This is a genomic window from Anaerolineae bacterium, assembly GCA_013178165.1.
GTDB lineage: Bacteria > Chloroflexota > Anaerolineae > Aggregatilineales > Ch27 > Ch27.
Genome location: JABLXG010000030.1, coordinates 1 through 40,897 on the forward strand (window position 1 = coordinate 1; position 40,897 = coordinate 40,897).

The following is a 40,897-nucleotide window of genomic DNA, read 5'->3' on the forward strand; positions in this document are numbered from 1 at the left end:
TTGGAGCTGGCCCAGCAGTACGCCGATGCTTTTCTCGACTACTATCACCACCGGCGCCCGCATCTCTCACTCGACATGCTCACGCCCGCTCGTTTCGCTGAGTCGCATTTGCCTTGAGAGAATGCGGCGATTTGCCAGAGCGGGGAATGTGTGCTACATTGCTCGCACTTCCCCGCAAGGGGAAACAAAAAACGCCGTTGGCGGCGGCGTTCTCTGTGGCAGGCTGGGCGACCTGCTGTAGTTTGTACCCTACTATATACAGACTATAGCACAGGTTCTGCAGCACTGCAAGTTGTCTTTGCAGCGCTTTTGCGCCTGATTGGCCTGGGCGGGCACGGCCCTGGCCTCTCCATGTCGCCCTTCAAGCCTGAATTGAACTGAATAGCCGTCCGGGCTTTTCTCAAATGAGAAGAGGCGGTGGTCGTCCCGGTCGTGGAAAGTTGGCACGCTTTCGACCGTTACGCCGCCGCCCCTTCCGGGGGATGCTCATCATCGTCGGGCCCGTCCTCTGATGAGCGGCGATACCCGCACCAGCCCGGACGCCGGTCTTTTTTGGCGGAAAGGCTGCGTCGCGCTGTGTGCGTATCTGTATGCTACCAGAAAGAATCAAGGCAGGCAAACCCCGCCGATCGGGCTGAAGCCACGATCCGGCAACTGGTAGCGATGCTGGAGGAGGGCCGCGGCGACCGGGTGTTCATTGCCGCGGCGCTGGCGCGTTACGCCAGCTACCACCCGCTGATTGAGCCGCTGGTCCGGGGACTGGCGGCTAATTTTAACGATGAAGAACGAACATTTGTTCTAAGTCGGCTGTGTCAGGCGCGGGCGAATAGGCGACCGGCGCCCCCCGCGGGCGAGGAGCCGCAGGAGGAGGATACTGCGCCACGGGTGGTGCATCACTGGGACGCCGACTATGCCCGTCGCGTGCGCGGTCTGCCGCCGGAAACAGAGGAGCGGCTGCCGCTGGAAGTCCGGGTCGATCCGGAACTGGGCCGTCTGGCCATCGGGCTGAATCTGGCGGCGGAGCTGCGGATCTGGCTGGTGCTGCGCCACTACTTCGGCGTTCCCGGCTGGACTGACCGCCAAACGCTTTACGCGGCCCTGGAGGCGGCGGGCATTCGCCATTCGCGGCGGCATTTTAATCGCCTGCTGCAGCAGGGGGCGGACATCTTTTGGGGACTATCCGGGGATGGACGGGTCTGGCTGCGCGGCTATATTCGTGTAGTGAAAACCATCACCCGTCTAGGACTGAGTACGAACCCGAATTTGCTAAGCACCAATTACCCCGGCGTTCGCCCTGTCTACCTGCGTCTTGATGACTCGCTGAAAGTTTTCAAGGCGCGTTTATACGCGGCCTGGCTGGCTCACCGTGAGAACCCCAAGATCGCCCGCGCTACGCTGTGCAAGCTGTTTGCCTGCACCCGCGAGACGTTATGGGGCTGGGAAGCCATCCTGGCCCGGATCATCAGCGTGATCCCTTCCTACACACAAACGGCGGTCGATCCCCGTGAGGATGACCGTATTGTTGACTATTTGCCAGCGCATGCCTACGCCTACCTGACCCGCCACAATGAAGTACGCATCCGCTGGCAGAGCAGCAATGTCTACCGTGTCCGGTTAATCCGCCAGCATCCGCACAAGGGACAATCCCGTAAGGCGCGGGTTGCGGCGGCGAAGGAAGTCCGCGCCTTCCGACCTGCTGAGAACCGTGCTGGAAGCTGCCCGGAAAGGCAGCTCGCCTTTGGCAGGGACCACTGGGAGGAGCGGCGCTACTTCGCCAGCGTGAATGACTGGGCACGGTTCCTGCGCCGGGGACGAGAGCGCGGGCAGGCTATCGAAGACCTGATCACGCCGGAGACCCCGCGCTATCTATTCCGGGGCGTGGACCGCAATGAGCATGTCCTGTACGAATTGACGCTTGATGGTAGGCCGTGTACCAGTGCTAACGAGCGGATTTCGATCCGGCAGGAATGTGTGTGGTGGCGGGCTGAGCGGCGCTACAGGTTGGCGCGGTGGTGTGGGATGGGTAAAGTGACTACAGGAAAGGCAGGATAAGGCGGGATAGGGCAGGACTCTTTTTCCTACCCACAAGCGTGCTGGCACGCTTTGATTAACTGTTTGAGCGTTGGATTGGGGCAGGAAGGCGAGAAAGAAGGCACTGCCAATGGCGGACCGTAGCAACACGGTTTTGGAAGCAGGACTGTCTTACGGATCAGTTTGGCAACTGCTCCAGATAGCCTGTGACCCGCTCAAGGAAGAAGTTCTCAAAGCGCGTGTTATCCACCGAAACTGAGACAGAATGGATTGCCTCAGCCGTTGTTGTGTCTTCCTCACGTATGTGAAACAGATTGCCTTCCCCCGAAAAACGCAGGTTATGCGGCTTACAGACCAGCCAGTGGGTACTGGATTCAAAGAGAGAGGACAGAGCCAGAGGGTCATGCAGATATGCTGCTGAATCTGGGGGAACGGGATTCGGGTACCCAGGATTCTCTAAAAGTGCATGATGAACCTGTCGCTCCCAGATATTAAGCATCCGGGCCAGAGCCTGACCGAAGGCGGATTGCGTGTCCTTAATGCGCTGGACGTGCCTGCGATGTAGCGGCGTGCAAAACGTAATCTCTGCTGTTACCCAGGTCATTGAGAACCCGGCACGCGCTACGATGGCCGCAGCAGTGACATCTGAGGCTGTGTTATGATCGACGGCGGCCGGAGGGAGGTTATTAGCCTGTAGGAACACATGCCAGGGGGCAGGTAGGGTCTCAGGGTGTACCAACCCACCCATGACGGTCAGATGTTGAACCCTCTGCGGAAACTCTGGATCTTTTTGAACAGCTACAGCAACATTGGAAAATGGGCCAACAGCGACAAGGTGATATGACCTTTGCTTCGCTTCGGAAATTAACCAATCTGCGGCAGGGATTTCATAGATACGCGCATCCTGACCGACGGAGGGCACGTCTAATAGTCCCTGCCCTTCATGTCCAAGCCAGGTAGGCATGTGTCCCGGTCCCAGGGGGGTAGACCGTCCCTTAAACACGGGAATATCCGGGCGACCAGCCAACCCCAGCAGACGAGCTGCGATCTGCGCTCGGGTATCAACATCGCCATCAACAACAGTGACCCCGATTACATCTATTTCTGGTGAGGCGAGGGCTAACGTGAGGGCAAGCGCATCATCGATATCGGTCCCGATATCAGTATCAAACACGATCTGCGTCGTGGGAGACATAGAGTTTCTTTTCTCCTCGGCAAGACAGGCAGACAAAGTACGAGAGCCTGTAATCCGCTTCTTCTTACTCTACCAAGCGGGGAGGCTGGATCAGTAGATCGTTTAAGAGTTTTTCAATCTGTTCCCTGGCCCCCAGTTGAACCAGAAAACCATGGTTTCCCTGCGGGGAATCTATCCAGCGATTACTACCATTCGCCGACACTTCGTTATATCCGCCAGGGCAGATTGCCCACAGCTCTGAACTGCCCTGAACAGCAACATAGACCGTTATGAGGTCCCAGCTACTCCGCCCCGCACCGCGATTGAAAAGCCAGTATGCCCGCCTGACAGGATTATCTTCCGGGGTATCGGTCTGAAGCGGAACGCCTGTCACAACATCCACGCCTGCTTCAAATCCCACGAAAATGATCGGTGTGGGCCAGTCGGGAATTACATCATAAGTGGCTACAGAATCCAGCGCAAAGTTGTACTCCTTTCCGGCTGGATGCTGGCTTGAATCAGGATAGTGCCCTCCCATAACAACCAACTGGCGGACTTTAGCCGCTACCAAGTCACTGCCGTTCAGTACGCTATGCGCGTCAGATTCCGAACGAAGCAAGGCTCTGAGATTAGTGAGGAATCCGACACTCACAATTGTGACACTGCCATTCGGTTGCTGGGCTAAGATCTCACGATACAAGTCAACTGCTTCAGGGACACCAACGATGTCATTGGGAAAATCAAAAGCTAGCTCAAAGGTGTACCTTGATTCAGGAGAAACGACAGGTTCCCAGGCTACCCCAACAGGGATATCAGGGCGACCATAATATGTGTTGATCGTATCGACTGCACGCGGAGCAAAGCGGTTACCGCTAGAGATCATCACGCCCAGAATTTCTGCCTGTCCTTTATCGGCCATTGCATGCAAGATGGCCAGCGCCCCGACATCGTCCACATCTTCAGCAAAATCAGTGTCCAGAATGACCGGCACAGGGTACTGGAGCGGTGGAGTGACGGTCAATGGCCGCGGACAAGGTGATCTATCTCTGTTAGCCTGCTGAAACAGGATATATCCTCCAGCGCCGAGGCAGAGCACTATGCCGATAAAAATCAGCAAGCGAAATCGGGGCCATCTGCCACCTTTCCGCTGAAGCGTTGCTGTCGGCGATTTCGACATCGGGCATCTCCCTGATACATGCTTACTGGCAAAGCCTGGTGAGACATCCTGTCATCGCTGAAACACAGAGAAGAAACGCTCAAAGAAACGCGCACTGTCAACTGTTGTGGCGATTTGATGGCGCCCTTCACCACCCGGCTGCCAGTACGTCAGGCCAAGCAGTCGCTCGCTGACCAGCTCAACATCGATCCGACCCGATTCAAAGCGGCAAAGATCGGGTTCAAAAATTGTGAGTCCGGCCAGCGGGTCATGGAAAATGATCCGATCGCGTTCTTCAAACCAAATTTCGGCAAAATCCAGCACCGGTCGCAACAAAGGAGTATTAAACTGTCGGCGCACCGCCACAGGATCCATCGCGACTTGGAGCGTTACATCAAGGCCAACGGCTCGGATTGGCACCGGACTCTTAAACACGATAGCCGCCGCATGAGGATCAAGCATAATATTCCATTCAGTCAGCGGGAGATCCGGGATGGGGTTAACGAAGCGTCCACCCATCATGACCATCCCCTTAAGCAGGGTAGGGATCTCCGGATCACTGGCAAAAAGGAGCCCAATGTTAGTGAGCGGACCGATGGTGAGCAACACAATCTCGCCGGGATGCTGGCGGATGGTCCGACGCAGAAAATTAAGCGCCTCGCCGGTTTCGTAATCAACCGTATGTTGCCATTTAGTTAGAGCCTTGGCCTGCTGCGCAACAGGCTGTCGTTGCTCAACGAGTAGTGGCTGTTCTACACCGGGGAAAATGGGGATGTCCCTCCCGGCCGCCTGGCAGAGCACACTGGCTAACATCGCACGCTTGGTGCTTTCGCCGCTGACCGTGGTGATACCCAATAATTCACACTCCGGTTGGGCGAGCAAGTAGGCAAGGCAGACCGCATCATCAATGTCAGAGCCAATGTCTGTGTCAAGGATAATTTTCGTAGTCATACAGTTGGCCTCCCTTATGGATGAATCGACTTTGTCTGGCGCTTAGTCATTCAAGACGCCTATCGCTTCCCAGAGGTCATAGGTCCACTCGGCCTGCACACACTCCGGGGATGCGGCGCAGCTATCAGAAAAAACAATCCGCAGCACCGCTGGATCAGGAAGGGTTCCCTGCGGTGTACGGGCAATTCCACCATTGTGATTACGAGCTAACCCGGTGATCTCGGGTGAGATTTCGCCCTCGACTGTCCACCGACCGCCACCCCGCCAAATACGCTCTGCAGAGATGCTGACCAGTTGGAGGCTTTGCCCGATGTAATTCGGATAATCACGTGGGTAGGGGTGCTGCTCGCGGACAACATAGAATCGGTCGTGCTGTGGGACAAAAACGACGTCGATGTTGTTAAGATAATCACTGCGGCCATTGTGGCCCGTCAGCCCAAGGTTGGTCAGAGACATAGCTTCACCTTCGTAAGACGGGCCGCTATCCATGTCACTCAGATCAAGAATCTGGCGAAAGGTGATTGTTGCATCGTGTCCCTTGGTATAGAACAACAGCACCCGTCCACCGCCCAGTGAGATGGCGGAAGGCTGACCGACGCCCCATTGGTGGCCATCATAGGCAATGACAGGCGTTGGATATTTGACCCAGGAATCAGTCGCCGGATCGTTAGCGAAAGCCACACCGATCTGGTTATGGAGGCTGGCATCAACATCGTTCCCCAGGTAGAACAGCGCATAGGAGTAAGCCTGGCCCTGATACCGAAACTCTCCGGTGATCACGGAGGGATCACAGACGTGATAGCTATCCCACGCTCCGGCTGGCCCAGCCGACAATACCGACCTGGATACAACAACAGCATCACCAACACGCTCAGTGTAGTAAATGTGGTCTTTGATCTGGCCCTCCACATTGTTGTGGCAGGTCCAGATGCGCTCGATTTCTCCATCAACCATCACTGAAGGTGCGTAAGTGTAGAACTGCCCGGCGGGGTTATAGACTTCGTTGATGGTTGTGATTTGCCACCCAGGCACAACCCCGGCTGTAGGCGCGGCTGTTGGCGTTAGCTCAGGCTGGCTGATCGCGATCAAAGCGGCATTGTTCTCAATGGTCATTGCCAGAACCACCAGGCTATAAGCCGCAATCAAATGGATCAATAACTTTCGGTTCTGGCGCATTGCTCAGCCTTTCACACCAGAACCCATGATGCCGCTGATGTAGTAGCGCTGGAACGGAAGAATAAGCAGCACCGGCACGAGCAGGGCCAGGGTGGTGCTGGCAAACATCTGTTCCCACAGGTAGATCTGTTGCTCCACACCGATGATCGAGACTGCCACCTGGACCACGCGCATCTCAGGCACAGGCGCTACCAGCAGTGGCCAGAAGAAACTATTCCACTGTCCCAGAAAGATCAGCACGCTGGCGCTGATCATGACCGGTGTGGATAGCGGCAGCACGATTCGGGTGAAGACCTGAAACCAGGAGGCGCCGTCTACCCGCGCAGCATCCAGGATTTCCTGCGGAATCTCCGAAAAGAACTGCCGAAAAAGGAAGATGACAACCCCGCTGGACAGCGCGGGAACGATCAGGGCTTGCCATGTGTTGAGCCAGCCCAGACTGCTGATCAAAATATAGGACGGAATAATGTTGATGTCGCCGGGAACCATGAAGCTAAAGACCACAAAGCCAAACAGGATGTTCTTTCCACGAAAGTCTAGCCGCGCAAAAGCAAAACCGGCCGCCGCGCAGATGGCCACGCTCAGTACTACCGTCACAATTCCCAGAAAGAATGTGTTGAGCAGGGCTTGTCCAAAGCCCTTTTCGAAGATGGCGACATAACCTTCGAGCGTAAACTGCTCAGGGATGAAAGCGCGCCACGAGAATGGCAGTACGTTTTTCCATACTGTCTCACGGGTGGTGAAGGAGGACGCGATAATCCACGAGATCGGGAGAATCACCATGATCGCGATGGTGATCAGCAAGAAATAGGTCGTCAGCAGCCGCCAGAGCTTATTCAAGCGGCTGACAATCACCGTGCGTGTAAGCGTTCCGGAAACCGGGCGGGAGGCGCTGTAGGTGGACATGACGCTTTCTCCTAAGCTAGTGCTGAGGCCGCAGCACGGCAAATTCGACCAGCACCACGACAATCACGATAATAAGCAGCACAGAGACCATAGCGGCGGCTGTACCAATGTCGCCGTAAACAAACCCACGACGCCAGGCTTCATACATGACCAGATGGGTGGAGAGTTGGGGGCCGCCACGTGTCAACAGATACACAGGGGCAAAGAGAGTGAAATTGGTTACCGTGTCGGTGACGAGAACGAAGGCAATCACCCGGCGCAGAAGTGGCAACTTGATGTAGAGAAAGGTCTGGAAGGCATTGGCGCCATCGATGTAAGCCGACTCAAGTACATCCTGGGAAATTGCCTGTAGACCGGCGAGAAAGAACAGACTCCAGTATGGCACGCCGATCCAGCTAATGATGCCAATGATTGACCAGAGCGCCTGGCTGGGATGGCCCAGGAAAGGCTGGCGCGGAAGCCCGATCGTCTGTAACAGACCATTGACCAGGCCATAGTTGCGATCCAGTGCAAGCCCCCAGGCGATCGCCGTGACATTCATTGAGATGGCCACGGGAATGAGGTAAATAGCGCGGAAAACTGCAATGCCTGGCACGCGTTGATTGATAAGCTGAGCCAGCAGGAGCGCCAGGGCAACCTGCAGCGGATTCACCACCAGGCTGAACGCCAGTGTTGTGCTGAACGATTTGGCCACCACCGGGTCTGCAAAGATGTCGGCGAAGTTGTCTAGCCCGACGTATATTCGCCCCCCGGTAAGGCTAAGGGCATTGGAATAGAATGCCTCCCGGAAGCCAGCGATCATGGGGATATAGCGGAACACAATGAGCAGAACAATAGCCGCAAACAAAAACAGGTATGGAGCCAGGTTAACCCGTTTCACCTGTTGTATCATTGGCTGTCTCCTATAAGAGTTCTGGACATGCTCATCTATGGCAATGGCGTGAAATATTGTGGCACGACAACCCTTAATGGTTGAAAAACAGAAATTTAGCCTCAAGACTTTTGAGAACTGAGGGGCAGGCTACCCTGCCCCTCGTTTTGTGCACCATGATCGGGACCAGAGTTACTGGCGATACTTGTCCATTTCGCGCTCAATGCGGTCTGCAGCAAAGGAGAGTGTCTCGGCCACATCTGCGCCATTGCGAATGTCCTCGAATGCGTCGGAGAGAATTTCCTCATATTCGAGGTAACCAACGGTCAGCGGGCGCGGTTCGGTATACTGCGCTTCATTGGCTGCCACCACGAAGGCCAGATTAGGCCAGTCCTGGTTGGCCGGATCATTGATCATGGCCTCAAGCATTTCCTCGTGGGCAGGCCAAACGCCCCATACGTCATACCAGATCTGCCCAGCTTCCAGACTGGAGGCAAACTTGACGAATTCGATCGCTTCTGCGGTGTGCAGGCTGTTGGGGTTCACACCAAGATGCCAGCTGTCGCCGGGGACTTTAATCTCGCCACCCTCCCAGTACGGGTGTGGCGCGGCTCCCCATTCGAAGTCCAGCGGGTCGTTGATGAACTGGCCGATCATCCAGCCGCCATCAACATACAGGGCCAGCTGGCCGTTCCGGAACAGTTCCCCGGTGCTGATCGAACCCTGAGGCGAAACCTTCCAGGTGTTATGGAGATCGTAGAACCAGGTAAAGGCCTTGATCCACTCTTCTGAGTCGATGATGCCTTTCACGGTCAGGCCATCTTCGCCAATGACTGGGGCTGGTAGACTCTGGGCAATCGGCTGGAGCTGATAGATACGGTTGTACTGTCCGAATTGCAGACCCCAGACGTCGTTAACCCCGTCTCCGTTCTCATCGCGGGTTACCTGGCGCGCAACTTCGGTGACTTTCTCCCACGTCCACCGCTCATCAGGTGCTGGCGGGGTAATCCCAGCGGCCTTCAACAGATCGGCGTTGTAATACATCACCTGGGTCGAGTTCCAGATCGGCGGGGCCAGGAGTTGACCATTGTAGAGACTGGAAAGATACAGGGCATCCACCCATTCGTCAATTTGCTCTTGGGAGAAGTAATCATCCAATGGGAGCAGCCATCCCCGGTAGCCGTACGAAGCCACCACCGGCGCGTCTACACTGACAATGTCAGGCTCAGGTGCGCCGGAACCCAGGCGGATCTGATTCTGCTGGAATACTTCGCGGAAAGTCACCTTATCGACGCGAACCTCGATATTGGGGTTGAGTTCCGTAAAGCGCGCAGCAACTTCCTCAGCGCCTGGCAGATCGGTGATCCAGCTTAGCTGCACCTTTTCCTGGGCATTGGTCGAGATCGCAGGAACGAGCAGTGAGGCGAGAACCAGGATCGTAAACAAGACTTTTCGACTGGACATGCGCTCCTCCTTAAAGTTTGAGTCACGATTGCGGAATCTCTGCCTGAATTGTGGCCGGACAAAGGTACAGAGATAGGCAGACTTTGACCTCTTTTCGTAGGAATGATCCTCACGGCCAGGCTGAAGTGCTGCGGCCTATCCTGTAACGCGCTACCATGGTGCATAATTACACTAGCATAGGTGCTGAAAGCTAAACTATGGCTGTAACGCCCTTCTAGTGTCACCATAGTGCCAGAGTGTGCCATGTGGCTTTGCCCAATTTGCTGTGAGTGCTGTTGCTAAGATGCTGCAGTCCTGTTGAGCCAGCCTAAGGCGCTATCATGCCGGTGTTATTCCACGACTTTGCCACATATGTTGCGGATGCTTACCAGAATCTCTACGATCTGGTTTACCTCCGCACGCATCCACTGATACCTGTGATCTTCCGGGATGATGCGCTGAGCCTGAAAGAACGCGGCTGGAAGCTCCACCAGATATTGCTTGACGCGGTTGAAGAACTCGCCCCAGGGCCTAATACTCCCCCGTTTTCACATGCCTGGCGACGTTACCAGTTGCTAACTCTCCGCTACATCGAAGGGCTGGACTCACAATCTGTTGCCAAGCGACTGTCGATTAGCCGGCGGCAATACTTCCGCGTACAGAAATCTGCAATTGATGATGTCGCCAGAATCCTTTGGGACCGCTATATAGGAGCGCTTTCTTCCGTCGAGCCGGGCGAAGAACACACCCTACTACCTCCAGACAAAGAGGCAGGGTATCAGCTTCTGAAAGTGGAAACATCCCGAATCAGGGAAGATCAGCCGCAGACCAACATTCCCCAGGTGGTCCGTGATGCGTTGGAAGTGCTGAGTGATGTGTTTAGAAAACGAGAGTTAGAAGCCGTTGTTGCCCTTGGAGACAATTTACCGGAGATTGCCATTGATCGCGGCCTGTTGCGCCAGGTGCTACTTGGCGCCCTTGGTTATCTGGTTGAACGCATTCACAAAGCCACCCTGCACTTATCTGCCAGCGATCAGGTGAACCACATTGCACTTACCGTGGAGAGTCAGCCGCCTATACTGCTTACGTCTGAGGTCCAGGCAACGGCTGAACAAAAGGTGCAGTCATTGGCTGAGATTGCCGCATTAGGTAACAGCCGCATCTCTTTATTGACTTCAGCAGAGTCGTTGCACGGTTTTGAATTGCAGTTACCGCCTGTGCTCCGCACAACGATACTGGTCGTAGACGATAATGAGGACGTGCTCGATCTGTTCAGGCGCTGGCTGATCTCGCATCGGTATCAGGTTCTTGTCGCCAGAACTGCGGAGGAAGCACTTGATCAAGCTCGGCGCTTTCGGCCAGCGGTGATTACCCTTGATTTGATGATGCCGCAGCAAGACGGGTGGGATTTGATGAGAATGTTACGCCAGACCCCTGAAACAGGCGATATTCCCATTATCGTATGTAGTGTGCTTAAGCAAAGGGATTTGGCCCTCCTGCTTGGGGCTGCGGATTTTCTAGAAAAGCCGATTACAGAAGAGGATCTACTTGACGCGCTTGACGCGCTTAACCTGAACTGAGACATCACTCACCAGCGAGTGGAGATTGGCGGTTGCTCTAACTGGGCCAGGGGAAGAGCGATGGATGTATTCAGAATGCCCTGAATCCACTGGATAAGCTCCCCTGGCGAGGTTCCTGCAGCTTTGTAAACAGTCATTGGCCCGCGAAGCACTTCGAGCGTGTCCATTTCGTCCTGCCCAGAGACAAATACAATAGGGATGTTTCTGGTTTTGGGGTTTGCACGGATCCGCTCCATAACCTGGAAACCGTCCATATCAGGGAGTTTAACATCCAGCAAGATCAGGTCGGGGTGAAAATGCCCGACCATTTTCAATGCTTCCTGTCCCGAATAAGCGGTTAGCACCTGATGGCGTCGAAGGGGATGGTCAAGCATACGGCTCATAAGCCGGACAAAGTCTCGTTCGTCATCAACAACAAGCACCCGGTCAATATCTTCTTCGAAGCGACGGAGTACCATCCATAAGGTTTGCTGCGAGATAGGCTTAACCAGGTAGCCCTCAGCAGTGGCATGCTGACGCAGGCGCTCCTCACCGGGCAAAGGACAGGCCATAAGTGTTGTACTTGGCAAGCCCCATTCTTGAGCAAGCCGATCTAGCTCCTGCGCTGAGCGGGGATTAGAAGAAGTGTCGAACAGCACAGCTTGTGGAACCATCTTTTCTGCAACCTGCCGGCCTTGTTGGTAATCCTCCACAATCATGGTTCGGTAGCCCTGGATATATCGTTCAATCAAGCCGGCGGCAGCGGGACTGCGTGTGATGGTCAGGAGTAACCGGCTCTGATCAGGCCTGGTAGAATCTCGCTTACTTTCCTGGGGGCTGTCCTGCATTTCGGGACGTGGCCGCGTACCGTGGCGAATCGGCAGTGTGAAATGGAAAACGCTACCCTTACCCAGTTGACTCTCGACCCAGATGCGCCCACCATGCAACTCCACCAGATGGCGGCTAATGGTCAACCCTAATCCTGTGCCCTGGTGACGCCTTTGGGTAGTACCATCGACCTGGTGAAAGGCCTCAAAGATTCTGGATAGCTCTGTGGGAGGAATGCCAACACCGGTGTCTTCGACGCTGAACTGCAGTTCATGGTTCTTCCTGCGGACTCTGACGGTGACACTGCCCTGTTCAGTGAAGCGCGCCGCGTTATTCAGAAGGTTGAAAAGCACCTGCCGGATACGGACAGGATCAATGGTCATGACAGGGAGGTCTGGTTCAATTTCCACCCGTAATTCGAGGCCATGCTGTTCAACAAGCTGCCGCGCAGCGTGGACGGCCTCTTCCACCACCGTGGCGACTTCGACTTCTTCGGTCGACAGGCCCAGTCGTGCCGCCTCGATCCTGGCCAGGTCAAGAACATCGTTTACCAGCCCCTGGAGATGGAGCGCATTGCGATAGACGATGACGAGATCGCGCTGATAGGCTGGCGGTAGTGGAACTCCATAGTGTTCTGGGGATTGGACCATGGCTTCGGTGAAACCGACAATAAGATTCAATGGGGTGCGCAGCTCATGGCTGATATTCTGTGTGAATTGCTGCTTAAGCCGTCGGGCCTCGTTTGCCTGATCGCGGGCAATAGCCAGGGAATAGTTGGCACGCTCCAGATTGTAAGTGGTTGTATCTAGCGCTTTTAGCGCCCGTTTCAACTCAGCCTGGCGTTCCTGGGCAAGCGTTTTATTATGTTCGGCCTCTCTATAACCGTTCAGTGCCCATTCAAGTGCAACATTGAGGCCGTGTCTGGAGAGGAGTATGGCTATCGCGATAAATAGGTATTTGGCTGTCAGCGTGATGTTACCGGAAGAAGCTGTCCCTGACACGGTTGGCTCCAAAATGATCAGGAACAATACACTGAGACCGGAGATGACGAGCAATTGACGTTTTCCCAGCAGGGCGTTGGCAAACACCACGGGAATCAGCAACAGGTAGAGCGAATCAGCAGTCCCGAGCGTGATGGCGGCACAGACGGTACTACCCAATGTGCCCGTGACGAACATCTGGTAGGCTCCTGACAGACGCTTATAGTGCATTGTCAGTCCGGCAAGTACGCTCAGAACCAGAATAAGGCTCCCCGCCCAGGAGGACACAGACACTCTGGCTGCGTTTGTTGGCCAAGCTGTCCAGGCCAGCCAGAGATAGCTCACCGCACCAGTAAACAAGGCGATGCCCATAAAGGTTTCAGCTTTGAGATCAGCAATCTGGGCTTCCAGGTCAAATTGGGCCGATGCGTTGTTCATGGCCAGCCTCCTCACCGCAGGTATTCCTGTTCTCCTGCGATGGGTCCTCATCCTTTTCTGGTGAGTCGGTTCCAAGTATAACGGGGTACTCTCGATCGGGCGTCTGCCCAGAGCGAACATCCCTGCTGTGAGTTCCTGGTATTGTACATCACGAAGCGATACCTCTGGCTGCACTCGTTATGTACAACAGGCCAGAACGGTTCAGGTTCTAAAGGTCGCCTTGCCGCACAACCGCACTGCTTTCAGTCACAAGCCAGCTCTTTTATCTCCGTGACCTTACACCCGTGCGGTATGTGGTAATGGGACGACTGCATGTACGATGCTGGAGGGCGAGGAACGGTTGATCAAAGAGGTGGCGCAGCCCAGTCTGCGGGTGCTGCCGGTGGATCATCTGTGGGGTAACCTTCTTGCTGGGGGAATGGTAGCCCATAAGGACGGTGCAAGTACCCTGCTCGGAGGTGGTTTGGGGCGCCAGGGTGAGGAGAGGGGATGGACAGGGGAACAGCAAAGAGGCTTTGTGAACGCTACAACTGCAATCTGGGCCTGTAGTGAGTCCACAAATCTATGTCCGCTCATTTCTAGAACAAACAAGCTTCTTGGGTAGTCAAAGGCATCGAACCAGTAAACCGATAAACGAACACCAACCTTCCAGCAAGGGTCGCTTGAAGCAAGTCTTGCCGGGAGGTTGGTGTAATTGTGGCAAGGCAGGATCAGGCAATACCAAGGAGTGCAGCTAGATTACCGCCAACAATCTTCTCGTAACCTGTACGGGAAGGCGTAGCGCGCTCCATCTTCTTAAATTCCCATTCGTAGTCTACAAAGGGCGAATCTGTCCCCCAGATGACTTTTTCAGGACCGAGCCGTTTGACAGCTTCGGCGATCTCGAAGATCGGAGCACGGGACGTCTCAAGGTAGAGGTTCGGTAGCTCCTTAGCATAGTCAATCGCTTGGTCGACTGACCAGAAGAAGCCCATATGGGCCATCATCAGTGGTACCTGTGGAAAAGCCCTGGCCATTTCCGCAAATTCCGGTGGGGAGTTGTACAAGTCACTGGCCCCATGGACAATGATGGGAATATGCAAATCGCGAGCTGCGGAGAATAGCGGATCAACCAAGCCGTGATCGGAGAGATGAAAACCATTGATCGTTGGATGCAGCTTAAGACCCTTAAAACCCCAGTCCTCGACACATTTACGTATCTCTTCCACTGCATCTGGCTGCCAGGGATTAACAGAACAATACGGAATCAAGCGGTCGGGGAATTGATCATAGGCTTCCTTGATCGGATCGTTGGTGAAGTTCCCTTCCAAGAAAGGGAAAATCACAGCTTTATCCACACCAGCAGCATCCATCTTGGCAACTAGATCAGCACCCAATTGCTTTGCCCCATGCCGAATTCCGATGTGATTATGAGCATCAATAACCAGGGTCATGCCAGCAACCTCCTTTAGATAGTGAGTAACGAGTTTAGTGTTCGCGACGCAATGCACCGATGGCCATTGCCAGCAGGATGAACGCCCCATTCAGGGCGTAGCGATACGGCGCACCTAGGCCCATGAGAGTCAGGCCATTGCCGAGAAACGACACGAAGAGCGCACCAATCACGGTGCCAAGAATGTTCATTTTGCCGCGTGGTGAAGCTAATGTACCAAGGTACACAGCAGCAAATGCGTCCAGCAGATAAGGCTCAGCACCACGCGGAGCGGCGATCCCAGTCCGCGAAACTAAAGCCACCCCAGCCACAGCTGCCATTAGAGCGCTGATGATGAAACCCGTACCAAAAACACGCCGTACGTCCAGACCGGCCAGGTAAGATGCACGCACATTACTACCCACTGCGTTAGCATAACGACCAAAGGCGGTAAAGTTCATCAGTCCATAAGCTATTGCAAACATGACAATGGCCAATACGATGAGGGCAGGTATAGGGCCGATCGATTCCTGCCCTAAGAAAAAGAAATCCGCCGTGACTGCGCGTGGCAATGTGAACAAAATCTGCGGTTCAGACCCCCGCGTATAGATTAGCTCCCCGCTTCTGATGATGAACATCATACCGAGCGTACCGATGATGGCTGGCACGCCCAGATAGGCCATCAAGAATGCATTAAGGCTGCCAATCAACAACGCTAGCGCTAGCGGTCCTAAAAAGGCAAGCCAAACTGGCTGATCGTGAATTATCAAGGCTGCAGCCATTAGGCCTGTGACATCTGCAATCTGAGCAACGCTGAGATCAACCCCGCGCAAGGCCATTGCTATGGTCAACCCCATTGACATCACGACCAGGATTGTGCTCTGTCGCAGCACCCCTCCAACGTTAGCTGGGCTAAAGAAGTTTGGCTTGAGAATCTGGAAGATGCTAAGCACCAACAGCATGCCAATGATGGAGCCGTAAGTCCGCAAAAAGTTCACCAGCTGCTGGCGAAGCACCGGTTGTCGGCTGGCTTGAAGTACCGGTTGAGTCTGCATATCAGACGGTCCTTTTGCTGTTAGAAGATCGTGACCTGGCCGATCTCACGTTTATGTACCACACCTAACAGGATAGATAAGATCAGGATGCTCCCCTGGATACCCGGTAGGGCCAGATTAGAGACGCCCATCAGGATCAGGCCGTTTGATAGCGAAGCTAGAAACATTGCAGCGATAGTCGTCCCGATCATGTCAAGTTCACCAGTACGGGAGAGCGTGCTTCCGAGAAAAGCGGACGCCAGAGCGCTGATCAGGAAGTCCATGCCAGTTGCCAGCGCAGATGCTCCATAGCTATAGGAAGCTAAGATAACCCCTGCAAACCCCAGCACTGTACCACCGATAGCAAATGATTGCAGGAGAGCTCGTCGCTGGCTGATTCCACGTAGTTTCGCTGCTGCAAGATTTTCTCCGACGGCGTACATGTGCAGCCCAGTTCGGGTGCGCTTGAAAAAAGTTTGTAGTGTAGCCACCATCAGCATCAGGATCACGAGCACAAACGGTAGGGGACCGATATATCCCTGCCCGAGGAAAAAGAAGACCGGTTGATCGTACAGAGTTAGGGCCTGCCCGCCGTTGTATAGCAGGGTTATACCCATGACTACAAACATAGTTCCCAGGGTGGCTACAAAAGGAGGCATACGGAAGAGAATCACCAACAGCCCATTGACAATGCCAGCAATCAAGCCAGCCACACTACCAGCGATCACGGCAACCCCAGTGCCCAGACCCTGGATAATAGTGCCAGCGGCAAAGTTGGAAGTGAACTGACTGACAGCGCCGGCGGACATGTCAAATCCGCCGGCAATAAGTACGGCAGTTAGACCTAATGCGATGAAGGTCAATATACTGCCTTGCTTCAGAACATCGAACAGGTTACCTGGTGCAAAGAAGGCCGGTGCGCTCAGGCCGATCACTAACAAAGCGAGGAGCATCCCAACGGCAGTTCCCCACTGGGAGAGCAACTTGCCTAGCTGGAACTGCGACAGGCGTCCTGCGCGACTGTTTAAGGGTTGTGGCTGTGCCATCTGTTCGGGTCTATCGGATTTTGTGGCGTCGGCTGAATCGTGACTCGATCCATTATTGTTATTGTCTCCGCCAGTGGCCCAATAAAGTAGGTCATGCAAGTTCACTTCACCTCGCTCAAAGCACTTGATGACCTTGCCTTTAAGCATTACCGCTATCCGATCGGACATACCAATGAGTTCTTCAAAGTCGGACGAGATGAACAACACTGCCGCACCCCGTCGGGCGAGATCGGTCATTTGTTTATAAATTTCGACCTTGGCCCCAACATCTACACCAGTTGTCGGTTCATCGAAGATAAAGACCTTGGCATTACCAGTGAGCCAGCGGCCAATTACCACTTTTTGCTGGTTGCCACCCGACAGGTTACGCGCAAGTTGGTTCAGGTTGGGCGTGGCAATCTGCAGTTTTTTGACCAGATCAGCTGCAACACTACGCTCCTGCCGGAGTTTCAGCACACCCATAGTGGTCCACGCTGAAAGATTGGGGAGCGTAAGATTTTCCCGAACGGACATATCTGTGATTAAGCCCTCGCTACGTCTGTCTTCCGGGATCAGGGCCAGACCTTGGCGTTTGGCAGCTCTAGGTGAACGAGGGTCGGACTTCTGGCCGGCTAGGTAAACTTCACCGCTAGTACGGTTCAATGCTCCAAAGACAGCCAGTGCCATATTTGTACGCCCAGCACCAACGAGGCCCGCTACGCCCAGGATCTCGCCCTGACGCAGAGTCAGGCTCGCGCCATGTAGGGCATCACCCTGCGAGAGATTCCTGATCTCCAAGACAGCCGGGCCGATAGGTAGTTCTTCCTTAGGGTACAACTGTCGCAGATCACGGCCCACCATTAAGCGGATGATCGCGGCACGCGATGTATCGCCAATTGCCATAGTTCCGGCCACCTTGCCATCGCGCAGGACCGTGATCCGATCCACAAGCTGGAAAACCTCATCAAGATGGTGGGAGATATAGATGATGGTCACGCCCTGAGTGCGTAGGTTCCGGATGATTTCAAAGAGCCGATTTACCTCATTGCTACTGAGCGAAGCAGTTGGTTCGTCAAGAATCAGGATACGAGGCTTGCGTAGGAGAGCAGCAGCAATTGCAACCTGCTCACGTTGGGCGACACTCAGATCCCGGATGAGGGCATCAGGGCCGAAATTGGCCCCCACTATTTTCAGAACTTCGGCTGTAGCCGTGCGCATCTCCGCCAGGTTTAGTAACCCTGCTCGACCGACATACTCGTGACCCAGAAAAATATTTCGGGTGACATCGAATTGTGCTACGAGCTGGTGATCCTGGTGGATGATCGCAATACCGTGACTCTCTGCATCCTGTGGGCTGGTGATACGGGTCTCCTGCCCATCTACCAGAATCTGCCCTTCATCAAGTGTATAGACGCCAGTCAGGATTTTCACCAGGGTGGACTTGCCAGCGCCGTTTTGTCCAACTAGAGCGTGGATCTCGCCACGTATGACACTCAAGTTGACATGGTCAAGGGCCAGAACTCCTGGGAAGGTTTTGCAGATGTTCCGGCATTCCAAGACGTTATCGCTCCCGGGTTGAGGAAACGCTGATATCGCATCATCGCGTAAGCGCTTCTGTTCATCCAAGATTGCTGGCATTTCTATCACCTTGTGAAATAATAGGGTTGGATTGTCTGATCTATGGGGCATCCCCTCATCAGTCCTGAGGGGATGCCCCCTACCCGCGAGACTATCAGTTAGGGAAGCACCGGATGGATGACCAGCACTTCCTGAGTCTGCGGCCAGCGTGCTTCTACGTCCGCCCGTGCGATCCGAAGATCGTCCCAGACGGTCTCACCCCAACGAAGCTCCGCTGATTCCACCGCGTTGTAGCGTGTAGCCAGCCAGCAGTCAGTGAAGGTCTGGCTTGGGAATTCAGTCACGCCCTCATTCAGGGCTTTTAGCACAGTCTCAGCAGCAAGTTCCCCAATACGCGGAACATCCTGAACCACCGTTGCAATGAAGGGGCTGTCTTCTTCCATGAGCATCTGGAAGCCGATGCGATCACCATCGATTGATGCGACCTTGATCTCTGTACGGCCAGCCCTGCGGATGGCTTCCACAGCACCAGAGACTAACAGATCATAAGCACCCCATACTGCTGCGATGCTGCCTGGCTCAGGGTTAGCAGTAAGGATGTCTTCCATCTGAGTTTGAACCCTGGCAGGGCTGTGCTCAGTGGGCATCTCATGCAACGTAACCTGCGGATAGTCGACAACCATGGCTTCTAGGATACGCTTACGTGTCTCTAGCAGCGGAGCGCCAGGCACCCAGAAAACGTAGATATCACCAGCGTAGTCAATGCTGGAAAGCAGCGCGCGATTCATCATCTCGGCCATCAGCGATTCATCACCGCCGATTTCAGTGAGAACACCAGGGGTTACCGAACCAACCGACGTAGTGACAACAGGAATACCAGCTTCAACGGCTTTGGCCACTACAGGTGCTAGCTGTTGGGCATCACCAAGCTGGATGATGAGGGCATCGACGCCAGAGTTGATCAGGTTCTCGATGTTCTCATTATGCTTGCGCGGATCAGTTTGGCCATCTGCCACGATCAGCGTGTGCCCCCCAGCGTCAGCAACACGCTGCGCCCCAGCAATGATGTCGCGGTTATAGTCATTTGTAATCTCACGCGAGGCCAAGCCAATACGATAGGTTGTTCCTTGGCTACTTACGCTGGCAGGCACCAGTGACAGCACAATCATCAGAATAACTACCAAGCCGATGAGACGCCCAAATTTACGTGACATGGTTTTCTCTCTCCTCATTTGTGCGATAACTACTCGCTAAAGTGGATGCAATCTCCTACTTTTATTGCTATTGCTGTCAATGCACCTCCTTTTTGCCAGAGCTAGTGATGTCTAGAATTCAGGGGTTAATTTTGAACGGCTGCTGGCTGGACACCCTGCAACTCAAGAATTACTTGAGCAGTGAAAGCATCGGTAATGAGTACATTGCAGAACTGACCGTGCAGCGCACCAAGAATGGCTCTGGCTTTACGTAGACCACCAGCGACGCCAACCGAAAGTGGTTTCTTACGGAGATCTTCCAACTCAACAGCTATTGTTCGCTCTGCGATATCGGAGAGGCACGGGTTACCGTTGATGTCGATAAAACGCCCACAGATATCGCCTGCAACGCCTCGTTGTTTGAAGTGCTCCAACATCTCTAAAGTCACATAACCAGCCTTAAACGGGGAAGATTGCTCTGAAAGATCACCAATGCCGAAAACGGCAAAGTTGGATTGACGGGCTAGTGCCAGCGCTTGAGCAATCTTGGAATCAGTGAGCAGACTCTGTTTGATATCCGGACGATCCACAAACATCGGAGCGGCCAGAAGTACTGGGGTTCCCCCACATGCTTCAGCCATACGGTGGATGACAAACTCAGCGTGGGTTGGGTATGTCGTGACATTGAGACTACCGTTGAGACCAACTACAGTTACGCCTCTGACGTTTACCGGCTCCATATGCAGTGCACACTGGTAGACCGTTGTACTCCAGGATAGGCCAATGATGTCTCCGGATTTTAGCCGGCGTTGGATGAAATCAGCTGCCGCTTTACCAATGGCTTCTTTGATCGCCTCATCGGTCTCAGTGAGTGGTTCAACAACAATAGCCTCTTTGAGCTTAAACTCTGTTTCCAGTAAATACTCTAAATCTGACGCATAAGCGGTTGGCGCATGGATCTTAATCTGGACGATTCCAAGCTCCTGAGCGCGCTGGAGAATACGGCCAACGCTCTGACGTGAGATGCCAAGGCGATCGGCGATTTCGTTTTGTGTCAGGCGATTCTTGTAGTAGAGCGTGGCTACCTTGACCAGCAGCCGGTTTTCATCACTCATCGCATCCCCAGAGTTTTGGCGGCTTGCTTGATTTTTCGCCAATACCCTAATATACTCTGAGCAAATGCTCAGAACCTGAGCAAATGCTAACATGGTTCCAGAAAACTGTCAACGCCTTGGACATATCGTGAAAAATAGCACAATTGGTTAGTTGGATAGTTAATAGATGTACCTGCGTTTTCATCCAGAATTTGTGCGATACAGGGGCTAGGTGCCACCTAGCCATGGACAAGCAAAAAGGAGAATAAGCATGAAAAACCAATTTGATCTGACGGGGCGTGTTGCATTAGTCACTGGAGGTGGCGGTGGCATTGGACGAGAAATTGTCCGGCTTTTCGCTGCCTACGGTGCGGATATAGCCATCGCTGACATTAACGCATCCGCTGCTGCGGAGGCGGCCGTAGAAGTCCGTAGTATAGGCCGCCAGGCAATTGCCATTCAGACAGATGTCACCAAGTCTGTAGAAGTTGATGACATGGTACACCAGGCCGTGGCAGCGCTCGGCAAGATTGACATCTTGGTTGCCAATGCTGGTATCTGTATCAATACCCCAGCCGAAGAAACCTCTGATGAGGATTGGCTGCGTGTCATTAACTTGAATCTTAATGGTGTATTTTGGTGCTGTCGCGCTGTTGGACGACACATGATTGGGCGCGGAACCGGCTCAATTGTCAATATAGCGTCCATGTCAGGGACAGTAGTAAACCGACCGCAGCCTCAAGCAGCCTACAACGCTTCCAAAGCTGCCGTGATGCATCTTACCAAGTCGCTAGCTATCGAATGGGTGGACAAGGGCATCCGGGTAAATTCAGTTTCTCCTGGTTATACCAGTACTGAACTAACCAAGCGAGGCCTCAATACCGATAACTGGGGCGAAATCTGGATGGATATGACCCCTATGAAGCGGCTAGCTACTCCGGAAGAAGTCGCTTATGCAGCCCTGTACCTTGCATCAGATGCTGCTAGTTACTGCACAGGTACGGACCTGATTTTGGATGGTGGTTATTCATCTTGGTAGGGCAAAAGAAGTCTCGACCAAGTGTACTGAGGAGGACTCGCTCGACATGGAGTGATCAGATTTCCACGGAAGGAGGACCTATGGCAAAACTGCTACTTGGTATTGATGTAGGAACTTATAGCTCCAAAGGTGTGCTAGTTGAACCAAGCGCCCAGTTTCTACGGACACATGTTGTAGAACACATGCAGAGCAAGATGCAGACAAGGTGTGGTGGGCTGACATAAATTGTACTACTAGGTTTCTTGGCGAACAGCATCCAAATAGGTATTGACCCGTATCAATAGGGCACTTGCCCAGGTTGCGATAGCTGTGATGCGGACGCTTTGTAGTGCACCGGCCAGGCGTCCAGGTCGCGCTGTAAAGCCCCTACCGTCTTGTAGACGGTGGGGCGAAAGACCAAGCGAAAGAACTTGTCCAGCGCCTGGACCAGCTCCAGTACGCTCAACCGTTGATGTGCCAGTTTCTATTCGGCAGTTATAGGTCTCTCTCCTTTTTGCTGCTGCTATTGTCTATCCGATCTGTTCTGAGAGAAACCTAGTTGTACATTTCCAAGTATTACAACATGGTGTGATTGTTTTTATCCACGATCACTCGATAACTACAGGAGCAGCCCGTCAGTGTGTGGTATCAATGCCTTATTACTTCACTGGCTGTCCCAACCACACGAAACGGGGCGCTTTCATATTCAATCACTACAATTCACAAAAATGCGGGATACTATGTAGTATCCCGCATTTTGGATTATAATCAGCCTTAACCCTTCGCGTAGCCGGGGCGCCGGCAACCCCCAATGGCCGCCTTTTTTATGCGGGATATCTTTATGGAGCTCTATCTGGAAGCCTTTTTCGCCTGGCTGGGTGACGTCTCGACCAACACCCGCCGGACCTACACCAACGACCTGCGCCACTTCAGCCGCTGGTTCGAGGCGCAGCACGGCCAGCCGCCAGAACTGGCTGACCTGACTACGATGACGGTGGTGCTGTACAAAGCGGCCCTGGTCGACAAGCTGCGGCTCAAGCCTTCCAGTGTCAAGCGCCGGCTGTTGACCCTCAAGCGCTTCTGTCGCTGGGCAGCCGAGCAGGGCTACATCAAGGAGCTACCGGCCAAGGGGGTCAAGATCCCGCCGGTGCCCCCGAGCGGGCCGCGCAGCCTCGACCGGGCGGCGGTGCGGGCCTTGCTGCGGGCAGCGCGGCGGGATCCGCACAAGTTGGCCCGGCGCAACTACGCCATCCTGCGGGTCTTGCTGGACACCGGGATCCGGGTCGGCTCGCTGGTGGCGCTGCGGCTGGGGGATATTCGCTGGACAGAGAAGCGCCGGAAGGCTACCCTGCGGGTGCTGTATGGCAAGGGCAAGCGCTCCAATACCATCCCCCTGCCCTACACCACCCGGGCCGCCCTGGAGGACTACCTGGCGGTCCGGCCAGCGAGCGGGGACGACCACCTCTTCCTGTCCAGCCGGGGCACAGCCCTGGACACCGACACCGTCAGGCACGTGATTAACAAGTATGCCAGGCAGGCGGGCCTCGACCCGGGCGAGGTCTCCCCACACATGCTGCGCCACACCCTGGCCAGGATGCTACTGGCGAACGGCTCTCCCCTCACCGAGGTACAGGCCATTCTGGGGCATGCCCATATTACCTCGACCGCCATCTACACCCAGCCCAGCGAGGAAGAAAAGGCCAACGCCCTGGAGCGCGCCGCAGAGGAATTCTGAGGTGACACGGCAGAGGAAATCGGCGAGCAGGTCATGTTAGCGCAAGGCAGGCCTATTTCTAGTGCAGGCAGTATAATGCTCTACGCATGTTGTAAATTAGAATACTTCCACGTGGGTACCTGATACAGGAAAGCGGTCTGTTGACCCCTGTGAAGTTGGGGGAGGATAGGACATGTTATCTATTTTCCGCGCCTGCGAACCGCGCACAGAAGTCCTATCAGGAGAGTTGCGGGAGGAGATCTTCGCGGCACGATTGCGGGATGTTATAGAAGGCCAGGCTGACGCTGTTTACCAAGACCCAACCATTTTCTTTGACAATACCTATCCCACAGAGGGCCTAGTCACGCTGTTGGGTGAAGCACTTGGCCGCCTGTCGGGGGCTAAACCAGCTAATAATGCCATTATCCGCCTGGAGACTGCCTTTGGTGGCGGCAAGACCCACAATTTGATTGCTCTCTATCATGCTGCCTCTGGCCACATCCCCCCAGCGAATTTCCTGGATCCTCAGCTCGTTCCACCCCCAGGCGCAGTGCGTATCGCCGGTGTTGTTGGTTCAGACCTGGATCCCACAATGGGCCTTCAACATGGTCATGTGACCACTTATACCCTGTGGGGAGAAATCGCCTACCAGCTAGGCGGCGCCCAGGCGTATGAGTATGTCCGCCGTAGCGAAATCGACCGCACGGCCCCAGGCACCGGGCTTCTGGAAGAGCTGATCGGTGATCAGCCGACCCTGATTATGCTTGACGAGGTGGCCCGCCATCTGCGTGCGGCCAAGACGGTGCCCACCGCTACTGGCCGATCCGACCTGGCCGAACAGACGGTCGCTTTCCTCATGTCGCTCTTCGAGTTCGCAGCCAGCAAAAAGCAGGCGGTCATCGTGCTGACTCTGGCCGACGAGTCAGACGCATTTGGCAGAGAGACGGAGGAACTCCGGCAGGAAATCGCCAGGGAACTTGCAGAGACCAGGCGACTCTCTGCACGGCAGGAACTCGTGATCACCCCCACCGTAGAGACCGAAATTGCCGCTATCGTCACTCACCGTCTGTTCAGACACATTGATCGTGCAGCGGCGGCCCACACGGCGCGCGCCTATATGGATTACTACCGGCAATGTGTGGCCCACAACGCCAATCTGCCCCAACGCGCGCTGCGCGCCGAGTATGCGCTTGAGATCGAAGCGAATTACCCCTTCCATCCCGACTTGCTGACCGCTCTTAACCGCAAAGTCTCCACCATCCCGAATTTTCAGAAGACGCGCGGCGCGCTACGCCTGCTCGCTATGGTAGTCCGCCAGCTATGGAACTACCCCCAGGACGGGGTCTACCTGATACATCCCTTCAATGTGGACCTGGGGCATGAAGGTATCGCCAACGACCTGACGGGTCGCCTGGAGCGCCCGCGCTTCAAGCAGATCATCGAGGCGGATATTGTCAGCCACCTGGCCGGCTCGCAGGCGCACGCCCAGATTCTTGACGAAGCGATCGGCGGCGTTCCCTTCACCCAGCGCGTAGCCACCACCGCGTTCATCCACAGCCTGACCCAGGGCGTCGCTTCTGGCATCGATCCCGCCGATCTCACGCTGGCTGTGCTCACGCCCGATGATGACCCGGCACTGATCCAGCGCGCTGCGGATCGTCTGCTTGACAAGGGCTGGTACTTCGAATACGACGGCCACCGTTATCGCTTCAAGCCCGAGGTCTCGCTCAACAAGATCATCGAAGACGAGATGGGCGCGGTCGGTCTGGTCACGGCGAAGATGGAGCTTGATCAGCGCATCCGCCAGGTGTGGAAGAAAGGGTTCTTGAAGCCGGTCTTCTTCCCCAGCGAGCCAGCCGATGTCGATGATGACGCCGGCGCGCCGAAACTGGTCATCGTCCATTACGACGCGGCAGTCACTGCCACGCAGAGCACAACCCCGCCCGACCTGGTCGTGCACCTGTTCAACCATACTGGCGTGCAGGAAGGCTACCGCATATTCAAGAACAACCTGGTTTTCCTGGTGGCAGATAGCGATCAGGTCGAGAACATGGTGGCCCACGCCCAGCGCTACCTCGCCATCCGCCGTATCCTCAACGATAATGAACGGCTGAACGACTTCTACGAGGATCAGCGCCAGAAACTCAAGCGCATGGGCGATGCGGCTGAGCTGGACGTGCGTGTAGCGATCACAAAGGCCTATCGCTGGCTGTACTACCCCAGCGGTGACGCCCCTCAGACCCACAGCAACCTGGCGCGCGAGCAGTTGCAGCCCCAGGATCAGGGCAAAGTCAATGTAGACCAGAGCGAAGTGGTGCTGCACATCCTGAAAACCCTCGAGAAGGTGCAGACGCAGGACTCGCCCTCTCTCTCGGCCAAGTTTGTCAGGTCCAAAGCCTGGGACGCAGGGAAAAACCACCTGAGCACCGAGGACTTGCGCCAGGCCTTTGCCCGCAAGATGAACTTGCGCATGCTGCTGGATGTCAACCAGCTTAAGAAAACCATCCGCAACGGTGTCGAGCAGGGGGTGTGGATCTACTACGACGCGCGCGAGCAGGTAGGCTACGACGCCGAGTCGCCGTTCCCTGTGATTCAGATCAATGACGAAACGTTCCTGTACGACCCCGACGAGTACAAACGGCTCGGCTGGCCGATCCGTGGTAAGGAACCAGCCCCCCCGCCCGACGAACGTTGCCCCATTTGCGGGAACCTGGTGACAGAGTGCACCTGTGGCAGGCTGTCCACCACGCTGCCGAGGCAGCTGAAGGGCGAAGGCGTACCCCGTCAGGCTTTTCAACGTATTTACGACCTCTGCACGGATCAGGGGATCACCCGGCTCCACACGCTGACCATCGACATCCAGGGCACTCACCAGCAGGGCGCGAACGAAGTGCGGGCGCTTGGGCTGGCCATCCCCCAGTTAGGGAAAGGGAACTTCCGGGTGGAGCAGAACCTGACGGTGGAGTTCGATGGTGGCGAGTACTTCCAGATCAGGTTTAAAGGTGGCTGGGATCGTTATAAACGCCTCAAGCAGGTGACCGATGCCTTTGCCCAGGAAGGACGCAAGCTCAACGTCGTCATGACCCTGCGTGCCGATTTGCCCGATGGGCTGGAAGTGCAGGGGGACCAATTCCGGACGATGTATGAAGTGTTCGACCAGCTCGGCTTTGGCTCCATAGTCGTTACCGCTGACCCCTTTGACGAGGATGCTCGGCCATGAAAACCCTCTCGATCCGCCAACCCTGGGCCGAATTGATCCTGCAGGGGCGCAAGACAATCGAGCTGCGCACCTGGCGCACGAACTATCGCGGCCCGTTGTTGATCCACGCGGGCGGGAATGTTGAGTACGATGCCTGCGCCGCTTACGGTCTTGACCCTGAGGTGCTTGTGCGCGGGGCGCTGGTGGGCACGGTTGAGGTTGTGGACATGGTGACGTTCAACCACGCCAGCTTTGCTGCGCTGCGCAACGAACATCTCGACCCGGGCGAGTGGCCCGGCGATCTCGTCGGCTGGCGGCTGGCCAACCCCTGCCGCCTGCCCGCCCCGATCCCCCTGCGCGGTCGCCTGGGCCTGTTTGAAATCCCGGATGAAGTGCTTGCGGGCAACGCCCCCGTACCACATTACCTGACCCCCCGGCAACCCGCTGGCCCACCGTCGCCGCGCCCGCTCCCTCCCCCACCTGCCGGGCCACCGCCGCATGGGTATGACCCGACCAGGCCCTTCGAACTGCATGTTGAGCCACGTGACGCGCATGGTTACGCCCTGACCCTCTACCAGTGGCCGGTGAAGGCTAATGGAGTCCCGGCGGAAGCCAGGCGGATCGTCACCCTGAGCGGCGTGAACCTGCTGGCGGTGGTCGATCACGTGCTGGAGGCGCTGCGCCGCACCGGCTACAGGACGACCGATCTCTCATCCCGGCGGCACAAACCCTTCCGCCTGGATGAAGAAACCGGCCTGCGCCTGGGACTCCTGTTCCTGACCATCGCCCCGCTTTCCCGCCTGGACCGCATCGAAGCGATCTCGCGCGAGCTGCGCGCCATGCCCTCCGAAGAGGCCTATTACTGGTATAGTAAATGCACCGACCCGCGCGCCAGCGGGCGTGCCCAGCAGGCACTGCGCACCCTGTTGGCGGCTGAGTAAGGGCGTGTGCAGGCTGGACTGTTTCCTTTTTTCAGCTAGAATCAGACATGCGGATAATCGAGGAATATGCTGAAGAAAGGAGAGATTGCGGATGATTACGGTAACTGTCGGAAAGAGAGGGCAGATTACGCTGCCCAGCGCCGTCCGCCGGCGGACGGGCATCCAGGATGGCGACCGCATGGCCATCTCGCTCGAAGGGGACCGCATCGTCTTGCTGCCGCTCGGCAAAACGCTGCTCGATCTGCGCGGTAGCATCGCGGTAACCGCCCCGCAAGACTTCGCGCAGATCCGCCGGCAGGTGCTCCAGCAGCGCGCAAGAAGGGCAGACGCCCATGAAGGGTGAGACGATCTTCGCCGACACCAACCTCTTCCTGCGCTTCCTGACCAACGACGTGCCGGAGCAGGCCGACGCCGTAGAACGGCTGCTGCGCCGTGCGGCTGCGGGGGAATTGCGGCTGGTGACCAGCGCTCTGGTCGTGAGCGAGATCGTCTGGACGCTGGAATCGTTCTACGGCCTGCCCAAGAAGGCCGTGCGCGAGCATGTCCTGGCCATCCTGAACACGCCCGGCCTGGAGGTGGCCGAGGCGGATACCCTGCTGCAGGCCACCATCTGGTATGAAGAGAAGAACGTGGACTTCGTCGACGCTTTCAACGCTGCCTGGCTGCTGGATGGCGGGCTGGAGCGCATTGCGACCTTCGACCGCAGGCATTTCGCCCGCTTCAAGGGCATTTCGGTGCTGGTGCCTGGGTAGCGCTGGCTGAGGCCCGCCTTTATTCTGGCCGATGGCGGGCCGTTGTGAGACTCCGGGAGAAAACCTCATGCCTGACCCCCGCCCCCCCGTCCTGATTGAAGACTGGTTGCCCTTTGAGGCCGTCGGCGCTGAGAGCCAGCGCGAACGCGGCGCGAGCAGCGCCCTGCCGCCGCTGTACTTTTTGCATGTATGGTGGGCGCGCCGCCCGCTGACCGTCAGCCGGGCGGCGATCCTGGCGGGCGCCCTGCCGCAGTGGTCGCCCGACTGGCCGGAGCCGCTGCGACGGCGCTTCCCCGACGAAGGGAGCTACCGCGACTGGTTCGTGCACCTGCTGGGCATTCGGGGCAATCCGATTGAAGGGCGGAAGCGGACAGTAGAGGCCAAGAACTCAGGAGAGTGGGAGAAAGACCCCTACCGTGGCGCGCCGCGCGCCTTCACCGTCAACCCGTCCCCCGAAGACCTGGCGCTGCTGCGCGACCTGCTGGAAATCACCTGGGGGACGCGCGACGTGACGGTGATGGACGTGACGGCGGGCGGCGGCTCGATCCCCTTTGAGGCGCTGCGCTACGGCTTCACCACCTGCGCCAACGAGCTGAACCCGGTCGCGTCGGTCATCCTCAAGGCCACGCTCGACTATCCGGCGCGCTATGGGGTTGGACTGGCGGCAGATATTCAGCAATGGGGCAAACGCTGGTACGAGTTGGTCAAGGCGCGGCTGCAACCATATTTCACGCCGTTGCCACCCGGCGCAGAGGGCGCGGCCTACCTCTGGGCGCGGACGGTCGCCTGCCCGGTCACCGGCAAACCCGTGCCGCTCTCGCCCAACTGGTGGCTGAGCCGGGGCAAGGATAAGGTCGCCGTGCAACTGATCGCCGACCCCGCCCGGGACGCGCCGCAGTTCGTGATCAAGCGCGGCGACGCGATCGACTTTGACCCGGACGCGGGCACGGTCAGCCGGGGCGTGGGCCTTTCGCCCTGGACGGGCGAGGCGATCCCCGGTGAGTACATCAAGGCCGAGGCGCAGGCCGGGCGCATGGGGCAGATGCTCTATGCGGTGGCCGTCAAGCGCACGGGCGGCTTCGACTTCCGCCCCCCGACCGCCGACGACCTGGAAGGCGTGCGCCGCGCCGAGATCGCGCTGGCCGAGCGCCTGCCCGCCTGGGAGGCGGCGGGGCTGGTGCCGAGGGAGCCTTATCCCGAAGTCAGCAACGACCCGCGCCCGCTGATCTACGGGATGCCGACCTGGGCCGACTTCTTCTCCCCGCGCCAGCTGCTGGCGATGCTGACCTTCCTGGAGACCTTGCGCGAGGTCGGGCGCGAGCTGCGCGCGAACATGGACGCGGATCGCGCGGCGGCGGTGGAGACGTATTTGGGGCTGGCGCTGGATAAGTGCCCGAACTACAACTGTCTTCAGTCGCGTTGGCATCCGCCGCGTGCTGTTATTGCACCTGTTTTTGATCGCCACGATTTCAGCTTCAAATGGACTTACGCTGAGTTTGACGCGGCGGCTAACCTTCTCCCGTGGGGCGTCACTCAGGTCGTGGATGCGTATACGGGTATGGCTGAGCTTGCCAGCCCTGCGCAATATCCGTTGTGGCGGGCTGAGGGCGTACCGCCGTTTGAGCGTTTGGCAATATGGCAAGAGTCAGCGACCGATCTAGCCCAAGTCCCCAGCGGCAGCCTGCACAACATCACCTTCGACCCGCCCTACTACGACAACGTGATGTACGCCGAGCTGGCCGACTTCTTCTATGTGTGGCTCAAGCGCTCGGTGGGGCATCTCTTCCCGCAGTTCTTCGCCGATCACCTGACCAACAAGGACGATGAAGCGGTCGCCAATGTCGCCCGCTTTGAGGGTATGGGCCGCAACAAGCGCGCCCTGGCCGAGCAGGACTACCAGCGCAAGATGGAGGCGATCTTCCGCGAGTGTCACCGTATGCTGCGCGACGACGGCGTGCTGACGATCATGTTCACGCATAAAAAGGTCGAGGCCTGGGATACGCTGGCCAGCGCGCTGATCAACGCCGGCTTCTCGGTGCAGGCGTCGTGGCCGGTCCACACCGAGAGCGAGCATTCGCTGCATCAGGCGAAGAAGAACGCCGCGCAGAGCACCATCCTGCTGGCCTGCCGCAAGCGCCAGGCCTCCGGCGAGCCGGTCTGGTGGGACGACATCCGCGGGCAGGTGCAGCGCGTCGCCCGCGAGAAGGCGGCGGCGTTCGCGGCGCAGGGCGTCGGCGGCGTGGACCTCTACATCAGCACATTCGGCCCGGCGCTGTCGGTCATCTCGGCGCACTGGCCTGTGCTCACCAGCGCGATCGATGAGCGTACGGGCCAGCCGGTGCCGCTGCGCCCGGAGACGGCGCTCGACCTGGCGCGTGAGGAAGTGATCAAGCTGCGCAAGCGGGGCCTGCTGCTGGGCCGCGACATTCAGTTTGACCCGTTCACCGACTGGTATATCATGGCCTGGGATGCCTTCAAAGCGGTCGAGTTCCCCTACGACGAGGCGCGCAAGCTGGCGATTGCCCTGGGCGTGGACATGGACGGCGAGGTGCGCGGGCACAAGAACCTGGTGGCGCGCAAGGGGAGCAATGTGGTGCTGCAGGCGCCGGTGCAGCGCCGCAAGCGCGGGATGGTCGATCCCGATCTGTCGGTTTTTGAGAGCATGATTGATGCAGTCCACACGGCGCTGCTGGTACTGGGCGAGGACGGCACGTACGCCTGCGAAGCGTTCCTCAAGCGCTCCGGCCTGCTGAACGATGGGCAGTTCCGGCAGTGTATCCAGGCGCTGATCAACGCGATCCCACGCACGAAAGTGAAGGGGGAATGGGTGCGCGTGGAGGCGGAGTTGCTCGAACGGCTGCGGGCGAACTTCTATCCTGATCTGGAAGTCCCGCCGGAAGAAACGCCGCCCGCGCTGCCGCAACAGTTGGGGCTGTTCGATCAGGCGGGCACGGGTGATGCGGAGTTCGAGGACGAGGAGGACTTCGGGGAGGATGACGCATGACCTCGCTGCGCGAAGTCGAGTGGCAGATCTCCTACGGCCCCTCGGATGACCGGCTGAACCGCTTTTACATCCCGGCGCTCCAGCGCAGCGTGCAGTACGACCGCAGCACGGGCTTCTTCAGCAGTTCGGCGCTGGCAGTGGCGGCGGCGGGCGTGGCCGGGCTGATCGCCAACGGCGGCAGGATGCGGCTGCTGGTCGGGGCGCAGCTCAGCCGCGAGGATGTGGAGGCGGTTACCCGCGGCGCGGCGCTGGAGGGAATCGTCGCTGAGAAGCTGATCGCGGCGCTGGAGGAGCCGGTGGAGGATTTGCTGCGCCGCCGCCTTGAGATTCTGGCCTGGATGATCGCGCGGGGCACGCTGCAGATCAAAGTTGTCCTGCCGCGCGATGCGCATGGGCTGCCTGTCCCGGCGGATCAGGCCCAGGACTATTACCATCCTAAAGAGGGGGTGTTCACCGACGCGGCGGGCAATCAGGTCGCCTTCAGTGGCAGCATCAATGAGTCGATGACCGGCTGGCAGCGCAACTATGAGCAGTTCAGCGTCTACTTCTCGTGGGACAGCAGCCAACCTTACCTGCGGCAGGTCGTGCACCGATTCAACAATGTCTGGGAAGGTCGCGAGCGAGGCTGGATCGCCTTCGATATCCCCCAGGCGGCACGCCAGTCGCTGTTGCGGTTCGTGCCAGCCAATGCCCCCGAACACGATCCGCTGGCTCCGCCGCCAGTCATTGCCGTTCCACCTCCCGATCTGGAAGCGCAGCTTCGCCGCGAGCGCCTGATCTTCCAGTTCATCCGCGACATTCCCTACTTTCCCAACGCCGGGCAGCTCGGCGCGGCGACGTGCACGATCACGCCCTGGCCGCACCAGATGCGCGTGGCGCAGCAGATCATCGAGACCTATCCCAGGCGCTACATGCTGTGCGACGAGGTCGGGCTGGGCAAGACCATCGAAGCCGGGCTGGTGCTGCGGCAACTGGTCATTTCCGGTCGGGTGAAGCGCTGCCTGCTGCTCGTGCCGAAGTCGGTCGCGCGCCAGTGGCAGGAGGAGCTGTACGAGAAATTCGTGCTCGATGTGCCGCTTTTCGATGGCAAGCGGTTCTGGAACTACGCGGGGGAAGCGCTGGAATACAACACCGGCAATCCCTGGGACGCTTTTGACATGATGATCGCCTCCAGCCAGCTTGCCAAGCGCCGCACCCAGCAGGAGCGCGTGACGTCCGCGCGCCCGTGGGACCTGGTGCTGGTCGACGAAGCACACCATGCCCGCCGGCGCGACTTCCTGCAGCCCATCTACCGCCCGAACCGTCTGCTCGAACTGCTCACCGCTCCTGACTTCAGGGCCAACGCCATCCTCTTAATGACCGCTACGCCGATGCAGGTCCACCCGCTGGAAGTGTGGGACCTGCTCAAGGTATTGGGTCTGGGCGGCAAGTGGGGCGCAGACGAGGGAAACTTCCTGCGCTTTTATTCTGAACTGATGAAGCCCTTTGACGAAATCGACTGGGATTTCGTATTTGAGATGTTGAACGACTATCGGGAATACAGCGGGCAAATCGATCCAGAGTTTGAGGAGGAGATCGATGACGCGCTGGGGGTCGTGGACGGGGCCAGGCTGCAGCAATTGCTGAATGCTCCCCACCCCTCGCGGGAGGTACGTTCACTGCCGGAGAATGCAAAACCCTACATTGTCAAGATGGCGCGTCGACACACGCCATTGCGGGCATTGATGTTCCGCAATACGCGTGACTTGCTGCGGGAATATGTCCGGTGCGGACTGTTGAAGGAAAATGTCCCCACCCGTGATCCGCAACTGGTCTGGATACCCATGCGCCCTGACGAGATGGCGCTCTACCAGCGTATCGAAGAGTACATCTCCGATTTCTACCGGAAGTATGAGAATGAGCGCAAGGGCCTGGGTTTTGTGATGACGGTCTACCGCCGCCGCCTGACCAGCAGCTTCTATGCGGTCCAGAAAAGCCTGGAACGCCGACTGGATTACCTGCGCGGGCGCGCTGTGCAGGTCTTTGACGATGACGACCTTGAGCAGGCCTATCTCGAGCAGGATGACACTGAGGAAATTGTGGATGAAAACCAGCGCGCGCTGTACAAGGATGAGATTGACTACGTAGAGACGTTCATCCGCGATCTTCAGCCACTTGTACCCCAGGATTCCAAAACCGACCAGCTTATCCAGGACCTGAATGATCTCTTCCGGAAGCGTGAGACAGCGCTGGTTTTCACCCAATATACCGACACCATGGATTACCTGCGCGACAAACTGCGCCAGGTGTACGGCAATCAGGTGGCCTGCTATAGCGGTCGTGGCGGTGAGGTCTGGAATGGCATCGCCTGGGTCAGTATTGCCAAGGAAGAAATCAAGCAAAAGTTCCGGGAAGGGAAAGAGGTCAAGATTCTGGTCTGCACCGAAGCGGCTAGCGAAGGTCTGAACCTGCAAAGCTGCGGTGTCTTGATCAACTACGACATGCCCTGGAATCCGATGCGGGTGGAACAGCGCATCGGCCGTATTGACCGTATTGGTCAGGTGTACTCTGAAGTCTGGATTCGTAACTACTTTTACGAAGAAACAGTTGAAGCGCGGGTGTACCAGGCTCTGGCCAGGCGCATCAACTGGTTCAAAGGGGTTGTTGGCGATCTGCAGCCGATTCTGGCCCGGGTCGGGCAGGCTATTGAACGCGTGGTGATGACTACACCTGACGAGCGAGAGCGCGTGCTGGCCGGAGAACTTGATGAAATCGAGCGGAAACTCGATCAAAAAGGGGATATTCTGAATGTCTATGAGAGTAGTGAGAGCGTTCGTCCCGGGGTAGGGATAGCTGCTCCGATTACGCTTGACGAACTTGAGCGCTGTTTTCTAGAAAGCTCGTTCTTTGCTCACCAGTTCATCCCTCACCCGGACATTAAAGAGGCTTACCTGATCAACGCTGCCGGTGAGCAGGCCGTGGTAACCTTTAAGCCAGAGCTTTTTGATCGTTTCCCTAATTCTCTTCAACTGTTGTCCTATGGCAATCAGACGCTGGATGCCCTGCTTGACCAGGACTCACTCCCTGAGCGTGACGTGTATCTTGGGATCGCTCGTTTCTCTTCAGACAATATCGTGCCGTTGAAGGCCTACTATGGTTTGAATCAGGATGGGCAACCGGTCCTGCTCCGGACACTGCAAGATCTCTTGGGGGCACTCAAGAACACCCATGAAGCCGGTACATGGACTCAGGAAGCCCGCCAGCGAGCTGAAGAGGATTTTGAGAAGTATGTACAGGACGCCCGCAAAAAATACACCAGCGTTACAGATCTGCGCCTATCTGCCACAGCCGCGGCGCTAGTAGAGCAAGCCGTTCGGATTGTTTTTCAGGCTACCCTGCTCGATCTATTGCTGGATGGGAACTTCAGCACAGCAGAAGACGCTTGGCACGCCATCACAACAGGCAACCAGCTGACCCAGAATCTGGTACGTCACGGGTATCCATTTACAGCCTTACTGGAACTGGCTTCGAGACAGAAGCATAGAGCAAGCGTACCCAGGCTAGAACTCGACGTTTTCAGCAATGCAGGCCCAGATCAACTTAAGAGGATGTTTCGTGATGTACGGCAAGAGGGAGAGACATTGCTTAAGCGTTGGAAAAAGATGCAGAAACACGGATAGGGGGTTCTCTGTCCTCGCGGAAGAATTGTCCATCAGTGAGTTTAGGAAGCCCGTTCAGGTGATCGGGCGGAAAGCCTGGCGTATAATGGACGTAAAGTGACGAGGATGTGACGAATGACCATCAGCGAGATTGTGAAACAGGCGCAAGCCCTCAGTCAGCAAGATCGTAAGGAATTGATCAAGCTCCTGATTGATTCACTGGACGTGGAGACTCCGCCGGCGCTCCGTCGCCGACGTTTATCTGAGCTGCGCGGCCTGGGCAAGGAAATCTGGCAGGATATCGACGCTCAGGAGTATGTCAATCGTCTGCGTGACGAGTGGGATCGCCAGCAGTGAAGATCAGCACGGCTCTGGCTGGTGTTCGACAGCTATACATTGAGACCGCCCCGCTGATTTATTACGTGGAACTGAATCCAGACTATACCGCCAGGATGGATGCCATTGTGGCTGCCATCGAAACGGCCTCTATTGAGGCGGTCAGCTCAGTGATCACGCTGGTTGAGGTATTGAGCCATCCAATGAAAGTGGGTGATCAGCGCCTGATCCAGGAATATCGTGACATTCTGGTCAACAGTGGTGAGTTTCGCCTTGTCCCTGTGACTGCCCGGATTGCCGAGTATGCCGCCGAAATGCGTGCGCGTTACAACCTTCGTACGCCGGACGCACTGCATGTGTCTTCAGCAGTTCTTACAGGCTGCGACGCTTTCCTGACCAACGATGCCGGTTTGGAACGCGTTACAGAGATCCGGATCCTGGTTTTGAACGCCCTGGAACTCGACGTGCCGTCAGAGCGCTGACGGTGCGGAAGTCTGGTGAGAGAGGGTGATTTCTTCAAAAGACGCTCTTCTACCCTGACCTGTTTCCTGCCATCCCCCAGAACCGTTCCAGAACCCCCTACCCTGCCCCGCTAGAGAGCAGCAGCACGATCAGGGCGGCACTGACCAGCACTGCCACGATCCCCAGCGCCAGCAGCAGACGGGCGTGCAGTTGCTGCTCCTGCTCGCGCTGGCGGGCAGCGGCCTCTCGTTCGCGTTCGATGGCTTCCAGTTTGCCGCGCAGCTCGCCCAGCGCCTGGCGGGTAGCTACCAGATCGTCCCCCTGGGTCAGGTAGTATGCCCGCTCTGGTTCCAGAATCTCCAACTTGCCGCGCAATTCGCCCAGAGCGGTAAGTGTGGCTGACAATTCCTGACGAGTGGCAGTGTGGGCAGCCCGCTCCTCAGCCAGATCAGCCTGCAAGGCGTCTACGCGGTCGTTGAGCAGGGCGATCTCGCGGGTGAGGGCCTGGCGTTGTTGCAGCAGGGCCTGTTGCGCTTCTGACTGCGGCACGAGCGGGCCGGGTACGACGCCGGGAGGAGCGGCGGGCATCGGCGGCAGGTCGGCCCAGTTCTGAGCCTGCATGCGGGTCAGGGTGGCGTGAATGTCTGCCCAGGCGGTATTGCGAGCGCGCAACTCGGCGACCAGGGCCAGGATGCGGGCGTCGCGGTCGTCGAAGTAGCGGCGCTGGCTGTTGTCGCCACCCTGGGCGGCTGGCGACAGGAAGGCGGCAAATTCACGCGACCAGACCTTGATCGCGCTGACGCTGACATTCAACCACCTGGCCAGTTCGCCGGTGCGCACCGTATTACTCCTGACGGATAATTTATCCGTATATAGCTTTGAAGCGGATAAAAACGGCAAAAACGGTTTTGTTCGCTTGCGGTGGCCGTCTTTTCATGCTACACTGCCCGTAACTAAACACAAGGCCGAGCAGTGCGCCACCACTCCCGGCCTGACCACAACCCACACGCTTGCGCCGGTTGCGGTACTGCCAGTATACCAGCAAAGCCCCCTGCCTTACAACGCATGTCCGCCCGCGCACCCGATCTTCGCGCGGGCTTTTTGCCAGCCCTCATAGAGTTCAGGAGTATGTGATGATGACCGTTCAACCTTCCCAACCTGCGGCATTGACCGCCACACAGCGCCGGGCGCTGGAAGTGCTCGCCCCACTCTCCGAAGAAGAGCGCCTGGACGCCCGCGACCGCGCTCGCCGCGCCGTGCTCCGCAAGATCGGCCCGCAGCCCAGCCGCGAACAGTTCAACAGCGCCGGGCCGCGCCCTCTCCGGGAGCAGTTCGACGATTCCACGATCAGCGAATATCCGGCCTGGATGACCCGCGCCATCAGCGTCATGCTGCTGATCGCTTTTCTTGGCGCGTTTGCCACCAGCGCATTCTCCGTTTTCAGCGCCGGGCGCGATCATTACCTGGTGGCGATGGGCCATGGCGCAGGTATCGAGTGGCAGGCCGTGATCGTCGGTCTGGCGGTCGTTCTGCTGGCGGAATTCCTGACCATTGCCAGCGTGCTGGCCGCCCGGATTCTACTGGCCGGGCGGCGACTCTGGCAGCTGGTGATGCTACTGCCGATCACCGCCGGTGTGGTGATGGCCGTCACCGCCAACGCTGTCATCGCCCGTCCGGTCGGATTCTGGCCCTGGCTGGTCACGGTCACACCGCCGGTTTCAGTGGTGTTTCTATCGCTGATTCTGGAACAGATCGCCCTGACCGACATCAAGCGCCGCCACGCCAACGAGCGTGCTTTTCAGGCTGCGCTACGAGAGTGGAAGCTACAAGCTCAGGCGGATGAGCAGGCTTATCAGGCTGCTATGCGCGAGTGGGAGCAGCGCGTGGCCCATCCAGAACAATCGCCGCACTGGATGCAGGCTTACGCCAACAGCCTCAAAGAAGCGCTACGGGAGGTCAATGGCCGGGGACGTGGTCGGGCCGAACGGCTGGAATACATGGCGAATCTGGGCGGCGCAGAGTGGTCGGCACTGGTGATGCGCGAGCTGCAGGCCGACCGCTGGTTTGAGGAGGTAGCGGATGAGGCAAATTTTACGTCGGCGGGGGTAGCCCCGCAGCCCTTCCCCACCGTCCTGCCGGAGCGCCAGACTACTCCGCCAGATGCGGCACTACTCCCGACTTTGCCGCTTGCGCTGAAGGGCAACGGGGCGCACTAGATGGGTCGGGTCGCCCACGCAAATGGAAGGTCTGTCCACAATGTGGTCGCCACTTCAGGACACGCAATCCGGCCAAAATCTATTGTTCGGCTGCCTGTCGTGTGGCCGCGTATCGGGCCACCGAGCAGCCCGCGCTGTAACGCCCTGTGTCCCAAAGCAGTTAGGGTACAGCGCCGATCTGTGGGACAGCTGTAAAGCACTACCGGGACAGTGCAGGACTGTCCTGGTGTCCCATTATGTCCCCTCAGAGCGGTTCTGGCGGGCAAACGCTCTGGGGACAGACACAGACGGCCAGGGCAGGATAAATACCCGTTGTAAGGGGCAATTTGCCGCTGGTGTCTGTATGCTTGATGCTGAGATTCGGACCAATTGGTCCGAATCCTGGCCGGGAACAGCGACTCGCACAGCGGGCCGGGGTACGCTAGAGTCTCTGGCAGTACAGTATTTCGCCCCCCGTGCCCGGACAACGCGATAAGGAGTGCAGCGCTGATGCACACGATCATCGCTGTGGTGAATGAAAAAGGCGGCGTGGGCAAGACCACGACCGCGATCACGATGGCCGCCGGGCTGGCCCGCCGCGGGCACACAGTCGCCCTGGTGGACTGCGATCCCCAGGGCCATGTCGCCAAGTATCTGGGTTTGCCGGAAGAGTCGGGGCTGTTTGATCTGCTGGTCAACAACCAGCCCATTGCCGGCCTGCTGCGCCCGGTTCCTCCTACAAAATGGGCGGATCCTGACGGTGGCAACGGCCAGCTGGTGATTCTGCCGGGCGACCAGCGCACAACCTCGGCGGGTCACCTGTTGACCGCCGAGCAAGCCCCGGTGACCATCCTGCGTGACCGGCTGGCGCCATTGCGTGGTGCGGATTTCATCGTGCTGGATACCAGCCCGACCGTGACCCTGCTGGTGGCCATGATCTACGTCGCTGCTGACCGCATCCTGATTCCTACCCAGCCGGAACTGGGTAGCGTCAACGGCGTGACCAAGGCGCTGGCACGTATCAAGACCGCCCGCGAGCGCGGCGCACCGGTACGCCTGCTGGGCGTCCTGCCGTTGATGCTGCGCAATACCAACGAGCACAACGCCAACCTGGCTGAACTGATGCGACTGCTGGAGCCGGAAGCCTGGGAAGAATATGAGGAGGCGGTGGCCTCGCTGGGGAATTCGGAGAATCTGACGGTGGAGCGCTTCCTGATGGGGCGGCACCACGAAGGCAAGATTGGCTCGCTACTCTCGCCGATCGCCCAGTCTACCATCTGGCCGGAAACGCCGGCTTACCAGCAAACAATCTTCACCTATGCCACGCCTGGCAACAAGGCCCGCCAGGCCGCCGAACGACTGATTGACCAGATCGAATTCAAACTGCGGGGGGGATAAACCACTATGGGAAGACGCCGAGACAAACGCGATCGCCAGAGCGCCAGCAGCATCCGCCCGGAGGACGCCTCCCGCCCGCAGGTCGATGACGACTTCATCGACGCTTTCCTGGGCATCGGGGCCGAGCTGCAGGCGGAAGTCATCGAGCCGGTGGGCGTCCCCATCCGGGATATCCTGCCCGACCCGGTTCAACCGCGCCGGGCTATGCCACCCGAATTACGCGACGCTTGGCTGCGGGGCGAACCCGCGGATAAGGTGCTTGAGCGCTGGGAAGTCCTGGCCCACGCTGCGGCCATTGACGCCCAGATGCCGCTGCGCTGGAAGCACATCATCGACCAGGAGGACGACCCCACGCCGCTCAATGAGGGCGGCCCGGATCGCGACCGGCGCGAGTTGCCGGCGGTGGCCGAGCACTGGCTGGACCTGGTGCGGCTGGCGGGCAGCATCCACCAGACCGGGCTGGAGCAGCCGATCACTGTCTACCGGGATGGCAAAGGCTATCGGCTGATCGTCGGCGAGCGGCGGTTGCTCGCTTACCATCTGCTGGACAAACTGGGTTACGAAGGCTACACGCACATCCCGGCCATCAAACGGGCCGAGCCGGGTGTCTGGCGGCAGGCCTTTGAGAACGGGGCGCGCCAGAATCTCAACGCCATCAGCAAGGCTCGCCAGCTGGCGCTGCTGCTGATGGCCCTGAATCCCGGAGCCTGTGCGCCCTTCGACGGCAAAGGCCAGCCGGGCCAGGAGTGGTATGCCCAGGCGGCCAGTTTGCGCGTGCCGTATGGCCGGGCGGAGGCGGTGACCACCGTGCTTGGCCTCAAGAACCCGCGCCATTTGCGCCGTTACCGCGCCCTGCTGACCCTGCCGGGCGCGGTCTGGGAACTTGCCGATGAGCACGATTGGACGGAGGGCCGCCTGCGGGACATGATCGCCGAGGCGGGCGGCGATTCGGACCAATTGGTCCGAATCGCACGGCGGGAAGCTGGCCTGGAACAGCCCGTGCGTGAGCTCCGCGATCCGCTGCTGCGCTCGGTGGAGCGGGTGATTGCCCGGCTGAACACGCTCAGCCAGATCACGCCCAACCGCGACTGGACGTACCAGCAGCGGGAGATCGTGCGGCGGGCTATTCAGGAAGCCCGGCGGCGGCTAGACGAGCTGGAGCGCGAACTGTAAACCGGCTACGAACTGGCGACAGATGTCGCCGCCGGTCGGCCCGACTTGCGGTATGGTAGCAGGGGAAGAGCAAGCCTCAAGCCTCGGAGCGACGCAGTATTCTCAATAGAAATGCGACTCCGTGATAAAGTTGTTGTGGTTGCGAGACAACCAACCCAATCACAGGAGCCGCACGATGGACACTATAACACAGATTCAGGTGGCATGGGAATTGAAGAA

29 protein-coding genes are annotated in these 40,897 nt (G+C 57.6%); 15 read left to right on the plus strand and 14 right to left on the minus strand.

Going from position 1 to position 40,897, the window contains the following annotated elements:
* Positions 1-576: 576 nt before the first annotated feature.
* Positions 577-2,052: a hypothetical protein gene (locus HPY64_14815; protein ID NPV68412.1), complete on the plus strand. Its 1,476-nt coding sequence runs from the start codon at positions 577-579 to the stop codon at positions 2,050-2,052.
* Positions 2,053-2,209: 157 nt separating this feature from the next.
* Here the strand turns inward: HPY64_14815 and HPY64_14820 are convergent, their stop codons facing one another.
* The 7 genes from HPY64_14820 to HPY64_14850 all read right to left on the minus strand — a co-directional run bounded on the left by HPY64_14820 (position 2,210) and on the right by HPY64_14850 (position 9,729).
* The gene (locus tag HPY64_14820; GenBank protein ID NPV68413.1) at positions 2,210-3,226 is read right to left on the minus strand and encodes a hypothetical protein; all 1,017 of its coding nucleotides are present in this window, start codon (positions 3,224-3,226) and stop codon (positions 2,210-2,212) included.
* Positions 3,227-3,290: 64 nt separating this feature from the next.
* Positions 3,291-4,382, minus strand: a complete 1,092-nt coding sequence (locus HPY64_14825; protein ID NPV68414.1) for a nucleoside hydrolase — start codon at positions 4,380-4,382, stop codon at positions 3,291-3,293.
* A 51-nt stretch (positions 4,383-4,433) separates the two neighbouring features.
* Complete coding sequence (locus HPY64_14830; protein NPV68415.1) at positions 4,434-5,312, minus strand: nucleoside hydrolase; 879 nt, start codon at positions 5,310-5,312, stop codon at positions 4,434-4,436.
* 42 nt (positions 5,313-5,354) lie between these two features.
* Complete coding sequence (locus HPY64_14835; GenBank protein ID NPV68416.1) at positions 5,355-6,488, minus strand: hypothetical protein; 1,134 nt, start codon at positions 6,486-6,488, stop codon at positions 5,355-5,357.
* A gap of 3 nt (positions 6,489-6,491) precedes the next feature.
* Entirely contained in the window at positions 6,492-7,394 is a 903-nt protein-coding gene (locus HPY64_14840; protein NPV68417.1) for a carbohydrate ABC transporter permease, read from the minus strand.
* A gap of 16 nt (positions 7,395-7,410) precedes the next feature.
* The gene (locus tag HPY64_14845) at positions 7,411-8,286 is read right to left on the minus strand and encodes a sugar ABC transporter permease (GenBank protein NPV68418.1); all 876 of its coding nucleotides are present in this window, start codon (positions 8,284-8,286) and stop codon (positions 7,411-7,413) included.
* A gap of 171 nt (positions 8,287-8,457) precedes the next feature.
* Positions 8,458-9,729, minus strand: a complete 1,272-nt coding sequence (locus HPY64_14850) for a sugar ABC transporter substrate-binding protein (protein ID NPV68419.1) — start codon at positions 9,727-9,729, stop codon at positions 8,458-8,460.
* A gap of 320 nt (positions 9,730-10,049) precedes the next feature.
* On the opposite strand from HPY64_14850, the gene HPY64_14855 reads away from it, so the two are divergent.
* The gene (locus HPY64_14855) at positions 10,050-11,288 is read left to right on the plus strand and encodes a response regulator (GenBank protein ID NPV68420.1); all 1,239 of its coding nucleotides are present in this window, start codon (positions 10,050-10,052) and stop codon (positions 11,286-11,288) included.
* An 8-nt stretch (positions 11,289-11,296) separates the two neighbouring features.
* Here the strand turns inward: HPY64_14855 and HPY64_14860 are convergent, their stop codons facing one another.
* From HPY64_14860 to HPY64_14885, 6 genes are all read right to left on the minus strand, one after another.
* The gene (locus tag HPY64_14860; protein NPV68421.1) at positions 11,297-13,513 is read right to left on the minus strand and encodes a response regulator; all 2,217 of its coding nucleotides are present in this window, start codon (positions 13,511-13,513) and stop codon (positions 11,297-11,299) included.
* A gap of 710 nt (positions 13,514-14,223) precedes the next feature.
* Positions 14,224-14,946 carry an amidohydrolase gene (locus HPY64_14865; protein ID NPV68422.1) on the minus strand — a complete coding sequence of 241 codons (723 nt, stop codon included), beginning with the start codon at positions 14,944-14,946 and terminating at the stop codon, positions 14,224-14,226.
* Between the two features lie 34 nt (positions 14,947-14,980).
* Complete coding sequence (locus HPY64_14870) at positions 14,981-15,979, minus strand: ABC transporter permease (GenBank protein ID NPV68423.1); 999 nt, start codon at positions 15,977-15,979, stop codon at positions 14,981-14,983.
* A gap of 20 nt (positions 15,980-15,999) precedes the next feature.
* Entirely contained in the window at positions 16,000-18,621 is a 2,622-nt protein-coding gene (locus tag HPY64_14875) for an ATP-binding cassette domain-containing protein (GenBank protein ID NPV68424.1), read from the minus strand.
* Positions 18,622-18,719: 98 nt separating this feature from the next.
* A complete protein-coding gene (locus HPY64_14880; protein NPV68425.1) occupies positions 18,720-19,775 on the minus strand; it encodes a substrate-binding domain-containing protein in 1,056 nt (351 codons plus the stop codon).
* Between the two features lie 125 nt (positions 19,776-19,900).
* Complete coding sequence (locus tag HPY64_14885; GenBank protein NPV68426.1) at positions 19,901-20,869, minus strand: sugar-binding transcriptional regulator; 969 nt, start codon at positions 20,867-20,869, stop codon at positions 19,901-19,903.
* 250 nt (positions 20,870-21,119) lie between these two features.
* On the opposite strand from HPY64_14885, the gene HPY64_14890 reads away from it, so the two are divergent.
* The 10 genes from HPY64_14890 (at position 21,120) to HPY64_14935 (ending at position 35,932) form a co-directional block, all read left to right on the plus strand.
* Positions 21,120-21,887 (plus strand): glucose 1-dehydrogenase, encoded by a 768-nt coding sequence (locus HPY64_14890; GenBank protein ID NPV68427.1) that lies wholly within the window; start codon positions 21,120-21,122, stop codon positions 21,885-21,887.
* Positions 21,888-22,707: 820 nt separating this feature from the next.
* Positions 22,708-23,601, plus strand: coding sequence for a tyrosine-type recombinase/integrase (locus HPY64_14895; protein ID NPV68428.1), 894 nt, complete (start codon positions 22,708-22,710; stop codon positions 23,599-23,601).
* Positions 23,602-23,773: 172 nt separating this feature from the next.
* A complete protein-coding gene (locus tag HPY64_14900) occupies positions 23,774-26,800 on the plus strand; it encodes an ATP-binding protein (GenBank protein ID NPV68429.1) in 3,027 nt (1,008 codons plus the stop codon).
* A complete protein-coding gene (locus HPY64_14905; protein NPV68430.1) occupies positions 26,797-27,720 on the plus strand; it encodes an ASCH domain-containing protein in 924 nt (307 codons plus the stop codon). The genes HPY64_14900 and HPY64_14905 overlap by 4 nt, the downstream gene beginning before the upstream one ends.
* Before the next feature lie 91 nt (positions 27,721-27,811).
* Positions 27,812-28,063 carry an AbrB/MazE/SpoVT family DNA-binding domain-containing protein gene (locus tag HPY64_14910; protein ID NPV68431.1) on the plus strand — a complete coding sequence of 84 codons (252 nt, stop codon included), beginning with the start codon at positions 27,812-27,814 and terminating at the stop codon, positions 28,061-28,063.
* Positions 28,053-28,472, plus strand: coding sequence for a PIN domain-containing protein (locus tag HPY64_14915; GenBank protein ID NPV68432.1), 420 nt, complete (start codon positions 28,053-28,055; stop codon positions 28,470-28,472). The genes HPY64_14910 and HPY64_14915 overlap by 11 nt, the downstream gene beginning before the upstream one ends.
* Positions 28,473-28,539: 67 nt before the next feature.
* On the plus strand, positions 28,540-31,476 hold the full coding sequence (locus HPY64_14920; GenBank protein ID NPV68433.1) for a DUF1156 domain-containing protein: 2,937 nt from the start codon (positions 28,540-28,542) through the stop codon (positions 31,474-31,476).
* On the plus strand, positions 31,473-35,135 hold the full coding sequence (locus HPY64_14925; GenBank protein NPV68434.1) for a DEAD/DEAH box helicase family protein: 3,663 nt from the start codon (positions 31,473-31,475) through the stop codon (positions 35,133-35,135). Before HPY64_14920 ends, HPY64_14925 begins: the two co-directional genes overlap by 4 nt.
* A 114-nt stretch (positions 35,136-35,249) precedes the next feature.
* The gene (locus HPY64_14930; GenBank protein ID NPV68435.1) at positions 35,250-35,471 is read left to right on the plus strand and encodes a hypothetical protein; all 222 of its coding nucleotides are present in this window, start codon (positions 35,250-35,252) and stop codon (positions 35,469-35,471) included.
* Positions 35,468-35,932 (plus strand): type II toxin-antitoxin system VapC family toxin, encoded by a 465-nt coding sequence (locus tag HPY64_14935; protein NPV68436.1) that lies wholly within the window; start codon positions 35,468-35,470, stop codon positions 35,930-35,932. The genes HPY64_14930 and HPY64_14935 overlap by 4 nt, the downstream gene beginning before the upstream one ends.
* A 97-nt stretch (positions 35,933-36,029) precedes the next feature.
* Here HPY64_14935 and HPY64_14940 read toward each other — a convergent pair whose 3' ends face one another.
* On the minus strand, positions 36,030-36,752 hold the full coding sequence (locus HPY64_14940) for a MerR family transcriptional regulator (GenBank protein NPV68437.1): 723 nt from the start codon (positions 36,750-36,752) through the stop codon (positions 36,030-36,032).
* A 293-nt stretch (positions 36,753-37,045) separates the two neighbouring features.
* On the opposite strand from HPY64_14940, the gene HPY64_14945 reads away from it, so the two are divergent.
* The 3 genes from HPY64_14945 to HPY64_14955 all read left to right on the plus strand — a co-directional run bounded on the left by HPY64_14945 (position 37,046) and on the right by HPY64_14955 (position 40,678).
* Complete coding sequence (locus HPY64_14945; GenBank protein NPV68438.1) at positions 37,046-38,128, plus strand: hypothetical protein; 1,083 nt, start codon at positions 37,046-37,048, stop codon at positions 38,126-38,128.
* A 489-nt stretch (positions 38,129-38,617) separates the two neighbouring features.
* Entirely contained in the window at positions 38,618-39,505 is an 888-nt protein-coding gene (locus HPY64_14950) for a ParA family protein (GenBank protein ID NPV68439.1), read from the plus strand.
* Between the two features lie 6 nt (positions 39,506-39,511).
* Positions 39,512-40,678, plus strand: coding sequence for a ParB N-terminal domain-containing protein (locus tag HPY64_14955; GenBank protein NPV68440.1), 1,167 nt, complete (start codon positions 39,512-39,514; stop codon positions 40,676-40,678).
* The last annotated feature ends 219 nt before the right edge of the window (positions 40,679-40,897 follow it).

Coding starts and splice junctions, on each gene's coding strand:
- HPY64_14820 (NPV68413.1), bottom strand. CDS start 3,226: ATGTCTCCCACGACGCAGATCGTGTTTGATACTGATATCGGGACCGAT.
- HPY64_14825 (NPV68414.1), bottom strand. CDS start 4,382: ATGTCGAAATCGCCGACAGCAACGCTTCAGCGGAAAGGTGGCAGATGG.
- HPY64_14830 (NPV68415.1), bottom strand. CDS start 5,312: ATGACTACGAAAATTATCCTTGACACAGACATTGGCTCTGACATTGAT.
- HPY64_14835 (NPV68416.1), bottom strand. CDS start 6,488: ATGCGCCAGAACCGAAAGTTATTGATCCATTTGATTGCGGCTTATAGC.
- HPY64_14840 (NPV68417.1), bottom strand. CDS start 7,394: ATGTCCACCTACAGCGCCTCCCGCCCGGTTTCCGGAACGCTTACACGC.
- HPY64_14845 (NPV68418.1), bottom strand. CDS start 8,286: ATGATACAACAGGTGAAACGGGTTAACCTGGCTCCATACCTGTTTTTG.
- HPY64_14850 (NPV68419.1), bottom strand. CDS start 9,729: ATGTCCAGTCGAAAAGTCTTGTTTACGATCCTGGTTCTCGCCTCACTG.
- HPY64_14855 (NPV68420.1), top strand. CDS start 10,050: ATGCCGGTGTTATTCCACGACTTTGCCACATATGTTGCGGATGCTTAC.
- HPY64_14860 (NPV68421.1), bottom strand. CDS start 13,513: ATGAACAACGCATCGGCCCAATTTGACCTGGAAGCCCAGATTGCTGAT.
- HPY64_14865 (NPV68422.1), bottom strand. CDS start 14,946: ATGACCCTGGTTATTGATGCTCATAATCACATCGGAATTCGGCATGGG.
- HPY64_14870 (NPV68423.1), bottom strand. CDS start 15,979: ATGCAGACTCAACCGGTACTTCAAGCCAGCCGACAACCGGTGCTTCGC.
- HPY64_14875 (NPV68424.1), bottom strand. CDS start 18,621: ATGCCAGCAATCTTGGATGAACAGAAGCGCTTACGCGATGATGCGATA.
- HPY64_14880 (NPV68425.1), bottom strand. CDS start 19,775: ATGTCACGTAAATTTGGGCGTCTCATCGGCTTGGTAGTTATTCTGATG.
- HPY64_14885 (NPV68426.1), bottom strand. CDS start 20,869: ATGAGTGATGAAAACCGGCTGCTGGTCAAGGTAGCCACGCTCTACTAC.
- HPY64_14890 (NPV68427.1), top strand. CDS start 21,120: ATGAAAAACCAATTTGATCTGACGGGGCGTGTTGCATTAGTCACTGGA.
- HPY64_14895 (NPV68428.1), top strand. CDS start 22,708: ATGGAGCTCTATCTGGAAGCCTTTTTCGCCTGGCTGGGTGACGTCTCG.
- HPY64_14900 (NPV68429.1), top strand. CDS start 23,774: ATGTTATCTATTTTCCGCGCCTGCGAACCGCGCACAGAAGTCCTATCA.
- HPY64_14905 (NPV68430.1), top strand. CDS start 26,797: ATGAAAACCCTCTCGATCCGCCAACCCTGGGCCGAATTGATCCTGCAG.
- HPY64_14910 (NPV68431.1), top strand. CDS start 27,812: ATGATTACGGTAACTGTCGGAAAGAGAGGGCAGATTACGCTGCCCAGC.
- HPY64_14915 (NPV68432.1), top strand. CDS start 28,053: ATGAAGGGTGAGACGATCTTCGCCGACACCAACCTCTTCCTGCGCTTC.
- HPY64_14920 (NPV68433.1), top strand. CDS start 28,540: ATGCCTGACCCCCGCCCCCCCGTCCTGATTGAAGACTGGTTGCCCTTT.
- HPY64_14925 (NPV68434.1), top strand. CDS start 31,473: ATGACCTCGCTGCGCGAAGTCGAGTGGCAGATCTCCTACGGCCCCTCG.
- HPY64_14930 (NPV68435.1), top strand. CDS start 35,250: ATGACCATCAGCGAGATTGTGAAACAGGCGCAAGCCCTCAGTCAGCAA.
- HPY64_14945 (NPV68438.1), top strand. CDS start 37,046: ATGATGACCGTTCAACCTTCCCAACCTGCGGCATTGACCGCCACACAG.
- HPY64_14950 (NPV68439.1), top strand. CDS start 38,618: ATGCACACGATCATCGCTGTGGTGAATGAAAAAGGCGGCGTGGGCAAG.
- HPY64_14955 (NPV68440.1), top strand. CDS start 39,512: ATGGGAAGACGCCGAGACAAACGCGATCGCCAGAGCGCCAGCAGCATC.